Source organism: Pseudomonas sp. R1-43-08 (assembly GCF_003852255.1).
Taxonomy (GTDB): Bacteria; Pseudomonadota; Gammaproteobacteria; order Pseudomonadales; family Pseudomonadaceae; genus Aquipseudomonas.
The window spans coordinates 2,750,217-2,807,887 of record NZ_CP027734.1 but is presented as its reverse complement, the minus strand read 5'-3'; the positions used below and the strand labels follow the sequence as shown (position 1 = coordinate 2,807,887).

General features: G+C 61.4%; 50 protein-coding genes (2 of these 50 cut by a window edge). 19 read left to right on the top strand and 31 right to left on the bottom strand.

Annotation, left to right across the window (positions count from 1 at the left end):
- Positions 1-99, top strand: the end of a protein-coding gene (phzG, locus tag C4J87_RS12730; RefSeq protein WP_124367071.1) for a phenazine biosynthesis FMN-dependent oxidase PhzG. It extends 570 nt beyond the left edge of the window; the window shows 99 of its 669 coding nt (coding positions 571-669); its start codon lies beyond the left edge, outside the window; it ends in the stop codon at positions 97-99.
- A gap of 46 nt (positions 100-145) precedes the next feature.
- Here phzG and C4J87_RS12725 read toward each other — a convergent pair whose 3' ends face one another.
- Positions 146-361 carry a 4-oxalocrotonate tautomerase family protein gene (locus tag C4J87_RS12725; RefSeq protein WP_124367070.1) on the bottom strand — a complete coding sequence of 72 codons (216 nt, stop codon included), beginning with the start codon at positions 359-361 and terminating at the stop codon, positions 146-148.
- A gap of 19 nt (positions 362-380) precedes the next feature.
- On the bottom strand, positions 381-1,121 hold the full coding sequence (locus C4J87_RS12720) for an SDR family NAD(P)-dependent oxidoreductase (protein WP_124367069.1): 741 nt from the start codon (positions 1,119-1,121) through the stop codon (positions 381-383).
- A gap of 121 nt (positions 1,122-1,242) precedes the next feature.
- Between C4J87_RS12720 and C4J87_RS12715 the strand changes: the two genes are divergently transcribed.
- Positions 1,243-2,154, top strand: coding sequence for a LysR family transcriptional regulator (locus C4J87_RS12715; protein ID WP_124367068.1), 912 nt, complete (start codon positions 1,243-1,245; stop codon positions 2,152-2,154).
- Positions 2,155-2,588: 434 nt separating this feature from the next.
- Here C4J87_RS12715 and C4J87_RS12710 read toward each other — a convergent pair whose 3' ends face one another.
- From C4J87_RS12710 to C4J87_RS12695, 4 genes are all read right to left on the bottom strand, one after another.
- Positions 2,589-3,365: an alpha/beta fold hydrolase gene (locus C4J87_RS12710; RefSeq protein ID WP_124367067.1), complete on the bottom strand. Its 777-nt coding sequence runs from the start codon at positions 3,363-3,365 to the stop codon at positions 2,589-2,591.
- Between the two features lie 22 nt (positions 3,366-3,387).
- Positions 3,388-3,888 carry a cytochrome P460 family protein gene (locus C4J87_RS12705; RefSeq protein WP_124367066.1) on the bottom strand — a complete coding sequence of 167 codons (501 nt, stop codon included), beginning with the start codon at positions 3,886-3,888 and terminating at the stop codon, positions 3,388-3,390.
- Between the two features lie 14 nt (positions 3,889-3,902).
- On the bottom strand, positions 3,903-4,976 hold the full coding sequence (locus C4J87_RS12700) for an alpha/beta fold hydrolase (RefSeq protein WP_124367065.1): 1,074 nt from the start codon (positions 4,974-4,976) through the stop codon (positions 3,903-3,905).
- A gap of 62 nt (positions 4,977-5,038) precedes the next feature.
- Positions 5,039-6,361 carry an epoxide hydrolase family protein gene (locus C4J87_RS12695; protein WP_256680085.1) on the bottom strand — a complete coding sequence of 441 codons (1,323 nt, stop codon included), beginning with the start codon at positions 6,359-6,361 and terminating at the stop codon, positions 5,039-5,041.
- 268 nt (positions 6,362-6,629) lie between these two features.
- On the opposite strand from C4J87_RS12695, the gene C4J87_RS12690 reads away from it, so the two are divergent.
- Complete coding sequence (locus C4J87_RS12690; RefSeq protein ID WP_124367063.1) at positions 6,630-7,370, top strand: response regulator; 741 nt, start codon at positions 6,630-6,632, stop codon at positions 7,368-7,370.
- Entirely contained in the window at positions 7,367-8,710 is a 1,344-nt protein-coding gene (locus tag C4J87_RS12685) for a HAMP domain-containing sensor histidine kinase (RefSeq protein ID WP_124367062.1), read from the top strand. Before C4J87_RS12690 ends, C4J87_RS12685 begins: the two co-directional genes overlap by 4 nt.
- Positions 8,711-8,713: 3 nt before the next feature.
- Here C4J87_RS12685 and C4J87_RS12680 read toward each other — a convergent pair whose 3' ends face one another.
- Complete coding sequence (locus C4J87_RS12680) at positions 8,714-9,925, bottom strand: cytochrome c biogenesis protein DipZ (protein ID WP_124367061.1); 1,212 nt, start codon at positions 9,923-9,925, stop codon at positions 8,714-8,716.
- 145 nt (positions 9,926-10,070) lie between these two features.
- Positions 10,071-10,688, bottom strand: a complete 618-nt coding sequence (locus tag C4J87_RS12675) for a dTMP kinase (RefSeq protein ID WP_124367060.1) — start codon at positions 10,686-10,688, stop codon at positions 10,071-10,073.
- Positions 10,689-10,854: 166 nt separating this feature from the next.
- Here C4J87_RS12675 and C4J87_RS12670 point away from each other — a divergent pair, with 166 nt between their 5' ends.
- Complete coding sequence (locus C4J87_RS12670; RefSeq protein ID WP_124367059.1) at positions 10,855-11,082, top strand: hypothetical protein; 228 nt, start codon at positions 10,855-10,857, stop codon at positions 11,080-11,082.
- 22 nt (positions 11,083-11,104) lie between these two features.
- Here C4J87_RS12670 and C4J87_RS12665 read toward each other — a convergent pair whose 3' ends face one another.
- Positions 11,105-11,335: a DUF317 domain-containing protein gene (locus C4J87_RS12665; RefSeq protein WP_124367058.1), complete on the bottom strand. Its 231-nt coding sequence runs from the start codon at positions 11,333-11,335 to the stop codon at positions 11,105-11,107.
- A 194-nt stretch (positions 11,336-11,529) separates the two neighbouring features.
- Here C4J87_RS12665 and C4J87_RS12660 point away from each other — a divergent pair, with 194 nt between their 5' ends.
- Positions 11,530-11,790: a metallothionein gene (locus C4J87_RS12660; RefSeq protein WP_177412746.1), complete on the top strand. Its 261-nt coding sequence runs from the start codon at positions 11,530-11,532 to the stop codon at positions 11,788-11,790.
- Between the two features lie 29 nt (positions 11,791-11,819).
- Here the strand turns inward: C4J87_RS12660 and C4J87_RS12655 are convergent, their stop codons facing one another.
- From C4J87_RS12655 to C4J87_RS12645, 3 genes are all read right to left on the bottom strand, one after another.
- The gene (locus C4J87_RS12655; protein ID WP_124367057.1) at positions 11,820-12,752 is read right to left on the bottom strand and encodes a cupin; all 933 of its coding nucleotides are present in this window, start codon (positions 12,750-12,752) and stop codon (positions 11,820-11,822) included.
- Between the two features lie 136 nt (positions 12,753-12,888).
- The gene (locus tag C4J87_RS12650) at positions 12,889-14,211 is read right to left on the bottom strand and encodes an LLM class flavin-dependent oxidoreductase (RefSeq protein ID WP_124367056.1); all 1,323 of its coding nucleotides are present in this window, start codon (positions 14,209-14,211) and stop codon (positions 12,889-12,891) included.
- 23 nt (positions 14,212-14,234) lie between these two features.
- Entirely contained in the window at positions 14,235-15,191 is a 957-nt protein-coding gene (locus C4J87_RS12645) for an ABC transporter substrate-binding protein (RefSeq protein ID WP_124367055.1), read from the bottom strand.
- A 290-nt stretch (positions 15,192-15,481) separates the two neighbouring features.
- Here C4J87_RS12645 and C4J87_RS12640 point away from each other — a divergent pair, with 290 nt between their 5' ends.
- The 3 genes from C4J87_RS12640 to C4J87_RS12630 all read left to right on the top strand — a co-directional run bounded on the left by C4J87_RS12640 (position 15,482) and on the right by C4J87_RS12630 (position 18,966).
- The gene (locus tag C4J87_RS12640; RefSeq protein ID WP_124367054.1) at positions 15,482-16,351 is read left to right on the top strand and encodes an oxaloacetate decarboxylase; all 870 of its coding nucleotides are present in this window, start codon (positions 15,482-15,484) and stop codon (positions 16,349-16,351) included.
- A 72-nt stretch (positions 16,352-16,423) separates the two neighbouring features.
- Positions 16,424-16,804: a RidA family protein gene (locus C4J87_RS12635; protein ID WP_124362863.1), complete on the top strand. Its 381-nt coding sequence runs from the start codon at positions 16,424-16,426 to the stop codon at positions 16,802-16,804.
- 182 nt (positions 16,805-16,986) lie between these two features.
- Entirely contained in the window at positions 16,987-18,966 is a 1,980-nt protein-coding gene (locus C4J87_RS12630; protein WP_124367053.1) for a U32 family peptidase, read from the top strand.
- Between the two features lie 73 nt (positions 18,967-19,039).
- On the opposite strand, the gene C4J87_RS12625 is transcribed toward C4J87_RS12630, so the two are convergent.
- Positions 19,040-19,948, bottom strand: coding sequence for a DMT family transporter (locus C4J87_RS12625; protein ID WP_124367052.1), 909 nt, complete (start codon positions 19,946-19,948; stop codon positions 19,040-19,042).
- 109 nt (positions 19,949-20,057) lie between these two features.
- On the opposite strand from C4J87_RS12625, the gene C4J87_RS12620 reads away from it, so the two are divergent.
- Positions 20,058-20,498 carry an Lrp/AsnC family transcriptional regulator gene (locus C4J87_RS12620; protein ID WP_124362860.1) on the top strand — a complete coding sequence of 147 codons (441 nt, stop codon included), beginning with the start codon at positions 20,058-20,060 and terminating at the stop codon, positions 20,496-20,498.
- A 145-nt stretch (positions 20,499-20,643) separates the two neighbouring features.
- Here the strand turns inward: C4J87_RS12620 and xylB are convergent, their stop codons facing one another.
- From xylB to C4J87_RS12595, 5 genes are read right to left on the bottom strand one after another with little or no spacing between them, the layout of a single operon-like run.
- On the bottom strand, positions 20,644-22,104 hold the full coding sequence (gene xylB, locus C4J87_RS12615) for a xylulokinase (RefSeq protein ID WP_124367051.1): 1,461 nt from the start codon (positions 22,102-22,104) through the stop codon (positions 20,644-20,646).
- A gap of 15 nt (positions 22,105-22,119) precedes the next feature.
- Positions 22,120-23,112 carry a LacI family DNA-binding transcriptional regulator gene (locus C4J87_RS12610; RefSeq protein WP_124367050.1) on the bottom strand — a complete coding sequence of 331 codons (993 nt, stop codon included), beginning with the start codon at positions 23,110-23,112 and terminating at the stop codon, positions 22,120-22,122.
- 21 nt (positions 23,113-23,133) lie between these two features.
- Complete coding sequence (locus tag C4J87_RS12605) at positions 23,134-24,066, bottom strand: ABC transporter substrate-binding protein (protein WP_124367049.1); 933 nt, start codon at positions 24,064-24,066, stop codon at positions 23,134-23,136.
- A gap of 34 nt (positions 24,067-24,100) precedes the next feature.
- A complete protein-coding gene (locus C4J87_RS12600; protein WP_124367048.1) occupies positions 24,101-25,084 on the bottom strand; it encodes a ribose ABC transporter permease in 984 nt (327 codons plus the stop codon).
- Positions 25,077-26,609, bottom strand: coding sequence for a sugar ABC transporter ATP-binding protein (locus C4J87_RS12595; RefSeq protein ID WP_124367047.1), 1,533 nt, complete (start codon positions 26,607-26,609; stop codon positions 25,077-25,079). The genes C4J87_RS12600 and C4J87_RS12595 overlap by 8 nt, the downstream gene beginning before the upstream one ends.
- Here C4J87_RS12595 and C4J87_RS12590 point away from each other — a divergent pair.
- From C4J87_RS12590 to C4J87_RS12565, 6 genes are all read left to right on the top strand, one after another.
- Positions 26,608-26,802 (top strand): hypothetical protein, encoded by a 195-nt coding sequence (locus tag C4J87_RS12590; RefSeq protein WP_124367046.1) that lies wholly within the window; start codon positions 26,608-26,610, stop codon positions 26,800-26,802. The two genes, C4J87_RS12595 and C4J87_RS12590, sit on opposite strands and share 2 nt — an antisense overlap.
- 123 nt (positions 26,803-26,925) lie before the next feature.
- Positions 26,926-28,266 (top strand): HAMP domain-containing sensor histidine kinase, encoded by a 1,341-nt coding sequence (locus C4J87_RS12585; protein WP_124362854.1) that lies wholly within the window; start codon positions 26,926-26,928, stop codon positions 28,264-28,266.
- Positions 28,251-28,634 carry a response regulator gene (locus C4J87_RS12580; protein ID WP_124367045.1) on the top strand — a complete coding sequence of 128 codons (384 nt, stop codon included), beginning with the start codon at positions 28,251-28,253 and terminating at the stop codon, positions 28,632-28,634. The genes C4J87_RS12585 and C4J87_RS12580 overlap by 16 nt, the downstream gene beginning before the upstream one ends.
- Before the next feature lie 9 nt (positions 28,635-28,643).
- Positions 28,644-29,900 carry an EAL domain-containing response regulator gene (locus C4J87_RS12575; protein ID WP_124367044.1) on the top strand — a complete coding sequence of 419 codons (1,257 nt, stop codon included), beginning with the start codon at positions 28,644-28,646 and terminating at the stop codon, positions 29,898-29,900.
- A gap of 111 nt (positions 29,901-30,011) precedes the next feature.
- Positions 30,012-31,361 carry a sodium:proton antiporter gene (locus C4J87_RS12570; RefSeq protein ID WP_124367043.1) on the top strand — a complete coding sequence of 450 codons (1,350 nt, stop codon included), beginning with the start codon at positions 30,012-30,014 and terminating at the stop codon, positions 31,359-31,361.
- Positions 31,362-31,498: 137 nt separating this feature from the next.
- Complete coding sequence (locus C4J87_RS12565) at positions 31,499-36,460, top strand: glycosyltransferase family 32 protein (RefSeq protein ID WP_124367042.1); 4,962 nt, start codon at positions 31,499-31,501, stop codon at positions 36,458-36,460.
- Between the two features lie 35 nt (positions 36,461-36,495).
- On the opposite strand, the gene C4J87_RS26370 is transcribed toward C4J87_RS12565, so the two are convergent.
- The 3 genes from C4J87_RS26370 to C4J87_RS12555 all read right to left on the bottom strand — a co-directional run bounded on the left by C4J87_RS26370 (position 36,496) and on the right by C4J87_RS12555 (position 37,488).
- Positions 36,496-36,630: a hypothetical protein gene (locus C4J87_RS26370; protein ID WP_256680079.1), complete on the bottom strand. Its 135-nt coding sequence runs from the start codon at positions 36,628-36,630 to the stop codon at positions 36,496-36,498.
- Between the two features lie 11 nt (positions 36,631-36,641).
- Positions 36,642-36,857 (bottom strand): hypothetical protein, encoded by a 216-nt coding sequence (locus C4J87_RS12560; RefSeq protein WP_124367041.1) that lies wholly within the window; start codon positions 36,855-36,857, stop codon positions 36,642-36,644.
- Between the two features lie 85 nt (positions 36,858-36,942).
- Positions 36,943-37,488, bottom strand: coding sequence for a hypothetical protein (locus C4J87_RS12555; protein WP_124367040.1), 546 nt, complete (start codon positions 37,486-37,488; stop codon positions 36,943-36,945).
- Between the two features lie 350 nt (positions 37,489-37,838).
- Between C4J87_RS12555 and C4J87_RS12550 the strand changes: the two genes are divergently transcribed.
- Together C4J87_RS12550 and C4J87_RS12545 are read left to right on the top strand one after the other, a co-directional pair.
- Entirely contained in the window at positions 37,839-39,248 is a 1,410-nt protein-coding gene (locus tag C4J87_RS12550; protein WP_124367039.1) for a circularly permuted type 2 ATP-grasp protein, read from the top strand.
- Positions 39,249-39,250: 2 nt separating this feature from the next.
- A complete protein-coding gene (locus C4J87_RS12545; protein WP_124362847.1) occupies positions 39,251-40,201 on the top strand; it encodes an alpha-E domain-containing protein in 951 nt (316 codons plus the stop codon).
- 125 nt (positions 40,202-40,326) lie between these two features.
- Here C4J87_RS12545 and C4J87_RS12540 read toward each other — a convergent pair whose 3' ends face one another.
- Both C4J87_RS12540 and C4J87_RS12535 read right to left on the bottom strand, forming a co-directional pair.
- Positions 40,327-42,585, bottom strand: a complete 2,259-nt coding sequence (locus C4J87_RS12540) for an ATP-dependent DNA helicase (protein ID WP_124367038.1) — start codon at positions 42,583-42,585, stop codon at positions 40,327-40,329.
- Positions 42,582-44,228, bottom strand: coding sequence for a VRR-NUC domain-containing protein (locus C4J87_RS12535; RefSeq protein WP_124367037.1), 1,647 nt, complete (start codon positions 44,226-44,228; stop codon positions 42,582-42,584). Before C4J87_RS12535 ends, C4J87_RS12540 begins: the two co-directional genes overlap by 4 nt.
- A gap of 187 nt (positions 44,229-44,415) precedes the next feature.
- Between C4J87_RS12535 and C4J87_RS12530 the strand changes: the two genes are divergently transcribed.
- On the top strand, positions 44,416-44,640 hold the full coding sequence (locus tag C4J87_RS12530; protein WP_124367036.1) for a YgdI/YgdR family lipoprotein: 225 nt from the start codon (positions 44,416-44,418) through the stop codon (positions 44,638-44,640).
- 150 nt (positions 44,641-44,790) lie between these two features.
- On the opposite strand, the gene C4J87_RS12525 is transcribed toward C4J87_RS12530, so the two are convergent.
- The 8 genes from C4J87_RS12525 to C4J87_RS12490 form a co-directional block, all read right to left on the bottom strand.
- A complete protein-coding gene (locus tag C4J87_RS12525) occupies positions 44,791-46,215 on the bottom strand; it encodes a lipase (protein WP_124367035.1) in 1,425 nt (474 codons plus the stop codon).
- A 178-nt stretch (positions 46,216-46,393) separates the two neighbouring features.
- Positions 46,394-49,501 carry an autotransporter serine protease gene (locus C4J87_RS12520; RefSeq protein WP_124367034.1) on the bottom strand — a complete coding sequence of 1,036 codons (3,108 nt, stop codon included), beginning with the start codon at positions 49,499-49,501 and terminating at the stop codon, positions 46,394-46,396.
- A gap of 159 nt (positions 49,502-49,660) precedes the next feature.
- A complete protein-coding gene (locus C4J87_RS12515) occupies positions 49,661-52,618 on the bottom strand; it encodes an autotransporter serine protease (protein WP_124367033.1) in 2,958 nt (985 codons plus the stop codon).
- Positions 52,619-52,650: 32 nt separating this feature from the next.
- Positions 52,651-53,991, bottom strand: coding sequence for a TolC family outer membrane protein (locus C4J87_RS12510; RefSeq protein WP_124367032.1), 1,341 nt, complete (start codon positions 53,989-53,991; stop codon positions 52,651-52,653).
- A 2-nt stretch (positions 53,992-53,993) separates the two neighbouring features.
- Positions 53,994-55,286, bottom strand: a complete 1,293-nt coding sequence (locus C4J87_RS12505; protein WP_124367031.1) for an HlyD family type I secretion periplasmic adaptor subunit — start codon at positions 55,284-55,286, stop codon at positions 53,994-53,996.
- A gap of 91 nt (positions 55,287-55,377) precedes the next feature.
- Positions 55,378-57,120: a type I secretion system permease/ATPase gene (locus tag C4J87_RS12500; RefSeq protein ID WP_124367030.1), complete on the bottom strand. Its 1,743-nt coding sequence runs from the start codon at positions 57,118-57,120 to the stop codon at positions 55,378-55,380.
- 103 nt (positions 57,121-57,223) lie between these two features.
- The gene (locus C4J87_RS12495; RefSeq protein ID WP_124367029.1) at positions 57,224-57,580 is read right to left on the bottom strand and encodes a protease inhibitor Inh/omp19 family protein; all 357 of its coding nucleotides are present in this window, start codon (positions 57,578-57,580) and stop codon (positions 57,224-57,226) included.
- 47 nt (positions 57,581-57,627) lie between these two features.
- Positions 57,628-57,671 carry the end of a serralysin family metalloprotease gene (locus tag C4J87_RS12490; RefSeq protein WP_124367028.1) on the bottom strand. Its footprint extends 1,390 nt past the window's final position, so 44 of the gene's 1,434 nt are visible here — the last part of the coding sequence; its start codon lies beyond the right edge, outside the window; its stop codon occupies positions 57,628-57,630.

Genomic DNA, 57,671 nt, shown 5'->3' with positions numbered 1-57,671 from the left:
TCGCTGGAGTTCTGGGGGAATGGGCAGGAGCGCTTGCATGAGCGATTGCGCTACGACCGCAGCGATACGGGCTGGAGGGTGCGGCGTTTGCAGCCCTGAAGCGTGCGGCCAACTCACGCTCCGAACGCAGGCGCTGCTGGGAAGGCTATGGCTTAAGGGCGTTTTCCTTCACTCGCAGCGCCGTGATGGTCTCGCCGGCAACACCCCAGTTGTCGGTGGGCACCTCGTCAATCACCACGAAGGTCGATGCCGGCGGCTTGTTCAGCACGCTGTGCAACAACGCAGTCACACCTTCGATAAGTTGACGCTTATGCTCAGCGGTCACGCCTTCCTGAGTCACTTTGATGTTTACGTACGGCATGTGCCTGCTCTCCTATTGTTCACCAGGTTCCGGCTGTAGCGCCGCCATCCACGGGCAGGATCGCGCCGCTGACGAATGAGGAGTCGGTCAGATACAGCACCGCATCGACCACATCCTGAGGCGAGCCGATACGGCCACTCGGGCTCATGCCCTTGAGCGCAGCATGGAGTTGCTCGCTGTCGCCATGCATCGGCGTGTTGATAATGCCCGGCGCCACCGCATTGACCTTCACCTGCGCCGCCGCCAGCTCAAGGGCGAGCCCCTGCACGGCATGATTCAGGCCGCCCTTGATCAGCACTGGCAACAGTGCCGGAACCTTGATATTGGGCTGCATGGCTATGGATGCCGTAATCGCAATGATGTGACCGCTTTGGTTGGCGGCCATATGCCTGGCTGCCAGTTGGGCTGGGTAGAAAAAGCCCTTCAGGTTAGTGTTGATCATGGCGTCCACATCGGCCTCGGTGTATTCACCTACCGGCTTGGGGATGAAGATGCCGGCGTTGCTGATCAGGATGTCGACCTTGCCGAAAGCAGCCACGGCCTGATCGAACAAGGCCTGTGCGGTTTCCGGCTTGGCGATATCGCCTGCCACGAGGATGAAATTGGAAGGATTGCCCAGACGAGCAGCGGCTTCCTGCAGCCGAGCGTGTGTGCGGGCGTTGCCGACTACGTTGTCACCGCGCTCAAGGTAGGCCTTGGCGATGGCAAACCCCAGGCCGCTGGACGCGCCCGTGACGATAACAGTTCGTGCTGCTTTCATAGATGCTCCGCCTGTTGAGGCATTTAATGTGGATGAGGCTGCACTCTAAATGACAACCTGGCGTTGAAAAATGGTGTAGAAAGCATTTCAATTGATACCCCATGTAATGAATAAGAGTGCCATGAGCCGCTATTTCGATGACATCAACCTGGGCAGTATCGAGCTGTTCTGCCTGACCGCCGAAAGTGGCAGCTTCACGGCTGCATCCACCAAGGCAGGCGTGAGCCCGGCGGCAGTGAGCCGCTCGATCGCCCGGCTGGAGGCGCGCCTGGGCGTGGTGTTGTTTGTGCGCACCACGCGGCAAATGCGCCTGACAGAAGGCGGCCGCGCCTACTATGAGCAATGCCAGCAGGCATTGACCCAACTGATAGAGGCTGAACGGGAGATCACCGGTGCCCAGGATGCACCGTCGGGGCGGATACGCATCAGCGCCCCTACTCCCTATGCGCACTATCGGCTGCTGCCCCTGCTGCCGAGCTTCCGCCAGCGTTATCCCCACGTAAAAATCGACATTCATGTGAGCAATCGCAACATCGATTTCGTAGAGGAAGGTTTCGACCTCGCCATCAGAGGACGGCAACCGGACGACTCCGGCTTGATCGCCAGGCGTCTTGAAGACACGGAACTGTTGGTGGTTGCCACTCCCGATTACCTGAAACGCGCCGGTATACCGCAGACCCCGACAGACCTGAACGGCCATGAATGCATCCAGTTCGAAATGCCCAGCAGCGGGCGCAGGTCGCTATGGGCATTTAACATCAACGGCCAGAAGGTGGAATTGGAAACCTCGGGCAACTACACCTGCCAGAGCGACTTCCTCGCTACTGCAACCCTGGCCAAAAGCGGTGCGGGCCTGATGCAGGCGTACCGTTTTACGGTTCAGGACGAGTTGGACAGCGGCGCCCTGCAAGCGGTGCTGACCGAGTACGGCGGTACGACCCGGCCATTTTTTCTGATATTTCCGCAAAAAAGGCACCTGCCGCTGCGTGTCAGGGTGTTTATCGACTATTTGATGGAGCATCTGACGCGTTGAATATTACGTCAGGCAAGGCATAGCACCTTGATCAAGCGCCGAAGTGCCAGACCCATAGCAGCCGTTACCGCAGCAACGGATAGGTACTCGCTCTGATCCACATTTCTGGTCGGCTGTCAGGCCGCCATCGGGGCCCCTCCTACATTTGGTTCTCTGTAGCCCTGGCAGGCTGTGTCAAACCTTAAGCCATCAGTGAGCCAACCAGAGCCGTGATCGCCATTTGGAGATACGCGGCATTTTTATGCCTGGAATACAATCTCAGCAACACCATCAAACACATGTGGGAGGGGGCTTGCCCCCGATAGCACTGGTCCAGTCAATTCATAGTTGACTGATACACCGCCATCGGGGGCAAGCCCCCTCCCACATTTGGAACGCGGAGCGTCAGTTAGAAAGGCTTCGACTTCTAAGGCGCCAACATCGCCAACTGCTCATCATTTCGCAGACGCGGCCCTCTCGATCAAGCGAGCAACGGGCCCCGGGTTTGAAACCATCACCACATGGGAGGCGCCCTTCACCACTTCCACGGCTTTAGCCTCCGCTCGCTTGGCCATGAAGGCCAGTGCCTGGGGCGGAATGTTCTTGTCCTTGTCGCCGTAGATAGCCCAGCTTGGAATGTGCTTCCACGCCGGCGTGGCAAACGGCTCATTCAGCGCGGCTTCGGTGACCGGACGCTGGGTGGCGGCCATCACTGCCGCTTCAGCGGCGGGCACGTCAGCGGCAAATTGCGCGTGGAATTTGTCCTGCTGGATGTACAGATCCTTGCCACCCTCACTCAATGGCACCGGTGCCGCGAGGGTTGGCCCCAAGGTGCTGCCGGGAAACTTGCCAGCCAGGCCGGCGACGGTTTCGCCGGTGTCCGGGGCGAACGCACTCACGTAGACCAGCGCCTTGACGTTGGCCTGGTCATTAGCCGCTTCGCTGATGACGTTACCGCCGTAGGAATGCCCTACCAGCACCACGGGTGACTTGATACTCGCGATCAGTGACGCAACGGATGCGGCATCACTTTTCACACTGCGCAACGGGTTTGCTGCGGCGACGACGGTGTAGCCATCCTTTTCGAGGATCTTGACCACGCCGTTCCAGCTCGAGGCGTCGGCGAAGGCGCCGTGAACAAGTACGACCGTTGGCTTCTCAGTCTGCGCGAACGCGTCAGCACCGACCAACACAGAGGCAGCGACTGCCAGTGAGGCAATGATTTTCTTCATGGAGAACTCCTTGAACTTGGGGTTATGGGGCGTACCGGGTGAACACGAAATCATGGTTTTTGACGCGCGCTTGATGACAGGCAAAACACGTCTCGTGCTGAGCCTGGTCGACCGCTTTGCCGTTGATAAAACGCCCAAAGCCCCACCCACCGGTCGCCGCGTACTGCTTCGAATCCTTCACCATGACTTGAACCGTGGTGGTCGCGCCGGGTATCGAGGCGGGCTCGAATTCCGGCGACTGGACGTGCTTCCACGCCAGTTTCACCAGCACCGTGCCATCGGGAAACGGCAGCGCTGAATCCTGGTAGGCCTTGATTGCCAGGTTATTGCCGACCACGGCGCGCAGTTCATCCAAGGGCGCGGCTTCCTGCGCTGGCGCAATCAGCGGCCACTGGCGATAGCCTTCGGGAATCTTCACGCCGTAGATTGGTGAAGCGTCACCGCCAGCGGAATCGCCCATTGCGAGGCCAGTGACGGTGAGCGCAAGCGCTGCAACAGCCCCGGACAGATGCATGAGTTTCATGGTGACGCTCCCTGTCAGAGATGATCGGCGTCAATCACCGCCTGGGCGAACGCCCGCGGCGCTTCTTGAGGCAGGTTGTGGCCTATTCCACCGCTGATAAGGCGGTACTCATACTTGCCGGTGAAACGTTTTGCGTACGCTTCAGCCGGTGGATGAGGGGCGCCGTTCGCGTCGCCTTCCATCGTGATGGTCGGCACGCTGATGGAAGGGAATGCCGCCAGCTTCTTCTCGATCGCGTCGTACTTGGGCTCGCCTTTGATCAAGTCGAGGCGCCAGCGGTAATTGAAAATCGACACAGCCACGTGATCCGGGTTTTGCAGGGATGCCGCGCTGCGGTCAAAGGTGGCGTCGTCGAAATTCCACTTTGGCGACGCCAGCTTCCAGATGAGCTTGGCGAAGTCATGGGTGTTTTTCTCGTAGCCCAGACGCCCGCGCTCGGTCGCGAAGTAGAACTGGTACCACCACTGCAACTCGGCGGCGGGTGGCAGTGGGGCTTTGCCCGCTTCCTGGCTGCCGATCAGGTAACCACTGACCGCCACCAGGGCTTTCACGCGTTCCGGCCACAGTGCGGCAACGATATCCGCAGTGCGGGCACCCCAATCGAATCCACCAAGCACCGCTTTGTTGATTTTCAATGCGTCCATGAAGTCGATCAGGTCGGTCGCCAGTGCAGCGGGTTGCCCATTGCGAACGGTCTTGGCCGAGAGAAAATGCGTGTCGCCATACCCACGGGCAGACGGGATCAACACCCGATAGCCCTTGTCCGCCAAAGCCGGCGCGACATCAGCGAAGGCGTTGATATCGTAAGGCCAGCCGTGCAGCAAAATGACCACCGGGCCGTCGGCGGGGCCGAGTTCCGCGTAGGAAACGTCCAGCAGACCCGCTTTCACATGCTTGAGGTCACCCAGCGAAGTGTGAGCGCCCGGCGTAATAGCGGCCACCGTGGAGGCCGGTACGTCAGCAGCGCTGGCCTGGGCAAACCCTGCCGCCACGGCGCCCAATTGCAGCAACGCTGCTGCCAGTAGCGAGGGGGCAAAACCCCGCAGGCGGCCGGATTTATTCTGGTTGTTCAGCAAGGTCATCTCCATGATGTTTCTCCGTAGCGAGCCGCCGCATAACGGCCCGGTGTATTGACAGGGTTGGGTAGGCGTTACTGAGCGGTCTTCGTTACGCCGAGCTTGGCGCGCAGTGGCCGGAAGGCCTCACGCAATTCTTCGCTGAACAATTGCGGTTGTTCCCAGGAAGCGAAGTGACCGCCCTTGTTAACCTGGTTGTAGTAGGCCAGTGAGGGGTAAGCGCGTTGCGCCCAGCTTTTGGGTGCCTGATAGATTTCGTGGGGGAAGACCGTGATTGCCACCGGCACCTTGATACTCGCGGTTTTCTGCGCGGCGGCGCTGAAATTGTTGTTGTTGTTTTCCCAGTAGAAACGCGATGACGATGCGCCGACGTTTGTCAGCCAATACAGGCTGATGTCGTCCAGCATCTCGTCACGGGTTAGTACCCGTTCAGGCTGACCGTTGCTGTCGGTCCAGGCGGCGAACTTTTCGTACATCCACGCCGCCGTACCGGTGGGCGAATCGGCCAGCAGGTAGCCGATGGTTTGTGGGCGGGTCACCATCATCGCGCCGTATGCCGCGTTGCGGCCGAAGAAGGTACTCAGGGACTCAAACGCCTTGCGCTCAGGCTCGCTGAGCCCGACGGGTGCCGGGTCGCCACTGTTGATCGGCTTGACCAACTCAGGCGGGATGGTGGCCGGCATGTTCAAGTGAATGCCCAACAGACCCGGCGGATTCAGGCGACCCAGTGCATCCGATATCACCGAGCCGTGATCACCACCCTGGGAAACATAGTGGGAGTATCCGAGACGCTTCATGAGCACATCCCACGCCTTCGCGACGCGATCCGGCCCCCAGCCCAATTCAGTGGGCTTGCCGGAAAAGCCGTGACCGGGGATCGAGGGAATGATCACGTCGAACGAATCTTCGACCTTACCGCCGTAAGCCACAGGGTCGGTCAGCGGGCCGATGGTCTTCAGGAACTCGAACTGCGAGCCCGGCCATCCGTGTGTCAGCAGCAGCGGCATTGCATTCGGGTTGCGCGAGCGGACATGGATGAACTGAATATCCACGCCGTCGATGGTGGTGATGAATTCAGGCAGCGCATTGAGCTTCGCTTCGGCCTTGCGCCAGTCATAGCCGTTGCCCCAATACTTCACCAACGCCTGAACCTGGGCCAACTGCACGCCTTGGGAGACGTCATTGACCGTCTCTTTGTCTGGCCAGCGGGTCGCGGCGATGCGCTGTTTGAGATCGGTCAGTTGAGCTTCATCGACATGAATTCGGTAAGGCCGAATCGATTCGGGTTGGGTCGCGGCGGAACTGGCAACTGACGCCTCGGCGGCCCAGACACCGCCGCTGCCTGCGAACAGGGCCAAACCAAACACGCCCATCCTCACGGGGTTTTTCCAGGGCATAACGAGATCTCCGAGCGTTAGATGAGCCATCAGTTGAAGAGGGACTGCGCCTTCTCGATGGGTTCATTTAACGCCCCGCAGGTATCCGGTATGTGTCACCAACCGCCTTGAACGAATCACTGTGTATCGGGCCGGGGCACAGATACAAAACGATACAAACCCACCCAGGCGAGTCTGGTGCAAAAGTTTTACCAGCTGGAAAGCAGCACCTGGATATACTCGACGCGACCTTCTTCAACGCCGTTAAACAGGGATAAAGGTGAGTCAAGTGGAGCACGTAGATCACATCCTCATCGTCGACGATGACCGCGAGATCAGAGAGCTGGTGGGGAATTATCTTCAGAAAAACGGGCTGCGCACGACGGTAGTGGCGGACGGTCGCCAGATGCGTGCCTTTCTGGCGTCCACGCCGGTCGACTTGATTGTGATGGACATCATGATGCCCGGAGACGATGGGCTGGTGCTGTGTCGGGAACTGCGCGCAGGCAGGCATAAGGCCACACCGATTCTGATGCTGACCGCGCGCAATGACGATACGGATCGAATCATCGGCCTGGAGATGGGCGCCGACGATTACCTGGCCAAGCCCTTTGTCGCCCGGGAGTTACTGGCGCGAATCAATGCCGTGCTCCGCCGCACACGCATGTTGCCGCCCAATCTGATCGTCACCGAGACAGGCCGGCTGCTCGCATTCGGCAAATGGCGGCTGGACACCACGGCTCGACACCTGCTGGACAGCGAAGGCACCATCGTGACGTTAAGTGGCGGGGAGTATCGCTTGCTGCGCGTCTTCCTCGATCACCCCCAGCGCGTGCTGAACCGCGATCAACTGCTCAACCTCACCCAGGGCCGGGACGCCGACCTCTTCGACCGTTCGATTGACTTGCTCGTCAGCCGGCTGCGCCATCGGCTGCAGGACGACGCCCGCGATCCTGCCTACATCAAGACTGTTCGCAGCGAGGGCTATGTCTTTACCTACGCGGTGCAAGTGTCAGGAGCGCAGCCATGAAGATAGTGCGTTGGCCGCGCACGTTGGCCTCGCGGTTGACACTGATCTTCCTGGTGAGCCTGGCGGTGGCCCATGGATTGTCATTCGGGCTGCAGTTCTATGAGCGCTACCAAAGTGCAAAGATGTTGATGCTGGACAATTTCGAACAAGACCTGACCACCTCACTGGCGATACTGGAGCGGTTGCCGGCCAATGAGCGTGAGGCATGGTTGCCGCGCCTGGAACACCCCAACTACCGATACGAACTTGATGAGGGCCAGCCGGGCACGCCAATGGACATGACCAGCGCTCCCGTCTCCGTGCGCTCCATGCAAGCCACGCTGGGCCGGGACTACCCATTGAGCTTCAGCGATATTGCCGATGCGCGCCCTCATTATCAGGCCCACTTGCGCCTCAAGGACGGCAGCCCCCTGACGATTGATGTAAGACCCTTGGTGATGCCGCTATCACCGTGGTTACCGGCAGTTCTGGTTGCGCAACTGTTGCTGCTGTTCGTCTGCACCTGGCTCGCCGTACGCACGGTCATACGCCCGCTGACGCGGCTTTCCCAGGCGGTAGACGGCCTGGATCCGAATGGCCAGGGCGAACCGCTCAAGGAGGAAGGGCCAATCGAAGTGGTCTACGCGGCCGTCGCCTTCAATACCCTGCAGGAGCGCATTGCGAATTACGTCAAGGAACGCATGCAGCTGTTGGCAGCGATTTCCCACGACCTGCAAACCCCAATCACACGGATGAAGCTTCGCGCGGAGTTCATGGACGATTCGATGGAAAAGGACAAGCTCTGCAACGACCTGGAGGAAATGCAGCACCTGGTCCAGGAAGGCGTGGCCTACGCGCGGAGCATGGCGGGTTCCAATGAGCCCAGCCGGCGAGTTGATGTCGATTCCTTTCTGGAAAGCCTGGTCTTTGACTACCTCGATACCGGCAAGCAAGTGGCGTTAAAGGCTGACGGCGGCGCAGCCATTGATACCCGCCCCCACGCGCTGCGCAGGGTGTTGGTGAACCTCTTGGACAACGCTTTGAAGTTCGGATCAGAGGTGCAAATCATTGCGCAGCGCCAGCCGGACGGTGGGCTGCTGATTCAAGTGCTGGACCGTGGCCCCGGCATACCTGACCACCAATTGCCCGAAGTGCTGAAACCTTTTTATCGCGTGGAGAATTCGCGAAACCGGGAAACGGGTGGTACAGGGCTGGGCCTGGCGATTTCGCAACAACTGGCACTTACCCTGCAGGGCTCTCTGCGCTTGGTTAACCGGGATGGCGGCGGTCTGTGTGCCGAGTTGAAACTGCCGCCAACACTGAGACCTTTCGCAAAGACGCCCATGGATCATCCCCAGTAGTCATCAACCCTTGTTCTTAGCCTCCGCCAGCAACTGCTGAATCACTTTTTCCTGAGTGTCATAGCTGCCTTCGCCAAAGTGGGTGTAACGGATCTTGCCTTCGGCGTCGACGAGGTAGTGTGCGGGCCAGTATTGATTGTCGAATGCGCGCCAGATCGCATAGTTATTGTCGATCGCGATCGGGTAGTTGAGGTCCAGCTTCGCTACGTTTTTGCGCACGTTGTCTATCACCCTTTCAAAGGGATACTCCGGGGTGTGCACGCCGATGACAACCAGCCCCTCCTTCTCGTATTTGCGTGCCCACTCGTTCACATACGGAATGCTGCGCTGGCAATTGATGCAGTCGAACGTCCAGAAGTCCACCAGCACCACTTTGCCCCGCAAGGCCTCCTTGCTCAGTTCGGGTGAATTCAGCCACTGGACAGCACCCGACAGGGACGGCATTTCACCCTTCGCACTCACGTCAGGTGTGGTCGCGGCCTTGACGCTGTCCACCAGGTAATCAATGGTTTTGGGCACGCCGCTCAGCAGCGACTGCTCCAGCCTGGCAGCGCCCTGGGATGAAGTGCCGGCAAGCAGTTGGCTTTGCGAGCCACTGGCGATCACCCCCGCAACCACCAGCGCGGCCAAACCAGTGCCGCGCCGCAGCCAGGCGATCACGGGCAGTGACAACTTCAACCGAGACACCAGGCCTCGGCCCGCGAAGATCAGCACGCCCAACGAGACGGCACTGCCCAAGCCGTAGGCCAACAGCAGCAGGCTGGTGCGCGCGCTCGGGCCTTGAAGCATTGCGCCGGTCAGGATGATCCCGAGGATGGGCCCCGCGCACGGTGCCCAGAGCAAGCCGGTTGCGACCCCGATCAGCAGCGATGCGCCGGGCCCCGACAATCTGCGCGTGGCGGGATCGAGGCGATTACCCAGTGCCGTCAACGGCCGCATCAATCCATTACCGACCTTGGCGGAAAGCAACGACAAGGCGAACACTACCAGCACCACAAGGGCGAGCTGGCGACCGATACCGTTGGCCGTCACTACCCAGTCACTGCTGACCACGGCGAGGCTGGACACGAGGGCAAAGGTCAGCGCCAGGCCGAGCAGTGTCCACACCACCGACGCTGACGAGCGATCGGCACGGGCGAATAAAAAGGGCACGACGGGAAGAATGCACGGGCTGAGTACCGTGACGATGCCGCCGAGAAAGGCGATCAAGAACATGGCGCTACCTGCTCAATTGGCCGAGGGGGTGTCCCTCGCTGGAGCCAATTGAATCGCCTGCAAGTATCGCGGATGTGTCGGTAAAGCGGTCTATTGAATCCGCAAGTATCCGCAGGGCCTGTAGATACAGTGCGATACGGAACTGCTAGCGCCCACTCAGCACGCCATAGATCTCAGCAACCACCTGCGCCGTGGCGTCCTCGATCCATCCTTCGTTACGGCATAGCACCCAACCGTGATCGGCAACCGCTTGCTCGAACCCCAGCGTGCAGGCCACCTGTTCTTCCAGGGAGTGCAGCACCGTACTGCCCAGCCCACGTGTTCGTGCTGCCGCCCTCGCCCATGACGTTTCAGCGTCAGTGACTACCCCGACATGCAGGTCTGGCACTTGCACGCCTCGCTCGATGTTCAACTTTAGAATCTGCGCGAACGGAGTCAGGCGCCGAAACGCCGCGTCAGACGGGTACCAGCGGTCAATCAGGATGATGCTGTCAGACGGCTGTTTGGGCAGTACATGCCGGGAAATCCAGCCACGGCTATCAGCAAATCGCTCACACACCGCCAACTCCAGTGCCGGGCTGGGATGCCTGACGAGCTGGTTGACCAGCGCCATGGTTTCACCCCGATGGGGATCGCTCTTTTTTTCGCACAGTCGGATCACCTTTTTGCCGTCTGCCCTCAATGTTGAGGTAACGGCCTCCAGCAGCGTGGTCTTGCCGGTGCCCTTGGGCCCGTCCAGCGAAACGAACAGCGGGCGACGCATTTTTTGACCTACTCCCAGGGCGGACATTGCGTTTAGTCAGTTGTCCGCAGGGCCAATCACGCCTGAAGAACTGCTTATTACTTTTTCTGAATCACCGTGCAGTCCCGTTATCAAACGAACAGGCCCTGCCCGGGTGCCACTCATCAAGTCTAACGGAGGAACAGTCATGTTCGACAAACCGCACTACCTCGTCAGCTTCATCCTCGACAACCAGCCGCAGAGCCGCTCGCTTGAGTACGATGGCGATGAGCTGGACCCGCAACTGGCTCAGTCCCTGCTCAGGCAGCGCTTTGCAGAGCTCAAGGATGCGCGGTTGAGCGACGTGCAAGTGCAAAAACGCACTAAGCCGGCCGACGAAGGTCACGACATTCCGGGCCATTATCAGCAGCCGTAAATGGCCCCTGAACTTGCAGGATTCAATCAATCGGACCGATATTGATCGTGCGATCAGCGCCCAGCCCCTCGACCTTGGCGAGGATTTCGCTGGGCGTGTCCGCAGAAAACGTCAGCACATAGCCCATGCCGCTGCCGTCTTCTTCCACCGAAGCCACCCACAACTCGACTTCATCGGCGGCCAGGCCTATGGCATCACCGATCGAACGGTTGCGCGCTTCTGAATCGGTGTCGCCCGCTGGGTAATCATTCATGGGTAAACCTCCTCGTGTCTGTGTGATCGTTGTTATCACCATAGACGCACGAGGCAGCGCAGGGTTCGTTTTCTTGTCTCACACACGCACACCCGCCGTTCATCACCCCTGCCCTGTGTTTTTTTAAACTCTTGTATTTCGGCTTATCAAACTAGGTGTGGACGCTTCAACCATGACTGACAATCGGAGGACTCATGAACCACGCCACCCCGGATTTGCCATGCGCCTGCCCAGGCTGCAGTTGCCAGGTAACCGCTGCCGCACGCTATGAACGCGACGGTAAAGCCTTTTGCAGCCAGGCCTGCGCCGACCTGCACCCACGCGGTCAGGCATGCCCCAGTGCCGAATGCCATTGCGAGTCGCATGTAAAGGTGCAGGACCGCGCTGTCAGCGATAGCCAGCTTGACGAGGCCATCGAAGAAACCTTCCCGGCGAGCGATCCTATTTCACCCTGATCGTGCGCTCCACATGGGGCGTTGCTTTATCAACTGAACCGAATATCCAACGCACGCAGGTAGGTTTGCAGCCCCGCGTCCTGGATCGGGATGAGGAACGCCTCGGTGTCGGATTCATTGAAGTGCGCATGCCAATACCCAGGCGGCGTTACGAACGCCAGGCCGGGCGACCAGTCGACCCGAACCGGATTGCGGATTTGCCCATCCGTGTCCAGCTCGGTGCCGACCAGGGAGTAGCAGCCTGGCGGGCAGTCAATGATGAAATCCAGGGCAATCGACTGGTGCCGGTGGGGCTTTTGCACCGATCCGGCCGGCAGAATGCCGTACATCGCCCACAGTACGTGGGTGACGGTGCGCGTTTGGGGAAAGTTGCGATTGCCCAGCAGAATACTGATGCGGCTGCGGTCCTGGGCACGCGGATCATCCGCCGCCTCGCGCAGCTTGGCGTTTGCCAGCGCTGCGGGGTACAGCGTTGGTGTGAAGCGATCTGCACTGGGTACCACCCCGAGGTAGCGCAGCAACGGTTCATCGTGCACGTAGTAAAGGCGCGCATCCGCGCTGGCGCTGAAGTGCGCCGCCTGCAAACCCGGCAGCGCGATAAAGCAGCCTTTGGACCATTGAATCTCATGCTCGGCCTGCACCACGCGGCCCTCCCCGGCGATCACGTAGAAAACCTGGGAGGTCGCGTTGGGTTGCACGGTCAGCGTGTCGCCACGGTTGAGTCGCATAAAGTTGGCGCACAATCCGGGACCCGTGGCCGGGCCTTCGCAGCCCAGGGCGTCGCTGAGGTCAAGCGGCACGACGCGCGAAGGGCCGCTGTCATACAGCGCGGCAGGAAAACTGTGGTAGGGAATGCGCGGTATGAGATTGGCACTGATGGGGTTGGCGGCCTTGCTGTACTCGAAGTACTCGGCGTCCACTTGGTGGGGATCGGACAATGCGCGGCTGAATTCACGGTTCATCAGGCTCACCTCAGTCTTCGGCTGGTTTGCACAGCGCCGTTGAGTGCGCTGTGGGGGTGAGTGAACTATAGGCATAGCGCGCCGGCGGATGCATCCCTTGATCCGCACGGCAGTCAGGTCAAACGATGGCAGCGGCTTAACGCCGTGCAAACTGCGGAATTTCCAGCCCCAGGCGCTCGCGTAACGTACTCCCTTCATACGCGGTCCGGTAAACACCGCGTTCCTGCAGCAACGGTATGACTTCCCGGGTAAAGCGAGTGAACTGCTCCGGGTGCCCGATGTAGATGTTGAAACCATCCACGGCGCGGGCGTGCAGCCAATCAGCCATTTTCTGCGCCACCGTGTCAGCCGTGCCGGTGAAGGCCCCTGGACGCAGTTGGCGGCCAAACTCGACGGCCTGGCGCAGGCTGAAACCTTTCTCGCGGGCCTGATCGGCGATGCGTTTGGCCGCAGTGAAAAAGCTGCTGCGCGCAGCCTCCAGGCTTTCTTGAGGAAATGGCGCATCCAGGTCGTACTGGCTGAAGTCGTGCCAGCCGAAATTACGCCCGAATTCTTTCAGCGCAAGCGCAAAACTATGGTCGACCTGGTGATAATGCTGCTCGATTTCGCGGGCGTGGGCATCGGTGTCGCCCACATAGATTTCCGCGCCGGGCATGATCAATAACTGCTCCGGATCGCGCCCGCGTTGCAGCGCCCTGCCCTTTATATCCCGGTAAAACGCCTGGCCCTGCTCGATGCTGGCGGCATGGGTGAAGATGACGTCGGCGGTGGCGGCGCCCAGGTCGCGGCCTTGCTCGGAATCCCCGGCCTGGAAGATCACCGGCTGCCCCTGGGGTGAGCGCTGGATGTTCAGCGGGCCGGCCACCGCGAAGTGTTCGCCCTGATGATTCAGGCTATGCAGTTTGCTCGGGTCGAGAAACTGGCCTGTGGCGCGGTCGCGCACGAAGGCGTCATCCTCGTAGGAGTTCCACAGCCCCTGCACCACCTGGACGTGTTCGGCGGCGCGGCTGTAACGCGTGGTGTAGTCATAATGCTCATCAAGGCTGTAATTGCCGGCGGTACCGGCATCGCCGCTGGTCACCACGTTCCAGCCGGCGCGGCCCTTGCTGATCAGGTCCAGGGAAGCCAGGCGTCGCGCAACGTTATACGGCGCGTTGTAAGAGGTGGTCAGCGTACCGACCAGGCCGATATGCCGCGTGCTCACCGCCAGTGCCGACAACAACGTCAGCGGTTCCAGGCGATTGAGGTAATGGGAAGGCGAGCCCGGGGTGATGAACTGGCTGTCGACGATAAAGATCAAGTCGAACAACGCCGCCTCGGCCTGGCGCGCGATATCGATGTACCAGTCGATGTTCACGCTGGCGTCGGCCGGCAATTGCGGGTCGAGCCACAAATTGTGGCGACCCGGCCCACCACTACCCATGGTCAAGGCGCCCAGTTTGAGCTGTCGTTTGGTCATGTCAAAGAGATTCCTTGGTGTATTCAGGGCTGTGCCTGGGCGACGGCGGGCTGCAGGGCCGCGGCGAATGACGGGTCGAACAGGCTGGCGGCCGGGTAAGCCTTGATCAGCCCTTCGCTGGCGAAGAAGTCCACGGTCTTTTGCGCTTCGACCGGTGCCTGGGCAGTCAGCGGTTCGACCGTCGTGCGTGCCCGGGCAAACCAGGCGCGGGCGATTTCAGCATCGGCGCGGGTGCGTTTGGCCCATGCGTCAGCGTAGGCGTTGGTGTTGGCCGGGCTCTGGCGTGCCCAGTCACGGGCTTTTTTCAGGCGCTGGAGAAAGTCGTTGATGGGCGCGCGTTTGTCGTCGACCGCAGTGGCGTTGGCGGCGATAAAACTCTGGGCGGGAATCAACCCCTCGGCCGTCGCGAGTACCCGTGCACCTTGGCGTTCCTGCTGGGTCACATAAGGCTCCCAGGTGGCGATGACATCCACCGAGCCGCCTTCCAGCGCATGGGACGCATCCAGTGCGCTGAGGTAACGCAACTGCAGCGCGTCGCGGGCAACGCCGGCGTTATCCAGTGCGCTCAGCAGCAGTTGCTGGCTCCAGGAACCTTTCCAGATGGCTGCACGTTTGCCCGCCAGGTCCGCCAGGCTGTGGATCGACGAATCCTGCTTGACCAGAATCGCCACGCCCGCCAGGTTTTGCCGGCTGACGGCGATCACCTTGATCGGCGCGCCCAATGCGCCCAGGAACAACACCGGCGCGTCGCCGAGCAGGCCGATATCCAGGCTGCCGACGTTGAGCGCTTCGGCCACCGGCGATCCGGCCGTGAATTGCTTCCATTCAAGGGTGTAGGGAAGATCCTCAAGCACCCCCGCCGCTTCCATCGCGGCTTGGGCGTTATAGCTTTGATCGCCCACTACCAGCGTTTGCGCATGGGCGGTGAGGCAGATCAGTGCGGCGGCCATGCCGGTCGCCAGTTTTGACAGGTAACGCACGTTCGTCTCCAGATGCCATGGGAGGCACGTCAAGTCGATCCGCGCGTGCGGTCTCGGCGATAGTCGTAAGGGGCATTACGATGAGGTTATAAGAAAGACATGTAAAATATTTATATTGCATAACGTAATTCACTAAAAATGCACATATTGCATTTTATTCGCGCATCGCCGCGCAAGACGCCTCTTGCGCGTTCAAACGTCATCAACCCCTGCCCGTCTGCGTGGTAATCTCACGCCACCACGAATAGACATTGATCGTCACTTGACGATGACCAAAGCCAGGAAAGAACATGCCCAAGATTTCTCACTCAGCGCTGCGCCGTCACTTCCGCGAACTGCTTGCCACGCCCATCTGTGTTGAAACCGCCTCGGTTTTCGACCCCATGTCCGCCCGTATCGCGGCTGACCTCGGTTTTGAGGTGGGTATTCTCGGCGGCTCCGTCGCCTCCCTGCAGGTACTGGCGGCACCCGATTTCGCGTTGATTACCTTGAGTGAGTTCGTCGAACAGGCCACCCGCATCGGCCGCGTCGCGCAGTTGCCGTTCATTGCAGACGCCGACCACGGCTACGGCAATGCCCTGAACGTGATGCGTACGGTTGAAGAGCTGGAACGCGCTGGCGTCGCGGCGCTCACCATTGAAGACACCCTGCTGCCTGCGCAATTCGGGCGTAAATCCACGGACCTGATCTCCGTCGAAGAAGGCATCGGCAAGGTCAAGGCGGCTCTGGAGGCGCGTGTCGATCCTGAACTGTCGATCATCGCGCGCACCAACGCCGGCGTATTGCCCACCGAAGACGTGATTGCGCGCACCCAGGCCTATGAAAAGGCCGGCGCCGATGGCATCTGCATGGTCGGCGTCAAAGACTTCGAGCACCTGGAAAAAATCGCCGAGAACCTCACGGTGCCATTGATGCTGGTGACCTACGGCAACCCCCAACTGCACGACAGCGAGCGCCTGGCGAGCCTGGGCGTGCGCATCGTGGTGGCTGGGCATGGCGCCTACTTCGCCGCGATCAAGGCCACTTACGACAGCCTGCGCGCGCAACGGCAGTTGACCCACAGCACATCGAACCTCAGCGCGACCGAGCTGACCCACACCTATACATTGCCGGAGAGCTATGTGGCGTGGGCTGAGGAGTTCATGGACGTGAAAGAGTAAACACCTGGTTTGCCCCAGGTGGTTTTTTCAGGGACCATGGCGCCTTTTCGTTCCTGCCAACATGAGGCACCCATGGCCAACCACGACCTGACCTTCACACCCGACCCGGATGCCGATTCGATCTCCTCCGACGTGATCGGCTTCAACGGCATCCTGGTCTCCACCCAGATTCCAACCCGCGCCGACGGCAGCCTGGAGCTGGGCGATATCACGCTGCAAAGCGAATGCACCCTGCAAGCGCTGAAAGTCGCGCTGGAAAAAGCCGGCAGCTCCATGGACCGGGTCATGCACCTGACCATCTACCTGACCGACATGGCCGACCGCGCCGCGTTCAACGAAGTCTACAAACGCTTTTTCGCCAAGCCATGGCCGGTACGGGCTGCGGTGGGTGTTGCCGCGTTGGCTGTAGAAGGTATGCGTGTTGAAGTAACGGCGATGGCGGCCAAGGCCTGACTCGATCAAAACTGTGGGAGGGGGCTTGCTCCCGATGGGGCAGTGTCAGCAAGTGCACGTGTGACTGACCCACCGCCATCAGCGGCAGGTCCATGAGCCCGACAGCCCTGTGGTAGATGCCGGTAAGACTTTTCGCAGCTACAATGCCCGCCTCGACCGTGACAAGCCTGACTAAAAAAACTATGTCCTTGCCCAAGCATCACCTGGAATTGCTCAGCCCTGCCCGCGATGTGGCCATCGCACGCGAGGCTATCCTGCATGGCGCCGACGCCATTTATATCGGCGGGCCGAGCTTCGGCGCCCGTCACAATGCCTGTAACGAGGTGAGCGATATCGCGCAACTGGTGGAATTCGCCCGCCGTTACCACGCTCGCGTCTTCACCACCATCAACACCATCTTGCATGACAACGAACTGGAGCCAGCGCGCAAGCTGATCCACCAGCTCTACGACGCCGGTGTCGATGCGTTGATCGTGCAAGACCTGGGCGTGATGGAGCTGGATATTCCGCCCATCGAGCTGCACGCCAGCACCCAGACCGATATTCGCACCCTGGGCCGCGCCAGGTTCCTCGACCAGGCCGGTTTCTCTCAGTTGGTACTGGCGCGCGAGCTGAACCTGCAAGAAATCCGCGCCATCGCCGACGAGACCGAGGCCGCCATCGAGTTCTTCATCCATGGCGCCTTGTGCGTGGCGTTCTCCGGGCAGTGCAATATCTCCCACGCGCAGAACGGCCGCAGCGCCAACCGTGGCGATTGCTCCCAGGCGTGCCGCCTGCCGTATACCTTGAAAGATGATCAGGGCCGCGTCGTCGCCTTTGAAAAGCACCTGCTGTCGATGAAAGACAACAACCAGAGCGCCAACCTGCGCGCACTGGTCGAAGCCGGCGTGCGTTCGTTCAAGATCGAAGGCCGCTACAAGGACATGGGCTATGTGAAGAACATCACCGCCTACTACCGCCAGCGCCTCGACGAAATCCTCGAAGACCGCCCGGACCTGGCCCGCGCTTCCAGCGGGCGTACCGCGCACTTCTTCCTGCCCGACCCGGAAAAAACCTTCCACCGTGGCAGTACCGACTACTTTGTCAGCGACCGCAAGATCGATATCGGCGCCTTCGACACCCCGACCTTCACCGGCCTGCCGGTGGGTGTGGTGGAAAAAGCCGGCAAGCGCGACTTGCAGGTGGTCACCCATGAGCCGCTGTCCAACGGCGACGGCCTCAATGTACTGGTCAAGCGTGAAGTGGTGGGGTTCCGCGCCAACATCGCCGAGCCCAAGGGCGAATTCGAGGAAGACGGCGAGAAGCGCTACCGCTACCGCGTCGAACCGAACGAAATGCCGGCGGGCCTGCACCAGCTGCGCCCGAATCACCCGTTGAACCGCAATCTGGACCATAACTGGCAACAGGCGCTGCTCAAGACCTCGGCCGAGCGTCGTATCGGCTTGGCTTGGGTGGCGCGCCTGCGTGAAGAACAGTTGCAAATCACCGCCACCAGCGAAGAAGGCATCAGCGCCAGCGTCACCCTGCCCGGCCCGTTTGGCGTGGCCAACAAGCCGGAACAGGCCCTGGATACCCTGCGCGACCTGCTGGGCCAACTCGGTACCACCGAGTACCACGCCACCCGCATCGAGCTGGACGCGCCGCACGCGTTCTTCATTCCCAACTCGCAGCTCAAGGCATTGCGCCGTGAAGTAATCGAAGCCCTGACCGTCGCTCGCGTCGCCGCGCACCCGCGCGGTGGACGCAAGGCCGAGACCACGCCGCCGCCGGTGTACCCGGACGCGCACCTGTCGTTCCTGGCCAACGTCTACAACCAGAAGGCCCGCGACTTTTACCACCGTCACGGTGTGAAGCTGATCGATGCCGCCTTCGAGGCCCACGAAGAAACCGGCGAAGTACCGGTGATGATCACCAAGCACTGCCTGCGTTTCTCGTTCAACCTGTGCCCTAAACAGGCCAAGGGTGTGACGGGGGTGAAGACCAAGGTGGCGCCGATGCAGTTGATCCATGGCGATGAAGTGCTGACGCTGAAGTTCGACTGCAAACCGTGCGAAATGCACGTGGTCGGCAAGATCAAGGGGCACATCCTCGGATTGCCGCAGCCGGGCAGCGCCGTGGAGCATTTCAACCCCGAGAACCTCATTTTCCAGGGCACACACTGACCCTCTGTAGGAGCGAGCTTGCTCGCGAGAAACCTGAGAACGCCGCGTGTTAACTCGATGAGCTGCGTTATCGTTAGCGTTCTTCGCGAGCAAGCTCGCTCCTACCGAAGCTACGGGGCCACCACCAGCCCCGCTGCAACCCCGCCGCCGCCAGCAGAATCGCCGCCACGCCCAACCATTGCAGCCATCCAAGGCGATGCCCGAAGGCGATCCAGTCGACGAAAATCGCCGCAATCGGGTAGATGAACGACAAGGCGCCGGTTATCGCAGTCGGTAGCTTCTGAATGGCTCCGTACAACAACACATACATCAAACCCGTGTGCACCAGGCCCAGGGTGGCGAGTGCCGCCCAGGCATCAGTCGACGTGGGCAAGCGGTCCCAAGGCACCAGCGGCGCCAGCAATACCGCGCCGGTAGTCACCTGGATCAACGCCATCAAATGCGGCGGCACTTGCTTGAGCTGCTTGATGATCAGCGCTGCAATCGCGTACAACAACGCCGCGCCCAGGGCCAGCGCGATGCCGGTCAAATAGTCCTCGCCAGCCGGTTGTTCACCATGGGCCGTGACGATTGCCAGCATGCCCAGGAACGCCACGCTCAGCCAGGCCATCTTCTGCAGGGTGATTTTCTCACCGAGAAACAGCGCCGCCAGCATCACCAATAGAAACGGTTGCACGTTGTACACCGCCGTACTGATGGCGATTGACGCACGCGAGTAGGACTCGAACAGCAGCAGCCAGTTGCCGACGATGGCCACACCGCTGAGTACCGCCAGCCCGAACCTGGCCCAACTGAGCAAGTCCAGCTTCAGGTAGCCGAGCCATGCGCACACCAGCAGCAGCGCCAGCGCCCCGATCACACAGCGCCAGAACACCACTTCGATCACCGACACGCCGGACACCAGCACAAACCAACCGATGGTGCCGGAGATCAGCATGGCGGCGATCATTTCCCAGGTTCCGCGACGGACAGCTGTATCCATGATTGATGCTCCTCAAGTGAGGCTCAATTATGGCAAGCTGCCCGACAGCCGCTCCAGTGACTAAAAAAGGCCAAAACCTCGATTCACCTTTTCTTATTAGGCGAACCCTATGATTGACACCATCGACCAGCAACTGATCGCCGCCTTGATGGATGATTCGCGTCTGTCCCTCAAAGCCCTGGCCGGCATCACCGGGCTGTCTTCGCCAAGCGTCGGCGAGCGCTTGCGCCGCCTGGAGGAGCGCGGCGTGCTGACCCACTACACCGTCGATATCGATCCCAAACACTTTGGCTATCTGCTGCAGGCCATCGTGCGCATCCGCCCGCTGCCCGGCAAGTTGCAGGAAGTGGAACGGCAGATCCAGGCGATCCCCGAATTCACCGAATGCGACAAAGTCACCGGCGAAGACTGCTTCATCGCCCGCCTGCATGTGCGCACCATGGACCACCTGGACAGCCTGCTCGACCGGATCAACGGGTATGCCGAAACCAACACTGCCATCGTCAAGAAAACCCCGGTGAAACGGCGCTTGCCGCCGTTGACCGACTGACAGCACGCAGAACACTGATCGTTCCCACGCTCTGCGTGGGAACGCCTCCTGGGACGCTCTGCGTCTCGCCAACCGCTGCAAGTGAGCAGGTGACGCAGAGCGTCACGGGCTGCATTCCCACGCGGGAGCGTGGGAATGATCCTGTTCAATCCCGGAGGGCTTTGGCTGCCGCAAGCAACCCCTGGAATTTGCCATACCGCGCCGCCAATACCGGCTGCACTTGCTCATCGGGCACATACCGCGCCTTCACCGGCATCCCCGCCGCCAGCAAATCAGCGCCCTCCCCGATGGCCATGAACCCCAATTTCGCCGCCCCGATGCACGCGCTCAGTTCGCTGCCATGCAGGGTAAAAACCTCCCGCTGCAGAATATTCGCCAGCAGTTGCGCCCAATACTCACTGCGCGCCCCTCCGCCGACGAGCGCGAAGGATTTGACCTCAGCCCCGGTCGACTGCACCGCGCGCCAAGCGTCGAGCAAGCCAAAACCCACGCCTTCCATCACCGCATAGCCGAGCATCGCCGGTGTGCAGTCATGGCCAAGCCCCATGAAGCCGCCGCGCAGCAAGGGGTCGTTATGCGGCGTGCGCTCACCCGCCAGGTACGGCAGAAACAACGGGGTGGACAGCGGTACCGCGTGTTCGATTGGCAGTTGCGTCTGCACCTGGTCCAACAGCGTTTGTTCATCCGCCATGCCCGTCAGGCGCGTTACCCAGCGCAAGCAACTGGCGCCGGCCAGCATGGCGCCCATGGTGTACCAGCGCTCGGGCAGCGCATGGCAGAAGCTGTGCACCGCACTGGCCGGGTTGCCGGCGGCGTGAGCGGTAATCGCGACAATCGCCGCGCTGGTGCCCAGGGTGATAAACCCGTCACCGGCATCGATAGCGCCGATCCCGACGGCCGCTACCGGGTTATCGCCGCCGCCCCCGGCGATCACCACCTGCGGCGACAAGCCCAGGCCTGCGGCTGTGACACAAGCACTGGCGGCACCGCCCTCCACCAGCCTGGGCATCTGCTTAGGCGTCAGGCCGGTCGCGTGCAGCATCGGGGTAAACCACTCACGTCGCGCCACATCCAGCCACAGGGTGCCGGCCGCGTCCGACATCTCGCTGATCCGCTCCCCGCACAGGCGCAAGCGCAGGTAATCCTTGGGTGAGAGCACGCAATCAATCGCCTTGAACACATCAGGCTCATGCTGTTGCAGCCAGAGTAGTTTCGGCGCGGTCAACCCGGCCATCGGCAAGCTGCCGGTGATCTCGGCATAGCCGGTGCCCAGTTGTTCTGCCTGCCGAACCGCGCGGGAGTCGTCCCACAGGATTGCCGGGTACAACATGCGGTTGTCGGCCCCCAGCAATACCGCGCCGTGCATCTGCCCCGACAGGCCGATACAGGCCACGCGGGCAAACGCCTCGTGGGTGCGCAGTGAGTCCAGTGCCTGCAGGCAGGCCTGCCACCAGTCTTCGGGCGCCTGCTCGGACCAGCCGCCATGGCGGCGCGACACGCTCAAGTGCACGCCCGCGCGGGCCAGCACGCTGCCGTCGAGGTCCATCAGGATGGCTTTGAGTTCGGAGGTACCAAGGTCTATACCAAGGGAAACAGGACGGTTCATAAGGGGTGGGTCCGATCAATCACAGCCACAGGAATTACGCACCTGCAGGCGTGGCGCCAGACGCACGCTGTGCTTGGGTGCAGTGGGGGTTGCCATGCGTTGCAGCAACAGCTCGACAGCGCGGGCGCCCAGTTGCTGGACCGGCTGGGCGATCAAGGTCAGGCGCGGCACGAAAAAGTCCGCCCATTCGAAATCATCGAAGCCGACCAGCGCCATTTGCCCCGGCACTTCGATCTGCGCATCACGCAGGGCGTGCATGGCGCCGAGGGTCATCAGGTTATTGCCGGCCATGATGGCGGTCGGCGGTTCGGCCAGGCTCAGCAACTGCCGGGTGGCCTGGCGGGCCGGCTCGATGTTGGAGCCGCCGTTGACCAGCAACTGCGGATCGAACGCCAGCCCCGCCGCCTGCAACGCGGCCTGGTAGCCCGCCACCCGCTCATCGGTGGTGCTGAAGCCCGCACGCCCGGCGATAAAGCCGATGCGCCGGTGCCCGTGGGCGATCAGGTGCTCGATCAACGCCTGGGTGGCCTGGCTGTTCTCCACGCCAACCTGGTCGAACTGCTCGCTCATCATGCGATCCACCAGCACCGCAGGCAGCTCATTGGCGCGCAGGTAGTCCAGGGCCAACGAGCCGTTCGACGGCGCCAGCACAATCCCGTCGACCCGCCGGTGATGCAGCGCGGTGACCACGCGTAATTCCTGCTCCGGGTCGTCGTGGGTGTCGACAAACAGCATCATGTAGCCGTGCCGGGCGCACTCGGTTTCAATCGCGTGCACCGTCTCGCTGAAGTAATGGTTGGACAGCGCCGAGATCGCCACGCCGATGGTGCTGGTGGTGGAACGGGCCAGCGCGCGCGCCAGGGTGTTGGGGATGTAGCCCAGCTCCCGGATCGCACGCTGTACCGCCTGCACCGTGGCCGGGCTGACCTTGCGGGTGCCGTTCAACACGTGGGACACGGTCGACGGCGACACGCCGGCCCTGCTTGCCACGTCGTCCATGGTGACCACGGCGCGCTCCCCTTGAGTCAATCAGTGCTTGCTCGACCAGCCGCTGTAGCTGCCGACGTTGTCGCGGGTGATGAGTTTGGGCGTGAGCAGGGTCACCGCTTCGGCCGGGGCCTTGTCATTGAGCAGGTCATTGCCGACGTTCACCGCTGTCTGGGCCATGGCCCACGGGTCCTGGCTGGCGGAGGCCTGGATCTGTGTGTCGGTCTTGAGCGCATTCTCGATATCCGGCGCGCCGTCCACCGAGGTAATGATGATGCCGCTGCGCTTGAGCTGCTTGGCCGCCAGGTCGCTGCCGATGGCTTGGGGGTCGTTGATCGCGAACAGGCCGTCGATTTTCGGGAAGCGTGTCAGGTAACCCTGCATCGCGTTCAGGCCGCCTTCGCGCGAGCCCTTGGCGTCCTGGTCGTCGGACAGCACTTTAATGTCCGGCGCGCCGGCCAGGGCGGCCTTGCACCCTTTGACGCGGTCAGTCACCGCGGTGACTTGCGGGCCGTTCTGGATAATCACATTGCCTTTGCCCGACAGCTTGTCCACCAGGTACTGGCAGGCCAGCTTGCCAGCTTCGACGTTGTCGGTCTGCACCGTGGCGTTCACACCCTTGGCGTCCACATCCACCGCCACCACGACAATGCCGGCGTCGCGGGCTTTCTTGATCGCCGAGGCCATGGCGGACGGGTCGACGGCGTTGATCAGGATCAGGTCGACCTTGGACGAGATGAAGTTGTCGATCTGCGAGAACTGCTTGCTCAAATCATAGTCAGCCGACACCGACGTCACCTTGACGTTGGGGTTGAGTGCCTTGGCCTGCGCCGTGGCGCCATCGGCCAGGGTCACGAAATACGGGTTGCCCAAAGAGCCCATGCTGATGCCCAGCGCCTTGAGTTCGCGGGCCTGCACGGCCTGGGACATCAGGGCAGCCAAGGCAATGACGGGGAAGATACGTTTGACGTTCATGGCGGTCTCTCTTGTGATTGTTGTAGGAGTGAACTCAGGTTCGGGCGCCGGACTGGCGATAGCGATCCAGCGCCACCGCGCCGATGATCACGATGCCCTTGATGATGTACTGCCAGATATCCGATACCCCCAGCAGCACCAGGCCATTGGTGAGCACCGCGATGATCAGTGCGCCGATCAGCGTGCCGCCGATGGTGCCGACGCCGCCGGTGAAACTGGTGCCGCCGAGGATCACCGCCGCGATCGCATCCAGCTCGTAGGACTGGCCCAATTGCAAGCCATTGGCGGCGAACAGGCGCGAGGCGCTCATCACCGCGCCAAGCCCGGCCAGGGCGCCGGACATGGCGTAGACGAACAACAGCACTTTCCACACCTTGATCCCCGACAGCCGCGCGGCTTCCGGGTTGCCGCCCACCGAGTAGATCTGCACGCCCATCACCGTGCGCCGCAGAATGAACCACGACAGCGCCACCACGGCCACGGCGATGACCACCAGCCACGGCACGCCGAGGATCGAGTCGTTGCCGATAAAGGCAAACGGCAAGTCCGGGTTGAATACCGTCTTGTCATCGGCCAGCAAGCGCGCCAGGCCACGCATGGCGGTCAGCGCGCCGAGGGTGACGATAAACGGCGGCAGGCGCATGAACGCGATCAACCCGCCGTTGACCAGGCCCAGCAACAGCCCGAAGCCGATACCGGCGGCAATCCCGAACATGCCGAACTGCGGCGACATCGACGCCTGCAGGGCGACCACCGCCGACGCCGCGAGGATCGCGCCGACGGACAGGTCGATACCCGCCGTCAGAATCACAAACGTCATGCCGGCCGCCAGCACCACATTCACTGAGGCCTGCTGCGTGATGATCGACAGGTTCTGCATGGTCAGGAAGTTTTCGCTGGCCAGGGCAAAGCCCACCAGCAGCAGCACCAGCACCGGCAACATGCCCACCGTGCGCATCAGCTCGCGTACGCGTTCAGCCTTGCCCGTCGTGGTTGTTGCGATATTCGATTCAGCCATTGACCACCACCTGATCGCCACCGGTGGCGAGGTCGATAATACGTTCCTGGGAGATGACGTGACCCGAGGCCCCGCCGACTTCAGCCACCAACTGGCCTTCGCGCATGACCAGCACACGGTCGCAGGTGCCGATGATTTCCGGCAGCTCGCTGGAAATCACCACGATGCCGACACCCGCCTGGGCCAATTGATTGATGATGCGGTAGATCTCGGATTTGGAGCCGATGTCCACGCCACGGGTGGGCTCATCCAGGATCAGCACATGGGGCTTGACCTCCAGCAGCCGCGCCAGCAACACCTTTTGCTGGTTGCCACCGGACAGCGCGCCCACATTGACCTTGCCCGACGCCACGCGGATCGACAGCGCCTTGATCGCGTCGTTGGCGCGCTGTGCGCCATGGCTGCGATCCAGCACGCCGCCGGCATGGGCATCCGGCACACAGGCGCACACATTGATGTTGTCGGCCACGCTCATGTCGAGGAACAGGCCCTGGGCCTTGCGGTCTTCGGTGAGGTACACCACGCCGGCGCGGATCGCATCGGCCGGGGTGCGCAATTGGGTGACGTGCTTGCCGACCACTTCGAGGGTGCCGCTGGTGCGTGGGTCGGCGGCGAAGATCAGTCGCGCCAGCTCCGTGCGCCCTGCCCCGACCAGCCCGGCGATGCCCAGCACTTCGCCGGCATGCAGGTCGAAGCTGCACTGGCGCACGCGTTTGCCGTCGGCCATGTCACGCACGCGCATCACCACGTTGCCGGGGTTATAGGCGGCGTGTTCTTTCTTGTAGAAGCCGGAAAGATCGCGGCCGACCATCATTTTCACCAGCACTTCGGCCGACAACGCATCGCGGCTCAGTTCGCCGATGTACTGGCCGTCGCGCAGCACCGAGACCCGGTCCGACAACTCGTAGATCTCGGCCATGCGGTGGCTGATGTAGATGATCGCCAGACCCTGGCCGCGCAGTTGTTTGATCAGCGCAAACAGGCGGTCGGTCTCGCGGGAGGACAGCGGCGTGGTCGGCTCGTCCATCACCAGGATTCGGGCGTGGGCATGCAGGGCGCGGGCGATTTCCACCAGTTGACGCTCGGCAATCGACAGGCTGCTGACCGGCGTCGAGGGTTTGAATTCGGCGCCCAGGCGTTGCAACACCTCGATGCAGCCGTCCTGCATGCCCTTGCGGTCGATGGTCCAGCCACGCCGCAGCTCGCGGCCCAGGTAGATGTTCTCGGCCACGCTCAGGTTCGGGCACAGGCTCAATTCCTGATAGATCACAGCGATGCCGAGGGCTTTTGCGGTAGCAGGCGTGAAGGTGGCGACGGGCTGGCCATCGATGCGGATTTCGCCGCCGGGGTCGGCCTGATAGGCGCCGGAGAGGATTTTCATCAGCGTGGATTTGCCGGCACCGTTCTCCCCCATCAAGGCGTGGATTTCGCCGGGGTAGACCTTCAGGCCGACGCTTTTGAGCACGCGCAAACCGTTGAAGGTTTTGCTGATGCCCTGCATCTCAAGCAAGGGTTCAAGGCTCATGGATGAGCTCCTGGATTTATTGTTTTTGTTGTCGAGTGCTGCCGACTCTAGTCCAGATACATTTGCTTACGCAAGCGCTTGCGTGAGCATTTATGTGCCAGGTGAAACGTTTCATCACCGTGTAAATTCGCAAATCGTTGAAATGCCGGCTTTTACGCGTCAAATGGATATCGTCGCCATCAAAACGCCATAATGTCTGCTATTGTCCAAAGACCGCATCTCCGCTTGTTGTCGCGTTCGCGCGATCTTTTGTGAGCATGTGCTACGCCGTCGTGCTCTGCCGGTGGCAAGTCTGAAGTTTACGGAATGCTTGGCAATGGACACCCCTCTACCCGACCCGCCCCAATCACGCGCTGAAAAGATCGTTGAGTTCAAACGCCAGAAAACCTTGCTCAAGACCGGTGCGCTGCAGGATGCGATCTTCAACAGCGCGTATTTCTCCAGCATCGCCACCGACGAAAAAGGCGTGATCCAGATTTTCAATGTCGGCGCCGAACGCATGCTCGGCTACGCCGCTGCCGATGTGCTCAACCGCATCACCCCCGCCGACATATCCGACCCTGCCGAACTGATCACCCGCGCCGCTGCCCTCAGTCTGGAACTCGACACGCCGATCACACCGGGTTTCGAAGCCCTGGTGTTCAAGGCTTCCCGTGGCATCGAAGACATTTATGAACTGACCTATATCCGCAAGGACGGCAGTCGCCTGTCGGCCATGGTCTCGGTGACCGCCTTGCGCAACCGCCATGACACCATCATTGGCTACCTGCTGATCGGTACCGACAACACCGCACGCAAGCAGGAGGAAGCCGAACGCAAAGGCTTCGAGCGCGCGCTGGAAGAAAAGAACCTGGAGCTGGAGCATGCCAGCCACATGAAGTCGGAGTTCCTTGCGACCATGTCCCACGAGTTGCGCACGCCGCTGAACGCGGTGATCGGCTTTTCCGAGGCGCTCAAGGATGGCCTGGTGGGCGATATGAGCGAGGTGCAGCGCGAATACATCGGCGATATTTTCACCAGCGGGCAGCACTTGCTGTCGCTGATCAACGACATTCTCGACCTGTCCAAGGTCGAGGCCGGGATGATGGACCTGGAGCTGGAGGCCGTGGCGCTCGATGGGTTGCTGGCCAACAGCTTGCTGATCGTGCGGGAAAAGGCCGCGCTGCAGCGCATCGAGTTGAAGCTCGAATGCGCGACGGATTTCGGCGTGCTGGCGCTGGACCTGCGCAAGACCAAGCAGATCATCTACAACCTGCTGGCCAATGCGGTGAAGTTCAGTGAACACGGCGGCCGCGTGACCCTGGCGGTGCGCGAAGTCAGCCGCGCCCAGGTCGGCCAGGTGCCGGGGGATTGGCCGGCCCATGGCTTCGCCCTGCAACCCAGCGCGCACCAGCGGTTTCTGGAACTGAGCGTGAGCGACGCCGGCATCGGTATCGCCGAAGACGACATGAGCAAGCTGTTCAAGGCCTTCAGCCAGATCGACAGCAGCCTGGCGCGCAAGTTTGAAGGCACGGGCCTGGGGCTGGCGATGGTCAAGCAACTGACCGACCTGCACGGCGGCAGCGTCGCTGTGGCCAGTCGCGTGGGCCTGGGCGCGCGCTTCGTAGTGTGGCTGCCATTGCATCGTGCCCCGGAGGCGTCATGGCCAACATCCTGATCGTCGAAGACAACGAGGCCAACATGCGCCTGGCCCGCCTGCTGCTGATCAACGCCGGGCACACGGTGCTGTGGGCCGCCGATGCCGAAATCGGCCTGACCCTGGCCCGGGAAAAACAACCGGCCCTGATCCTGATGGACATCCAACTGCCGGGCATGGACGGCCTGGCCGCCACGTCCCTGCTCAAGCAAGACCCCATCACCGCCCATATCCCGGTGATCGCCCTGACTGCGATGGCGATGAAGGAGGACCGCGAAAAAACCCGCCTGGCCGGTTGCGATGCCTACATCATCAAGCCGCTGCGCTACAAAGAGCTGTACCAGGTGATCGACAGCTTGCTGCAAAAGACTATCAACCCCCTCACATGAGCCCTCTCCATGGCCAGCCAACCCGCCACGCTGTTGATCGTTGACGACGAACCCCAGGTTCGCAAGCTGCTGGAAACCCTGCTGCAGCATGAGGGCTACCAGACCCTGAGCGCCGCCAGCGGTGAAGAAGCCCTGCTTTTGGTGGCGCAACAGCCGCCGGACCTGATCCTGCTGGACATCATGATGCCGGGCATGGACGGCTACGAAGTGGCCAGCCACTTGAAGGGTGATGAAACCACGGCCAGCATCCCGATCATCATGCTCTCGGCCCTGAGCGAGTCCAGCGCCCGCGTCAGTGGCCTGGAAACCGGCGCCGAGGAGTTCCTCAGCAAGCCGGTGGAGCGCGTCGAGTTATGGCTGCGGGTGCGCAACCTGCTGCGGCTCAAGGCCCGTGGCGACCAGTTGAAAAACCATAGCCTGTTGCTCGAGCAGCAACTGCAGCGGCAAACCGATCAGACCACCGGCATGAGCGTGCACGACCTGGCGCGCCAGGACCTGGAAAAGGACTTGCGCCTGGCGGTTGAGCAACAGGATTTCACCCTGCACTACCAGCCCAAGATCGAGTTGGCCGGTGGCCAGATATGCGCCCTGGAGGCGTTGCTGCGCTGGGAGCGCCCAGGCTATGGGCCAGTGTCTCCGGCGGTGTTCATTCCCATACTGGAGAGTATGGGCTTGATCGTGATTGTCGGGCGCTGGGTGATCGACAGCGTGTGCCGACAGATCGCGACCTGGCAACGCGGCGTTATCGGCGCTGTGGAGGTGTCGGTGAATGTCTCGGGGCATCAATTGATCGAAGGCGACCTGATTGCCGATATCGCCCACACCCTGGCCAGGACCGGGGTTCAGGCCCATTACCTGGAGGTCGAACTGACCGAAAGCTCGCTGATGGAGAACACCCAACGCACCATCGCCAGCCTGCAGCGCCTGCGCGCCATGGGCGTGAAAATCTCCATCGATGACTTCGGCACCGGCTATTCAAGCCTGGCGTATCTGCGCCGTTTTCCCATCGACACCTTGAAGATCGACATCGCCTTCATCCGCGAAGTCACCACCAACCCACAGGATGCGGCCATCACCCGCACCATCATCGAACTGGCCCACAGCCTGAACCTGCGGGTGGTGGCCGAAGGCGTGGAAACCCAGGATCAGCTGGCGTTTTTGAAGGAGGCCGGGTGTGACCAGATCCAGGGCTACCTGTTCAGCCGACCGTTGCCGGCTTCCACCCTGGAGCGCCTGCTGCTGGAGCGCCTGGTACCCGCGCGTTGACCGATGACTCCGGCGCTCTTGATACTGCGGCTAGCACGCGTCAAACCACATTGAACCTGTATCCGGCCATGCCTCTCCAACCTGCATAGACCACGGCCGGATGCACGCTTGATGACGTTTATTTTATGGATGGCCGTACTCGGGGCTATTTTGCTGATATTGGCCCTCACCTCCTCCTATCTGCGCTGGATGCCGGTGACCACCTCGGCGGTGTGCCTGTTGCTGGGGGTCGCCATCGGCCCACTGGGTGCGGACCTGCTGCACCTGGACATCAAGGGCTCGGCCCGCTGGATGGAGCACCTGACCGAAGTCGCGGTGCTGTTTTCACTGTTCGTCAGCGGCTTGAAACTGCGCCTGCCCCTCAAGCATCGCACCTGGCGTATCGCCTTCGGCATGGCCGGGCCGGTGATGCTGTTGACCATCCTCGGCGTGTGCCTGGCGTTGCACTATCTGTTGGGGTTGTCATGGGGTGCGTCATTGCTGGTCGGCGCGATGCTCGCCCCGACCGACCCGGTGCTGGCCGGCCTGGTCCAGGTCAACAATGCCCAGGACGATGACCCGTTGCGTTTCGGCTTGTCCGGTGAAGCCGGGCTGAACGATGGCACGGCCTTTCCCTTTGTGATTTTTGCGCTGCTGTTCATGCAGCACGGCGGCTTCGACGGTGACTGGCTGGGTGGCTGGGTACTGAAGAACCTGCTGTGGGCGGTGCCGGCCGGCTTGTTGATTGGCTATTGGATGGGCCGGGGCATCGGGCGTGTGACCTTGCGCATGCGCATCGCCAATGCCGACAGCACCCTGTCGCCCAACGATTACCTGACCCTGGCCCTGATTGCCTTGGCCTACGTGGCGGCGCAAGCCGTGGGTGGCTATGGCTTCCTGGCGGTGTTCGCCGCCGGGCTGGGGTTGCGCCAGGCCGAATTCAAATCCAGCGGCAAAGCGCAGACACCGTCCGAGCACCTGGCCCGCCCCGTGGTCGGGCATCTTGAAGTGGCGCCGGAAAAAGCCTTGCACGGCGATGTCAGCGCGCTGGAAGACACGCAAATTGCCGCCGGGGTCATGATGGGCGACATGCTGGCGTTCGGCGGGCTGGTGGAGCGTTCGATGGAAGTGTTCCTGGTGACGGTGCTGGGGATCGTACTTGCCAGTCATTGGGATTGGCGCGCCCTGCCGATAGCGGCGTTGTTGTTCTGCGTGATCCGGCCGCTGAGCGTATTGGCGATGCCCTGGGGGCGCCTGATCGATCTTCGCCAACGCGGCTTGATGGGCTGGTTCGGCATTCGCGGGATCGGCAGTATCTTCTACCTGTTCTATGCCCTCAATCACGGCCTGATCGGCACCAGCAGCGCGGTAGCCGTGGACCTCACGGTATCGGTGATCGCCTTGAGCATTGTTGTGCATGGCCTGAGCACTCAGCCGATGCTGGCGTGGTACGAGCGCCGCAGCCAAGCGATGGGAAAATGAAGAGACGCCGATTGGAAATAAACGGATAACTCTGTATTGACAAACGCTGGAACCGATGAAGTTCGAGAGTTACTCAGGGGTAAACCAAGCAAATCTACGCCTTGGAACCATCCTGCCCCCCTGAGACGACAGCACACATGACTCCCACTTTGAGCCGCATCGCTTCGTACGTCCCGCGCACGGACATCCCATCCGAGCCCCTCTCTCGCCCCAAACGTGAAACCCCCTCGCTGGAAACAGCTGATAAGTCGCGTGTCACGGGCGATCGCGAGTTGGCCAACGAGTATGGCTTTGCAATGCTACGCGCGGCCAAGGCCGGTACGGACGTGCGTATCAACGCGATTGACCCACACTCCACCTTCGGCCAGTGGCGCGAGCAGTTGAAAAACACCCTTCAGTTACCCGACGTTGTCCAGTGGGCTCAAGACAAAGGGATCGACGTTTCGTCGCTGATACTCAACACGCAGTCAGGGCAAGTTTCCTTCAAGCTCAAGCGCCACCTTGACCCCCAACAGAAACTGCACACGGTTGGTCCAGAAGACCGGCAATGGGCCGCTATCCGTGGGCCTATCCTTCACGCCGCACAGGTTATCTGCGCCGGGTATCCTGATACAGCCTTCATGCCTCAGGAGGTTCTTCAGGATGTGCAAATTCCGGGATCGATAATCGCGCGTTTTTACCAGGAACAGCCGCCGGCGCTGACGGCGAGTGACCTGCGTACACAGGCGCGTGGCATTCTGCGCAACTCAAGCTTCAAGACCCTTGATGCTGGCACCGACGCTGGCTTGATCGAATCCCGCAGCGAGGACGCGCTCCTGCACCAGCAAGCGTTAGTGGGCGATATCCTCATCCGCAATCAGGTCGTCTTCGAACTAAAGGAGCTGCTGCCTTTGCCCAAGGACGGCTTCGAACGCCCCGATGATCTTGAAAACCAGTTGAAGCGCAAGAAACTCTCCCTGCCTGCTCATAACACCTACCCCTCCACCTACCCCTCCGCCGACCATCAACCAGCGAACACAATCAGTGTGTTTGACTATCTGCGGGATCATGGCTTGGACATCCCCAGCAATCACATCGAGCTGGAAAACCTGATCTCATCGCTTTCCACACTGCCGCCCTACTCGCCCCCCAATGGCAACCTGGGCGGGGCGCTGGCCTGGCCCGTGCCGCTTGATACGCAAAGCCAGCAGCAGCTCAAGGCAGACATCGGCGCACGCAAGTTCGGCAACATCAATGTGAGCCCCTTCAAGAATGTCCTGGAATATCTGCTCGACGGCAGGAGGGTCACGGCTGCCGACCTCAACGATCCACGCAAGTTGATCAATACCTTGATCGAAGCCCCTGAAAGCAAGGCCCTGGGAGAGGCGATTCAGGCTGCATTCGAAGCGCGCGAAATCAAGGGCAGCGCCAACGATTGGTTGCTCGCCGCTATGGGCCTGGAGAAAAAAACAGAGAACGGCGATGGACTGACCATCGAAGGCTATCGACTGGTCAGCGCTGAAAACACCAACAAAACCGCCTCAACAGTCGTCAAGGCATTGGCCGATCATCTGCTCGCCAGCGACAGGGCTTCGTCCCCCGAAACCGCCGCCATTCAAGCACACCTTTTGCTGACCAGCAGAGCGCCGGAATTCCTGATCAAGGATATTCCGAAGGAGGTCACCATCGGCACTCACGCTTGGGTCAGTTTCGCCACCGCTGTTTCGCGCATCGAAGCAAAAGCGCCAGGCTCGACGGCAGGCATGACCTTTGCGCAAGTCATGCTTGAAAGCAGCATCGCACCGATCAGTGAACAAGAGCGCCACATTGAATATGCTGCCCAGAATGACGCGCTCAAGGATTGGGCCATCGCCAACGGGAGAAAACCACCGCTCACCCCCCTTGTAATGGGCGAAGTGCGCAAAACGTTCAGTGCGATGATCAACGAACTGAGGGAGGCTAGCGAAACATCACTCGGCAACCTGCCAACGGCCAAAGAAATAGCACTGGCGCAGTTAAAAAAAGCGCTGCCGGACATGGACCCCAGACTGTTCGAGAAAAAATGCATCACCATAGACCCTCCCCATAAACGGTTCCCCGGGCCTTACTCGATACTGGACGGCTACATCGATGGCCGACCGCTTTTCTGGACGCCCAACCGGGAGGAGTTCTGGTCGGAAGAAGCACGCAACTTCAAAAATCTTTTCGTATCCAGGGAAAACGAGGAGCGACCAGATTCACGGCCAGCAGCCTGGGTATCCTCATCAAAAGAGTTCGACCTTGACAAGGTGACTCAAACGCTGAAAACCCTGCCACGCCCCAGAGAGCTGTTCGAGCCGCAATACGCTGAGTTCTCAAGCGCCTTGAAGAAAATCAAGTCCGCACAGTTCAAACAGATGATCGCCAAACTTCCGCTGGAAGACCGCGAGAACCTGGCGTTCATCAAACTGCCCGTTCGCAAGCTCATCAGGTATTACCGAGACGATCATCCCAGGGTCGTGGAAGAAGGCGTACTGCTGTTCGACACCGAGCGCAACGGCAAGAAAATGACCTACGCGATTGATCGGATCAAGGGCACCGTGACTCGGCGGCCCGATCAGACTTACGTCGAATACCCACCTAGAAATGGCACTATTCCTCAATTGGGCCAAAGGTACGACACCGTCAAACCTGAGGGTTCGCAACCGCCGGCACTGCCCGACGGGAAAACAGCCGGGCACGGTGCGCCTGACAGTTTCAACAGCGCCAGTACCCAATACATTATCGACACGCTGTTTGCGGACATGAACTTGCCCGAGGTAGAGCGTTACGCCCGAGGGGCGACAACCTTTGATACCCAAGTCCCCCTGCATAAGACCATTGAAGCAATCGTGGTGGGCCTGATTCCCTTCAAGTCAAGCATCGAGAACTTGATCGCGGGCAACATCAAGGAAGGTGCCGTCGAACTGGCTATTGATATCTTTGGTTTCGTGGTGGGCTTCGGCGGTGCGGTCAAAGGCCTGAGCGCCCTGGCGAGGGGTGCATCGACGCTCGCAAAAGCAGGTCAGGTCGTCAGAATCATCGGCCGAGCAGCACTCGGCGCGCTGAACCCGTTGGACGGGGTTGCTGATCTGGCGCGAGGTGCCCTGCATCTTGGAAAAAAAGCCGTCAACGCAAGCTATAAGGGTATTAACCACCTGCGCAATCACCACCGCAGCGTCGACCTGCTGCAATTGGCCAAAAGGCCCGATATCGCCGAAGGCACCTACAAGTTGGCCGGTAACGGCAATGAAATTCCTGCCCTGGCCAAATTCGACGAAGGCACGCAAAGGTGGTTTGCATTTGACCCGCGTACGCAACAGGCCTATGGCAAGTCACTCGAGCAGTTCAGTGTTGGCCCACGGGGCGGATTGGACGCGATCGGCAGCAACGACGCGATAAAGACCGTCAGCCAGCGCCATGGCTTGGCAGCCGCCGGCACATTCAAGGTCGGACAGAAGAGCGTTGAAGGCAACGTTGTGATGTTTCAGGGCAATTGGCATCAATACGACCCGCTGAAAAAACAACCTATCGGCCCTCCATTGAAAGACTTCACCCCCAGTCGGGTAGCGGCCAGTGGCGAAGTACGTGTCGCGGATGCCGATTTGCTGGGGTATCAAGCCAACTACATCGAGCCGCGAGAGCTTTCGAGCAAAGGCCTGCAGGGCAACGTGTATCAAGGCCGCAGTAAAAAGGAATATGTGAAGGTCGATGGAGCGCTGTATGAATCCAAAGTCAAGGACGGCCAGCGATTCATCCTCCACCCCACAGGCAAGGGCCCTGACATACCGGTCAAGGATCTCGGCATTTCCGGGTGGGAGCCTCGCTCCAGGTCTGTCGGTCTGCTGGGGGGCGCGAAGGAATTTCATACACCATGGCAATTGGGCGATAACACGTATGTCGTGCCGATGGACGGTATCAAGGTGGTGGAAAACGCTGCCCCGCCTTTCAGGATCAACGTCAAGGGCGTCGACCACGCCGTCGACTTTGACAGTACCCACGGCGCCTGGCGAGGTGTCTCTTCAGGCCTGGATGCTCCCTATTTCTGGCGAAATCCTAAAGGAGCGTGGCAGCAAGGCAACATTAATGATTTTCTGCGCGCTAAAAAGGCAGACGCTCATCACTATCAATTCGTCGATGTGTCGGCGATCCCGAAAGTCCCGAAAGAGGTCACCCCCTTACCCCAGAGCTTGCATTATTTTTGGGCCGGCCAAGACCTCCCCGCCCATTTGGCCGACAACCTGGCTAAAAACAGCCGACGTGCGCCCGGATACACCTCAGTCATCCATGTTGACGCCGATACCCCTGAAATTTTTGAAAAGATAAAAACCACCCTGAAAGACAAAGCCCCCGGCGTAACGGTCAAGAACTTTCGGGAGGATGCCCTCTACACACAGTTGAAAAATGACGAAATGTACAATTATTTCCGTCAAGGACAAGGTAAAAACCTGGCCGCCACTTCGGATGTCGCGCGTTATCAAATCATGCACAAGCATGGTGGGGTTTACCTGGACACCGATGACCTCATCCAGACCAACGTCGATTCCGGCGCGTTGATGGCGGGGGCCAATGATGTCCTGCTCGGTCACCCGGTTGTGCATCGGTCCACCGACTTCAAACCTTTCTATAACAACAGTAACTTTGCCACCCAGCCTGGCAACCCGTTGATGAAAGAAGTCATCACGGAAATGCACAAGCGCTTTGCCGCGAACAAACCCTATTTTGTGAACAACCGCCCGGTGGCCCGGCAGTCTATCAACGGTGGTGCATTTACCTCTGATCTCGACGAATACGGGAAAAAACTATTCGAAACGACGGGCCCTACCCTGCTCAACGACACACTCAAGGCAAAACGACCTGATATGTATGATCTGGGACTGGAAGGGTTCTCAAAAGATACGAATGTCGTGGACGGAGAACTGGTCTCGTCTGGGCCGGTCGTCAATAACGAAGAGAGAGCCCTGGACTTATATCGAGAACGGGGCATTAAGCCGCCCCTGCTGCTGCGCCTTCATATCAGTAAAATGCGCGAGCATTATTTCCCGCTTCGCCATAAATTCAACGTGAAAGCAGGGGCCGACCATTCCTGGAAGACTGGCTGATCGCCCCTCGTTCAACCTCTACCCGTCCGGGCGGATCAGTCCTGCTCCTCGGTGTTGCCGACGTCCGCCGCTTCATCCAGGTCGTTGAGCGGCACTTCAGCATCGTCCATCAACGAGCCTGGGTCTTCATTGCCAGGATCGTTGAATTCTTCGTCCAGTTCTTTTGACATGACCATCTCCTCTAACCGCCTTGGGTATCGATATCAGCATCGGTTTCAGGCTTGGGCTCGAGCGGCTCAGGCTTGAAGTCTGGACTGTAGTCGTTTTCCTTGGCCTTTGGGTCGCTTGCCGGCGCTGGATCTTTGGGCGCATCGGCGCCAGTGCTGGGGGCCGCCTCGCCGCCGTCGATCGCTGGGTCGTTGCGGTTACTGGTTTGGGGATCGTTGTTTGTCGTCATGGCACACCTCTTTGCAGGCCTGTGGGGAATCTTTACCCCGTAATGCTAAGGCGCTGCGTTACCGAATGAAGTTCAGTCCGATTGCTCAGTGCAGTGGATTGTCAACCTGGATGTAGAAGGCATAGATGCCCAATACCAGCCAGAACCCCATGAATAACCAAGGCGCGCGCATGGAAAACAGCAGCGATTTGCGATAGCCCTTGTGGGTCGACTCCATTTCGGAAAACAACGGCGAGTCATCGTAGGCCATGCCCATCACCGGTTCACTGCGCAGCAGCTCGCTTTGCTTGTAGTGCCAGTGATCGATGATCTCGTAGGCGGCGCGTATGCCCGGCCAGGCGTTGAGTGAGCTGAGGATCCCCAGCGCGGCGAGAATGGCCGGCACCAGCAGGGTGAACAGCTTGCCCCACTCCGGGTTGAGATTGCCCATCCCGGATACGAAGGCAATGACCAGGAATGACTGGGCGGTGAGGTAGGCGTCGGTGCGGTTGGCCAGGATGCTGGTTTCGTACTGGATCTCGCGACGATAGAAGTCGAGACGGTCCTTGGGCGAACCGAAGATCTTGGCGTTGTGCTCGCTGTGGTCGGTCAGCGCCGCTTCCGGGGAGTTGGGCGAAATGATTCTGGGCACGACGGGGGCTCCACTAGGTTTCAAGGCTTATTAGAAGAAGCGCGTCTGGGGGAAGTTCAAGTTTGTCGCGCACCAAATTGAGGCGCCGTGGTGAGGGCCGCCTCGCAGCCAGCGGCAGCAAACGCCCACGCCACGGGAGAATCACCGTGCCTCAGCGGTTCCGGCACACGCCTTGCTTAAACCATTCATCTGCGCACATTCAGGAGCATTCGTTACCCCCCGACCCAGAGCCGACCCCATAAGAAAGTAAGGACCAGGCCCGTTGGCACCCTCGACCACGGGCTCATAAAAAATGCGTTTAAAAGCGGCAGTGCCCCCCGCGCTCCCCTCGGCACTGACAAGGTACTGGAATGGCTCGATCTTTCTTTGACGAAATGAATGACGCGCAAGGCGTTTGCCGCGCGCACTACCAGGATTTCTCCCACTGGCTGGCCAACACGCCGCCGGAACTGCTGGCCCAGCGACGCCGCGAAGCCGATTTGCTGTTCCACCGCGCCGGGATCACCTTCACCCTCTATGGCGACGAACAGGACACCGAGCGCCTGATCCCCTTCGATATCATCCCCCGCAGCATCCCCGCCAGCGAGTGGAGCGTGATCGAGCGTGGCTGCATCCAGCGGGTCAACGCGCTGAACATGTTCCTCGCCGACATCTACCACGACCAGCGCATCATCAAGGCCGGAATCATCCCGGCCGACCAGGTGCTGGGCAACGAGGGCTACCAGCAGGCAATGGTCGGCCTCGACCTGCACCGGGGCATCTATTCGCATATTTCCGGGGTGGACCTGGTGCGCGACGGCGACGGCACCTACTACGTGCTTGAAGACAACCTGCGCACCCCCAGCGGCGTAAGCTACATGCTCGAAGACCGCAAGATGATGATGCGCCTGTTCCCGGAAGTGTTCGCCAAGCAGCGCATTGCGCCGGTGGACCACTACCCCAACCTGCTGCTCAAGACCCTGAAAAGTTCGAGCCGCCTGGACAACCCCAACGTGGTGGTGCTGACGCCGGGCCGCTTCAACAGCGCGTTTTTCGAACACGCCTTCCTCGCCCGGGAGATGGGCGTGGAGCTGGTGGAAGGCGCCGACCTGTTCGTCCACGACCTCAAGGTGTTCATGCGCACCACCGACGGCCCCAAGGCGGTGGACGTGATTTACCGGCGCATTGACGACGCGTTCCTCGACCCCGAGGCGTTCAATCCCGACTCGATGCTCGGCGTGCCCGGCCTGGTCGCGGCGTATTGCGCCGGCAACGTGGTGCTGGCCAACGCCATCGGCACCGGCGTGGCGGATGACAAGTCGATCTACCCCTATGTCCCGGCCATGATCCGCTTCTACCTGGATGAAGAGCCGGTGCTGCAAAACGTGCCGACCTTCCAGTGCCGCAAGCCGGAGGAACTGTCCCATGTGCTGGCCAACCTTGAGCACCTGGTGGTCAAGGAAACCCAGGGCTCCGGCGGCTACGGCATGCTGGTCGGCCCGGCGTCCAGCGCCGCCGAGATCGAGGACTTCCGCCAGCGCATCAAGGCCCGGCCCCACGCCTACATTGCACAGCCGACCCTGAGCCTGTCGACCTGCCCGACTTTTGTCGAAAACGGCATCGCGCCACGGCATATCGACCTGCGCCCCTTCGTGCTGTCGGGCAAGGAAACGCGCCTGGTGCCCGGTGGCCTGACGCGCGTGGCGTTGCGTGAAGGCTCGCTGATCGTCAACTCGTCGCAAGGCGGCGGAACCAAGGACACCTGGGTGGTGGAGGGCTGAGTATGTTGAGTAGAACCGCCGCAGACTTGTACTGGATGTCCCGCTACCTGGAACGCGCCGAGAACCTGGCGCGCATGCTGGAAGTCAGCTATTCGCTGTCGTTGATGCCCCAGGCCGGGCGCAGCGATGGGCTGGACGAACTGGCGATGTCACTGCTCAGCAGCGGCACCCTGGACAGTTACCTGGAGCGCCACACGCAACTGGACGCCGAACGCATGCTGCATTTCTTCGCTCTGGATGAAGAAAACCCGGCGAGCATCTACAACTGCCTGCGCGCCGCCCGGAGCAACGCCCACGCGGTGCGCGGACGCATCACCGCCGACATGTGGGAAAACCTCAACGCCACCTGGCTGGAAATGCGCAGCATCGCCGCCGGCGGCCTGGCGCGACACGGCATCAGCCACTTCTGTGACTGGGTCAAGCAACGCTCGCACCTGTTTCGCGGCGCCACCTCAGGCACCATCATGCGCAATGACGCCTACCGATTCATTCGCCTGGGCACCTTTGTCGAGCGCGCGGACAACACCCTGCGCCTGCTGGATGCGCGTTATGAGATGTTTGGTGAAGAGTCCGAGGAAGTCAGCGACCTGTCGGCACGCGGTTATTACCAGTGGAGCGCCCTGCTGCGCGCGTTATCGTCGTTCGAGGCGTATACCGAGTTGTACCCGAACGCCTTGAATGCACGCTCGGTGTCGGAGTTGCTGCTGCTGCGCAGTGATGTGCCGCGCTCGCTGCATGCGTGCATCGAGGAACTGAGCCATATCCTCGCCGACCTGCCCGGCAGCTACGGGCGCACGGCGCAGCGCCTGGCGGCGGAGTTCGAGGCGCGGCTCAGGTACACGGGCATCGATGAAATCCTGGAAGACGGGCTGCACACACGGCTGACGGACTTTATCGACAGCGTGCGCGAGTTGGCGCGATCAATACAAAGCTCCTATCTGGAAGTGGTCTAAGCCCCAACACCGTGCAAATGTGGGAGGGGGCTTGCCCCCGATGGCGGTGTATCAGCCAGCTTATGTGTAGCTGACCCACCGCTATCGGGAGCAAGCCCCCTCCCACATGGACCGCAGTCCACCTGTCAAATATCAATCGACCACCACCTGGGCAACAACTGCCGCACCCGCGCTTCGCCAAAGCGATCATCGATCAACATCACCACCCCGCGGTCGTGCTGGCTGCGGATCACCCTCCCCGCCGCCTGCACGACTTTCTGGATACCGGGGTACAAATAGGTGTAGTCATACCCCGCGCCGAAGATCGCGCCCATGCGAATCTTCATCTGTTCATTCACCGGGTTGAGTTGCGGCAAGCCCAAGGTGGCGATAAACGCCCCGATCAGGCGCGCACCGGGCAAATCGATGCCTTCGCCAAAGGCGCCGCCCAGCACCGCAAAGCCGATGCCCTGGCTGTGTTGGGTGAACTGGTCCAGAAAGGCCTGGCGCTGCGCCTCGGCCATGCCCCGCGACTGCAACCACAGCGCAATCTGCGGATGACGCTCGGCCATCAACTGCGCCACCTGTTGCAGGTAATCGAAGCTTGAGAAAAACGCCAGGTAGTTGCCGGGTTGCTCGGCAAATTGCCGGGCGATCAAGGCCACAATGGGTTCCAGCGACGCTTGGCGATGCACGAACCGCGTGGAAATACGCTCGACGATGCTCACCCGCAATTGCTCGGCCTGGAACGGCGATTCGACGTCGATCCAGGCGGTATCCGTCGGCAGTCCGAGCAGGTCGGCATAATAGTGGCGTGGGCTCAGGGTTGCGGAAAACAGCACGCTGCTGCGCGCGGCGGTCAACCGGGGCCGGATGAATTCGGCCGGCACCACGTTGCGCAGGCACAGGGTCGAGCTGCTGCGCTTGCCGCTGAACGTGCGCTTGCTGATGTCGAAGATGAAGTGCTCATTGAACAGCTCGGCCACCTTGGCAAATTGCAGCGCTTCGAAGTAGAAGGCTTGCAGGTCGCCATTGAGCGCTTCGGGATGCTCGTTGAAGTAATCGCCCATGGCGCTGGCACACAGGCTCAGGGCCTGTAGCAGCTTGTCGGGTTTGGCCGCGTAGGCCTGATACGGCGCAAGCTGATCCTTGTGCAAGGCGTTCCACTCACGGTTCAGGCGCTGCAAGGGCTTTTTCAGCACCTCGGGCGCACTCTCGCGCAGGGTCTTGAGGCTGTACTGATCGAGGCTGGCGCTGTACATCGAACGCGCGCGCTCGACCAGATTATGGGCTTCGTCCACCAGCACTGCGACGCGCCATTGGTTGAGCTGGGCCAAGCCGAAGAGCATCGCGCCAAAATCGAAATAGTAGTTGTAATCAGCGACCACGACATCGGTCCAGCGCGCCATTTCCTGGCTCAGGTAATACGGGCACACGTCGTGGGCCAGCGCCACCTCGCGCAGATTACGTTGATCGAGCAGGCGAACCCCGGACGCCGCCTGGCGCGCGGCGGGCAAACGGTCGTAAAAGCCCTTGGCCAGCGGGCACGAATCGCCGTGGCAGGCTTTATCCGGGTGCTCGCACGCCTTGTCCCGCGCTACCAGTTCCAGCACCCGCAAAGGCAAGTCGGGGCTGCTGTCGTACAGCACTTGGGCGGCATCCAGCGCCAGCTTGCGACCGGGGGTTTTGGCGGTCAGGAAAAACACCGTGTCCAATTGCTGCGGTGCCAGGGCCTTGAGCATCGGAAACAGCGTGCCGACGGTCTTGCCGATGCCGGTAGGCGCCTGGGCCATCAGGCAGCGGCCGGTACTCACCGCCTTGTACACCGATTCGGCCAGCGCGCGTTGGCCGCTGCGAAACTCGGCATGGGGAAACGCCAGGCTCTGCGCGGCGCTATTGCGCGCTTCACGGTGCTGCATCTGCTGGTGGGCCCAGTGCAGAAACAGCGCGCATTGCTGGTTGAAGAAGCGTTCGAGGTCGCGCGCGGCAAAGCGCTGCTTGAGCAGGGTTTCGCCCTCGCCGACGATATCGAAGTACACCAGCGCCAACTCGATCTCATCAAGCCCTAGCTTCTGGCACATCAACCAGCCGTAGACCTTGACCTGGGCCCAATGCAGTTGCCGATGGTTGGCCGGCTGGGCCTGAAGGTCACCGCGATAGGTTTTTACCTCTTCGAGGCGATTGCTGTCCGGGTCATAGCCGTCCGCCCTGCCGCGTACCTTGAGTTGCTGATACTCGCCTTCGAGCGCGACTTCGTTCTGATAGTGGGCGCTGCGCCGCGACGCCACCGTGCGATGGCCGACGATACCTTCCTGGGCGCTGGGCGATGGGGTAAAGCGCAAGTCCAGGTCACCGACCTTGGCCGTGAACTCACACAACGCCCGCACCGCGACGCTATAGCTCAAGCGGACTCTGCCCAGCGCACATAACAGACCGTGACCGGCATCTGGTACTCACCGCAGAATTCCAGCCAGCGCAGCTGGTTGTCCTGCAGGCGGTCGCCAGGGCCCTTGACCTCGATCATGCGGTAGGTTTTTTGCGCCGGCCAGAACTGGATCAAGTCGGGCATCCCGGTGCGATTGGCGCGGATGTCCAGCAGCAGCCGCTCGAACCAGTAGCACAAGTGTTCGGCAGGCAGGCACGTCAGGGCTTGCTCCAGCAGCTCTTCGCTGAGCAGGTTCCAGAACACAAAGGGCGACTGAATCCCCCATTTGTCCACATAGCGTTGGCGGATAGTGGTTTTGTAGCGCTCGTCGCGCAGTTGCTCGAAGCACGCGCTGAACAAAGCGGCGCGGCGTTGCTGGAAGTCTTCGCTGTGCAGGTCGGCCGGCCCGCGCTGGAACGGGTGGAAAAACGCGCCCGGCAGCGGCGCGAAGATCACGTCCCAGCACAGCAGGCCGAACAGCGAATTGATCAGGCCATTTTCCACATAATGCACCGGCGCGTCCGGCTCGCTCAGATGGGCCTGCACGCAATATTCCACCGACATCAGCGGCTCAGGGAATGCCAAGGCGAGGTCCAGCCGCGTGAGGGCCCGCGGCTTGGCCTTCGCCACCTTCGGCTCATCCAGCTTGCGCCGCAGGCGCGGCACTACGCGCAGCAGGTGTTGCTGCTCGGCGGCGCTTTCCGGCGCCTGTTGCGCGGCGACAGCCAACGCCAGGGCGGGCGCATAAGCCTCCTGGCGCTCCAATACGCGGATCAATCGTGCGCGCGCGCCGGGATAGCTGCAGTCGCGATAGATCTGCTCGGCCAAGTCCAGTTCAGCGCTGCGTTCACAGCATTGGCCGATCTGGAACAGCAACTTGGCGCGGCGTTTTTCCAGCCAGGGGTTGTCGGTGTGCAAGCTGGCGATGTGGGCCAACACCGTTTCCAGCGCCTCACCCGCCTCAAACGCTTGCTGGCACTGGTGCAGGAACACACAGCCCTCCACGTCGGCGCGGCTGCGCAATCCACGGGACTCGGCACAGAACGGCACCTTCTCGTAGGTGTAGATGCCCAGGTCCGCCAGCACGAACTCCGACCAGTCCTGATAGAGATTGCCGAAAAACATCAGGCGCAGGCGGTCGCACAGCTCCATTACCGTAAGGCTGTAGAGCACGTCCTGCAGCTCGGGGCACCAACGGGCAAAGCTGCGGCGTTCATTGAACCGCGCAGCCAATGGCGCCAGCCAGTCGGATTTCCTGGCGTTGGGCTGGTCGATCCAGGGTTTGAAGGCCATGAGCAGTTCGCCTTTTTGCAGCAAGCCGAACAGTTCATCAAAGCCCAACAGGCATTGATCATCGACCCAACCGCTCGCCAGCAGTGGCTGCATGGCCGCGTGAGGGCAGCCGATTTCCAGGTAATCGAGCTTTGCTCCACGAAAATGCACACCTTTGCGCATGACCATGCGTACCAATAACGCCTGGGACGCTTGCGGCAACCTGTCGAATTGCTGAATGAACTGCAATTCGTCCGGGTCGAGCAAATCGGCATAGCGCTGCTGCAACCCAATCAGCACTTGGCGGAAGTTGTGCAGGTAATACAAGGGGTCTTCAAGGGGGTGGGCCATGGCGCAGAGTAATCAACTACTGGTTATGCATACAGAGTGCCGCTGCAAACGCATTGTTGCAATCGGTAATAGATAAATGGCGCCTGCAACTTTTTGCAAAAAAGCGATCAGATGTGGGAGCTGATCGCGTAACATTTATGCCCCGCAGCCAGACGCTGCGGGGCTTTTCAAGGTAAAGGTAAGGGTAATGAACATGAAGAATTTGGGTCTGCCGCTGGTTGCACTCACTTTTCTGGTATTGGCCGGTTGCTCCACGCAAACCGTGGTGACGTTGCAAAACGGCACACAGTATTTGACCAAGGACACACCCAACGCCAAAACCGCCGACGGCTTCTATGAGTTCACCGATATCGCCGGCAAGCGCATCCGTATCAAGGCCGATGATGTGGCGACTGTTCGCGAGGAAAAATAATCCTGCCGTCAACGCCGATCAAAATGTGGGAGGGGCGGTGCGACGATTCGACTTGCTCCCGATGACGGTATGACAGTCGACACATGAAGTGACTGGACCACCGCTATCGGGAGCAAGCCCCCTCCCACAGTTTTAACTGCATTCCAATAGTTAGCCGATCACAATCCCCTCCCCCGACAAACTGCTCACACCCACCAGTGTCACCGAGTCGGCGCCGAAGCTGATCACCGTATCGCCGCCCACCACCTTGGCGTGGTCACGATAATCCGTGCTGCCCCCTACCCCGTCGAACACCAGCTTGTCCGTCGCCTGATAGCCAATCACCCGGTCATTGCCAAACTGCCCGTTGAACAGAAAGGTGTTATGCCCGCTGCTGTCGCGAATTGTGTCGTTACCTTTGCCACCCTCGATAAAGTCTGCGCCCTTGCCGCCCTGGATCAGGTCGTTGCCGTGGCTGCCGATAATGAACGTATTGCCCTGGTGCGCTTCGGCGTTACGGTTGAGGTCTTGCACCCAGGTGGTGGCCCGCGCCGGGTCGGACAGGTTGGCAACGATCACCGTAGAATCGCGGGTCATCTGCTCGTAGAAGCCGGAGTCGAGGATGCGCGTCATGCCGTCGCCATAGCCGGTGGGCAAGTGCGACACCCAGGTCGGCAGGTTGAGGATCGAAAACGGCAGCGCGTTCCATAGCGTCGACGCGTAGTGGTCGTTGAAGCTGACGATATTATCGGTACTGGACTCGTGGGGCTTGTCGTGCACGCCAAACGACGACAGGTTGGAGGAGTAGCCATCCAGTGCCCGGAACACCGGGTCATTTTCGTAGCCCACGTTCAGCACCTTGTCACCGGCACTCTGGGTCGGCGAGGCATAGGCCACGTAGCTGGAATCCTTGTAAAAGCTCGACCATTTGCTGTCGCTCAAGTCGGCCATGCTGTTGACCGCAAGCCCTCCCAGGCTGTGGCCGCTGACCACCACGTCGTGGCCGCACAGGCCGTGGGCACCGGCATACTCGGCGACGTTCTTGAGCAGGCCGCCGAAGGCTTCGCCGGCGTAGTTTTTCGCATAGTCCTTGGGGCCGAGGGCAGCAAGCAGGTCGCTGACCAGGTCGCCGATGGAATCGGTGATCAAGTTTTCACGCGGCCCGGACGTACCGCGAAAACCGATACCGATCTCCAGCAACGTGCCCGCGTTATCGTACTTGCCCAGCACCTCGGCCTGGGCCGTGGTGTAGCCGGGCTTTTCACCGAAAAAGGTGCCCCTAGCATCAACCTTGCCGGTGTAGCCGAGGGTGCTGGCGCTGATGGGTGTCCAGCCGGCCTGTTGCACCGCCTCTAGCGCGGCTTTTTCTGAATCGGGGTTCCAGGGCACGCCGGGAATCACCCCCTGGGAATCGGTGCTGCCCAGCAAAGCCCCGACCAGCGTGGCCGGCAGGCCCAAGCCCAGGCCATTGTGCTGATAGCCCACGGCGAAGCCGTTATCCAGGTTGTGGTAGGAATACAACGTGATCGCCATCGCATCGGCGAACAACGCTTTGGAGCCCTCGGCCCCGAGGTTTTTATAGTCAAAAATACCCATGGCACTGCCTCTCTGTTGTTGGATTTGTAGAGAAAGCCAAAAAACCTGTTATCCGTTACCGACTGTAGGAGCGAGCTTGCTCGCGAAAAACTAAAAGGCGCCGCGTTTTTTCAGGTAGAGCGCGTCATCGTTGACGATCTTCGCGAGCAAGCTCGCTCCTACAGTGGTTTTTAAAGCCTTAGAACGCCCAGTCCAGGCTCAGACCGACGCCGTGCACCTTCTCCTTGCTGGCCAGCAAACCGTTGTAATCGAAGTTCACCCGCGCATCCTTGCTCAACGCCAGGCTCACCCGCGCACCAACCAGTGCGGCATCACGCACCATCGGCGCGCTTTCCACCGCGAACGAAGGGCCACCCGAGGCAAACGCCAAGTGCTGTTCGGAGTCGGTGCTGCTCAGGTTGTGCTGCCAGCCCAGGGTGCCGGACACTTCCAGTTGCTGGTGATCGTTGACGTTGAAGGTTTTCAGGGCGCGCACACCCAGGGTGCTCAGCACCAGGTCGCGGCTGTCGTCGCCGCTTTTCAGCGCGGCGGCATCGCCCTTCTCGGTGAAGCCATCGGTGTTCAGGTGCACGTAGGCCAGGTTGGCGAACGGCTCCAGGGCCAGTGGTTGCAGGTTGATGCGGTATGCCGCCTCGGTGAACAGCTGGGTGCTGTGGGCATCGACCTTGGCTTTTTGCTTGCCGCTGACGTCACCGTATTGCAGGTCGCGCTTTACATCGGCGCGGTGCCAGCTGTAGGTCGCGCCGCCGCTCAGGCGCCAGGCGCCGATTTCATGCCCGGCATACGCGCCGAAGTGGTAGCTGTCGACCGACGCACGGCTATGAGTATCGCTGCCCATGTTCAACGAGGTATCGCTGTAGCCCGCCACCAGGCCGATGCGTGTCGCGTCGTCGAGGGCACCGTCGACACCGGCGAGCATGCCGCCAATCGACGTGGTGTAGCCCGCCGTGTCGTTGCGGCTGTCGGTCTTGCCCCATGCACCCAGCGCCTTGACCCACACGTTGCCACGGCTGTCGATGGCCTGGCTGGTGGCGCCCATTTCACCATTGCGCAGCCGTTCACCGACCGCTTCGCGTACGTAGCGGCTGTCATTGACCAACGCCGTTTCCAACGCCGGATAGACTTCGCCGCTCAGTTGCTGGAACGCGCCTTGCGCCGAGGCCGCCGTCGGTGCCAGCAGCAGGCTTTCATACACCCCATTGCCCGCGCCCAATTGCTCGGCGGCGGCGGCGACGGCGCGTTGGTTCGGCGTAGCGGCCACACTGGCGAAGCTGTTGGTGCGTGCCACGTCCAGCTGCACACCATTGGCCGCGTAGTTCAAGGTGCCGCCAATGAACAGGTAGTCAGGCAGTACCGCACCAAAGCTGCCAGTGACGCCACCTGCGGCTTGCAGGATGTTGTACTGGCGGCCGATCAGGCTTTGCGCCTGGGTCGCGCTCAACAGGGTCGGACTGTTTTCCAGGGCCAGGGTCACGGTGCCGCCGTTCAGCGTGGCGGTGCCGCCGGCAACGATACGGTCGCTGCTGGTGGGTGACAATTCCACCGCGTAAGTCGAGCCCGGCTCGAAGGTGACATTGCCCGCCACGTTCAGCGTGCCGATGGAGTTGCCCGGCGCCACGGTGCCGCCGCTGTTTGCGCTCAGCGAACCGATACGCCCCGAGCCACCGACGATGCCGCTCTGGCTGACGGTCACGTCGGAGGTAACCGAGCCATTGATCGCCAGCAAGCCTTGGTTGACCAGGGTCGGGCCGCTGTAGGTGTTGGCGCCGGTCAGCACCAGGGTGCCAATGCCCTGCTTGGTCAGGCCGCCATGCCCGGCGATGTCGTTGCTCCACACATCCAGCCCGCAATGCACGTCGCTGCACACGCGCTGGGTCGGTTTGCCGGCATCCACCACCGCGCCGATACCCGGCAAGTCCGCGACGAACTGGCCAGTGCCATAGGCGCCATCGATGCGAAACTCAGCCGGAATGTCCTCGGCGGTAATGAACATCCCCGGGCCATTGACTGCCTTGCCCAGGTTGATCATGCCCCAGCCGTACAGCGAATCGATGCCTGGCGCGCCGAGGTCGGTGGCGGTGGTCTTGAGCAGCGTGGAGATCTGGTCGCCACTCATGTAGGGGAAGCGCTCCATCAGCACCGCCGCACTGCCGGCCACGTGGGGCGCGGCCATGGAGGTGCCGTTGAAGTTGGCGTAGTCGGTGGTCAGGTTGTCCAGGTTGGTGCCGTTGATGATCGAACTGAAAATCTTGGTGCCTGGTGCCGACACACAGAAACTCGCCGCATAGCCGCAGCGCGAAGAGAAGGTGCTGATCACGTACGGGTTGGCACTGCTGGTGTCCGGGTTCTGCTGCAGGGCCGCTACCGACAGCCAGTTCGGTGCAATCTCGGGTACGAAGTACGCCAGGCCCGAAATCGCATCCGGGTTGTTGCGGTTGTAGTCGTTACCAGCGGCAAAGATGGTCAGCACACCGCTGCGCGCGGCGTCGATCGCACCTTGATAGGCACCACCGGCAATCGTGCCGAGAATCGGCCGAATGGTGTTGAATTGCGCCTGGGCTTCATTGACCGTGAAGTTCGGAAAGGCGGGATCGCGGCCGCCCTTGGCGTACTGATCACCGATGCCAATGCCCCAACTGTTGTTGATGATCCGCGCGCCACTGGCCACCAGTGCATCCCAACCGGCTTTGTACACCGCACCATCGTTGCCCAGGATGATCCCGTCTTCCGGGCCTGGGTCACCGTTTTCGGCGCTGATGATCTGCGCGTTGAACGCCACGCCGTGCATCGGCCCGCCGTCGCGGTTACCGGCGGCAATGCCGCCGACATGGGTGCCGTGGTTGCCCAGCTTGCCGTTTGAGCCCAGGGACGGCGTACCGTCATAGCGAAACGCATCACCGGCCTTCACCGGGATATACGGGTCGGTGTATTGGCGGATGCCCTCGGTGACGATCGTCACCACTTTGTTGGGGCTGGCGAATTCCGGGTGCTGGGCGTACACCGGCTGGTCGAAGATGCCCAGCTTGACGCCCTTGCCGGTGTAGCCCGCCGCATACGCGGTGTCGGCATGGACCGCGCCCAGGCCCCAATCGGCCTTGAACTCATTGCTGCGCCAACTGGCGGCGTCGCCCAGCTTGCCGGTTTCCACATAGGGTGCGGCCTGGGCGGTCCCCAGGCTTGCCAGGCAACACAACAACGCGCCGCATGGCACGCTGCTCAAGGCCTTGAGCGGATAGCCCGGACCTGTGGGGATGGCGGTAGTTAACCCTGACTTGCGTTTTTTCACGGTGACCTTCCTTAGTTTTCTTGTTGCCAGTATGTGAACCACTTCCAAGGTGGGAGGGGGCTTGCTCCCGATGGCGATGTATCAGTCGGCACAACAGGCGTCTGACACGCCGCCATCGGGAGCAAGCCCCCTCCCACAGTTGAACTGCGGTGCCCTTCCCTAGAACTGCCAGTTCAGGCTCAGCCCCACGCCCTGGGTTTTCTCGCGTCCACCCAATTGGCCGTTGTAATCCAGGTTGACCCGCGTCGACGGGCTCAGCGCCAGGCTCGCCTGCACGCCCACCAGGGCCGCGTCGCGCAGCAACGGCGCGCTGCGCACGGCGAATGAAGGGCCACCTGCGACAAACGCCAAGTGTTCTTCGGATTCGACGGCGGTGAGGCTGTGTTGCCAGCCCAGGGAACCCGACAGATCAAGCTGCTGGTGGTCGTTCAACGCCAGGCTTTTCAACGCCCGCAGCCCCAGGGTGCCGAGCACGGCATCACGTCGATCACTGCCACGTTCCAGGGCCGCTGCGGCGCCTTTTTCGTGGAACGACTCACTGTCCAGGTGCACGTAGGCCAGGTTGGCAAACGGCTCCAGTGCCAGTGGTTGCAGGTGAATGCGGTAGGCGGCTTCGGTGAACAACTGCGCGGTGCGCGCATCCAGCTTGGTTTTCTGCTTGCCGCTGACCTCGCCATATTGCAGGTCACGTTTCACATCGCCGCGATGCCAGCTGTAGGCACCGCCGACGCTCACCCGCCAGGCGCCCAGCTCACGCCCGGCATACGCGCCGAAGTGGTAGCTGTCGATGGACGCCGATGAATGCGTGCCGCTGCCCAGGCTCAAGGAGCTGTCGCTGTAGCCGGCGACCACGCCGACGCGGGTCTGTTCGTCGAGTGCGCCGTCGACCCCGGCCAGCAAGCCGCCGATGGAGGTGGTGGCGCCCGCCGTTTCACTGCGAGTGTCCGACTTGCCCCAGGCGCCCAGGGCCTTGAGCCACAGGTTGCTTTCACCGGCCACCGGCACATGCCGCAGACGTTCGCCTACCGCGTCACGCAGTTGGCGGCTGTCGTTGATCAACATCGCGCCCACGGCCGGGTAGATTTCACCGGACAGCTGCTGCAAGCCCTGTTGCGCCGTGGCAATCGAGTCCGACTGCAGCAGACTTTCATACACCGGGTTGCCGGCGCCCAGTTGCTCGGCGGCCGTGGCGACGGTGCGCTGGTTACGGGTGGCGCCGACACTGGCAAAGCTGGCGTCATTGCGCCCGACCGCCAGTTGCACGCCGTTGGCGGCATAGTCGAGGGTGCCGCCGAGGAACAGGTAGTTCGGCAGCACTTGGCCGAACTGGCCCTGGATACCGCCGGCCGCTTCAAGGATCGAGTATTGGCGACCGATCAGGCTCTGGGCCTGGCTCTGGCTCAATAAGGTCGGGCTGTTTTCAAGGGCCAGGGTCACTGTACCGCCGCCGAGCACGGCCTTGCCGCCGGCGACGATGCGGTCGCTGCTGGTCGGGGTCAGTTCGACCGCGTAGGTAGAGCCTGCGCCCAGGTTCACATCCCCCGCCACCTGCAACGTGCCCACTGAATTGCCCGGCGCGACACGCCCGCCGTTGTTGACCGACAGCGCGCCGATACGCCCGGAGCCGCCCAAGGTGGCGCTGTTATTGACGGTGACGGCCGAGGTCAACGAGCCGTTCACGGCCAGCAGGCCGCCGTTGACGGTGGTCGCGCCGCGATAGGTGCTGTCGCCGCTGAGCACCAGGCTACCCGCGCCGGATTTGATCAGGCTGCCTTCGTACACACGGTTCGCTGCGGCTTGATCGCGCGCGCTGCCCACGGCGTAGTCGGTCTGGTCCTGCTGGCTGGCCGTGGCACCCACGCCGTTTTGCCAGCCCTTATCGAGCAGGGTCTGCTGCCAGGCGCTGTGCTCGGCGCGGTCTTCTGCCTGACGCTGGAGCAATGCCTGGTCAGACATGCCGTTGCTCCACACATCGCCCTGCCCGGCCGCCAGGTTCACGTCCATCGCGCCGAGCAACTGCCCTGGACCGTGCATCGCCCGGCCCAGGTCCGGCACGCCCCAGCCGACGATGGCGTTCGGCGCCTGGGTGATCGAGCCGTCGAGCTGGGTGGCGGTGGTCAACAGCACCTGCAGCGCCTGCTCGTTGGTCATGTAGGGATAGCGTTCCATCACCAGCGCCAATGAGCCCGTGGCATGGGGCGCCGACATCGAGGTGCCGGATTTCACGCCATAACCGCCGTCCGGGATGGTGCTGTTGATCAGCGCGCCGGGGGTGGAAATACACCAGTATTTGGCGATGCCGCACTTGTTGTACTTCTGGTTGTTGGCTTTATCCAGTCCCGAGACCGCCAGCCAGTGGCCTTCCAGTTCCGGCTGAAAGTACGGCAACGCCGAGCGCACGCTGGCGTTCGCGTAACCGCTGTTGCCGGCGCTGAACACGTTGATCACGCCGGCCTTGGCCACATCCGCCGCCGCGTCCAGCCAGGTGCCGCGGTTGTAGTGCTGGGCGTAGGCCGCGTGCAGGTCGTCCAGGGTCTGGTAGCTGACGTCCTTGGGCTGGCTGCCCCAGCTGTTGTTGATGGCGCGCACGCCGGAATCCACCAGAGCGGTGTACACCGCCTTGAAATACTTGGGGTCCGGGGTGGGGCCAAACAGGAAGCTGTCGTTGGCGTTGGTGTTGCCGACATACACCTGCGCGTTATACGCCACACCGTGCATGCCCACGCCGTCGCGGGCCGCGCCCATGGTGCCGGTGACGTGGGTGCCGTGGGAGTCGTTGTTCGGGTTGAGCGCGCCGGTGGTGCTGAAGGCGCTGCCATCGACGTAGGTGCCGCTGGCGGTGACCGGGTGGAAACGGTCTTTGGCCGCTTCGGGGTGATTGGTATCGAAACCCGAGTCCAGCGCACCGATTTTCACGCCATTGCCGCTGATCCCGGCGGCATAGGCTTCATCCGCCTTCATGCGCCCAAGGCCCCAGTCGCTCTGATATTCGGCGGAACGCCAGCTGGCGGGATCACCCGGCTGGCCGGTTTCGGCGTATTGCGCCTGTGCCGCAACGGACAACAGCAGCAATGAGCCTGCGGTGAAAGGTTTGAAACGTGGTGAATCCGTGATCATCCGTACACTCCTGTTTATTGTTATTCACGCGCCTACAGCTTTCTCTCCGGGCCGAAGGCTTCATCCACCTTGGCCAGGTCGGTGTCACGCAAGTTGCCCGCGTAGTAGTGCAATTTGGTCCAGGCCATCAGGTAGTCGTACCGCGCCTGGGCTAGGTCGCGGCGGGTGCTGTAAAGCTGCTGCTCGGCATTCAATGCATCGAGGTTGACCCGCTCGCCGCCGAGGATGCTGTGCTTGGTCGACACCACCAGCGCCTCGGCGGAAGTCAGCGCTTTTTGATAGGCGCGCAGCTTGCTCACCCCGGACAGGCACGCGCTGAACTGGCGGCGCAGTTCGATCAGGGTTTCGCGGGTCTTGCCTTCCAGCTCGTACTCGGCCTGTTCCATGGCGCGGCTGGCCTGGCGCGTGGACGCCGAGATGCCGCCACCGGCATACAGCGGCACGCTGACTTCGACGCCGATGGTGTTGGTGTCGTAGCGCTGGTTGTAAGTGTTGCCGCTGTCGGACTCCTGCTTGCGCGAACTGGCGTACGCAGTGACCTTGGGCAAATGCCCGGCGCGGTTGCGTTCGACTTCATAGCGCGCCACTTCCAGGGCCTGGCGCTGGGAGGCGAGCGTCGGGTTGTTGCTGATCGCCAGCTCATGCCAGGTGTCATAGTTGGCTGGGGTCAGGGTGAAGGCGGCAAAGCCCTGGTTCAGCGGTGCCAGGTCGTTGATGTTGACGCTTTGCACGCCGATCAGCGCGCCCAGCTCGCGCAGGGACGCATCCTGCTCATCCAGGGCCTGGATCTCTTCGGCGGTGGCCAGCTCATAGCGTGATTCGGCTTCGAGAATATCGGTGCGGGTGCCCTCGCCTTGCTGGAACAGGTGTTGGTTCTGCTGGAACTGTTGCTCGAAGGCTTTTTTCTTGGCGCGGGCGATGTCGATCTGGTCCTGGGCGAACAGCGCCTGGGTGTAGTAGCTCAACACCCGCACCAGCAGCGCCTGGCTCTTGTCGCGAAAGCTCTCATCGGCAAACAGCGCTTGGGCCACGCCTTTGCGGTAGTTGGCATAGGCTTCGTAGTCGAACAGCGGCTGTTGCAGGCTGAAGGTGGAGCCGTAGCTGTTGTAGTTGCGGTCGTCGCGATAGCTGCCACCCCGCCCATCGGGCAGGTGCGCTTCGGAATTGTTGCGGCCCTTGTTGTAGTTGTACGACAGCTTGGGCAACAAGCCGGCGCGGCCGATGGTGCGATTTTCCAGGCCGGCGTCGCGCTCCTTGATCGCGCCGAGGAACACCGGGTCATTGCGCAGGGCTTGCTCGTACACATCGAACGGGCCCATGGCGGCGTGCGCGCTGGCACAGCTGAACAGCAAGGCGATGAACACAGGTTTCATGCTCATTCCTCGGTCAACGCGGAGCCGGCGCGGTCGAGCAGCGGCTTGAACAGGTAATTGAGCAACGAGCGCTCGCCGGTGCGCACGAACATCTCGGCGGGCATGCCCGGCTTGATCACCAGGCCGTGGAGTTTTTCCAGCGCCGCCTCGCTGACCGTGGTGCGCAGCACGTAATAGGGGGCGCCGGTCTTTTCATCGAGCATCTGGTCGGCGGAAATCAGGCTCACCTCCCCCGGCACGCGCGGAGTGCGGCTCTGGTTGAAGGCGGTGAAGAGGATGTCCACCGGCAGGTGCGTGCCGACCTTGTCCACCAGGTGCACCGGCAAGTGCCCTTCCACTTCCAGGCGCGTGCCCTGGGGCACGATCTCCAGCAGAGTTTCACCAGCCCGCACCACGGCGCCTTCGGTGTGTACGCTGAGGTTGACCGCGATGCCATCGGCCGGCGCGTTGATTTCGCTGTGCTGCAGGTCGAACCCGGCGGAGGTCAGTTGCTGCTCCAGGGTCAGGCTGCGCAGTTGCGCATCGGCCAGTTGGCTGCGCACTTCCTTCTGATATTCCTCGCTGTGCTGCTGCAATTTGAGGCGCGACTCGACAATGCCCTGCTCGACGCGGCCAGTCTCGCCGGCGTTTTGCGCCAGGTCCTGCTGCACCTGGGACAACTGGCGCTGGTAGTCCATCAGGCGGTTGCGCGGGATGTAGCCGTTATCGGCCAGGGGTTGCAGGTTGCTCAGTTGCTCACGCAGGGATTGCGCCTGGGCGCTCAGGTCAGTGCGGGCGCGGCGCATGCCGCCCAACTGCGACGTGGCGCCGTCGATGCTTGCACGGATGCCGGCCTGCTCACGGGCAAAGGCTTCGCGCCGACTGCTGAACAGTTGGCGTTGGCCTTCGAGTACCAGCGCCAGGGCCGGGTCGGGGTTGGCGCTCAGTTCGGCCGGAAAGCGCACGCCCGGCAGGTTGTCACGTTCGCTCTGCCAGCGCGCGGCGCTGGCCCAGGCCATGCGGTACTGGGCTTGCAGCGACTGCACGTCGGCCTGGTGCTGGGTCTGGTCGAGGCGAAACAGCGGCTGGCCCTGCTTCACGGCCTCGCCTTCGCGCACCAGAATCCGGCTGACCACGCCGGGGCTGAGGGTTTGCACGGCCTTGCGCTTGCCCGACACCACCACCGTGCCCTGCACCGGGATGCCTTGGTCCAGCGGCGCCAGGCTGGCCCAGAGGAAAAAACCACCGGCGCCGACCACGGTCAGCAGCCAGCCCATGCGGACGAAGAAACGTGCGTCGTGTTGTTCGTAAATCATGCAAGTATCCTTACTGCTTGACGCAAAACATGTAGGAGCGAGCTTGCTCGCGAAAAACCCACAGGCACCGTGTGTATCCAATCGGAGCGCGTCATCGTTGACGACTTTCGCGAGCAAGCTCGCTCCTACCGCCGGGTTTTTCCTTCGGTGCCTCTTGCTGCCCGGACAACGCGCGCAGCACTTCCTGGCTGGGTCCGAAGGCCTGCAATTGACCTTCGTTGAGGATCAGCAACTTGTCAGCCTGGGCCAATGCGGAGGAACGGTGCGTCACCAGCACCACGCTGCTGCCCTGGGCCTTCATCTGCACAATGGCGCTGGCCAACGCCGCTTCGCCAACGGTGTCGAGATTGGAGTTGGGCTCATCCAACACGATCAGCCGCGGGCCGCCATACAGTGCGCGGGCCAGGGCCACGCGTTGCTTCTGCCCGCCGGACAGGCCACTGCCATTGTCGCCCAGCAGGGTGTCGTAGCCTTGGGGCAGGCGCAGGATCAACTCGTGCACCCCGGCCTGTTGCGCCGCCTTGACCACAAGCTGCGGGTCGGCCTGGCGAAAGCGCGCGATGTTGTCGGCGATGCTGCCGCTGAACAGTTCGATGTCCTGGGGCAAGTAGCCGATATGCGGGCCGAGGTCGTCGCGGTCCCAGCGGTGAATATCCGCGCCGTCCAGGCGCACGGTGCCGGCCAGCGTCGGCCACACGCCTACCAGCACGCGGGCCAGGGTGGATTTACCGGAACCCGAGGCGCCGAGCACGCCCAGCACTTCACCGGCGCCGAGGTTGAAGTTGACGTGGTGCAGGGTCGCCAGGCGCCGACCCGGCGGGCCGGCGCTGACTTGTTCGAAGCTCACCTGGCCGTTGGGCGCCGGCAAGGCCATCTGCTCGGCCTGCGGCGGGAATTCGCGCAGCAGCTCGTCGAGGCGCTGGTAGGCCAGCTTGGCCGAGCTCCACTGCTTCCACACCGCGATCAACTGGTCGATGGGGCTGAGTACCCGGCCCATCAGGATGGAGCCGGCGATCATCATCCCGGCGGTCATCTCGCCCTTGATCACCAGCAGCGCACCGAGGCCCAGCACCAAGGATTGCAGGCAAAGGCGCAGGGATTTGCTAAGGGAGGTGATCACCGAGCCGGTGTCGCTGGCCTTGTTCTGCAAGCCGAGGAACTGCGAATGCACCGCGAACCAGCGCTGGCGCAGCGCGCCGAGCATGCCCATGGCCTGGATGGTTTCGGCATTGTGCAAATGGCTGGTGGCCAACTGAGTCGACTGTTGGGAATAACCGCTGGCTTCGCCCAGGGGCTTTTTGGTCAGGTATTCGTTGAGGCAGGCCAGTGCAATCAACAGCACCGCGCCGGCCGTGGCCAACACGCCGAGCCACAGGTTGAACAGGAAAATCACAAACAGGTAGATGGGAAACCACGGCGCATCGAAAAATGCGAATAACGCGGGCCCGGTGATGAACTGGCGAATATGGGTCAAGTCGCCCAGGGACTGCCCGGCGTGTCCCTGGCCGCGTTGCAGGTTGCGTTCGAATGCGGCTTTGTACACGCGCAAGTTGAACCGCCGCTCCAACTGGGCGCCGATGCGGATCACGATAAAACTGCGGATAACTTCCAGCAGGCCTATAAAGGCAAAGAATCCCACGACCATCAACGTCAACATCACCAGGGTGGTTTCATTCTGGGAGGACAGCACGCGGTCGTACACTTGCAGCATGTAAATCGAGGGCACCAGCATCAACAGGTTAATCAACGCGGTAAAACAGCCAACGCTGATCAAGATGCTCTTGTATTCACCCAGCGCCTTGAACAAGGGCGCAACGGTATGGGGCTTGGCCATATCTTCTTATCTTCCATGAACCCAAAGTACACGCACTAGTTGCCCTACCCCTGAATAGCGGGCGGCCAACTAACAAATGAAGTTATAAGCTTATAACCTGAAACTAAGGTGTACGTTGCAGCACCACAACGGCTCCAGATTTAGTGCGGGCCTGATATTCGCCTTCCTTCTGACGATTCAAGTGCGTAATGCCACTGCCTTCGGCATTCATCAGCCAGATACCGTCCGGCGTCGGCGACCACGTCAGCGGTTTATCGCCCAGCCATTGTGCGACACACGCCACATCGCCCCCCAGGCTGTTGGGCTGTTCGAGCAGGTCCAGCGCACACACCTGGTCATCCTGGTGCAACTGCCAATGCCCCGCCAACTGTGCGGTAGTGGGTAAAACAAGACTGCTCGCCATTGCATGGGCTCCTGCCGACACGATCAATAGGGTGACCCCTTTGGAAAAACGCTGCATTGCCTGGCTCCATCCTGGAACGCGGCGCCGGAGCGCCGCGCTTTACATCACGCCACGATGTCGCTGGCAGCCGCCTGGCCAACGGTGGTGA

Coding starts and splice junctions, on each gene's coding strand:
- C4J87_RS12725 (WP_124367070.1), bottom strand. CDS start 361: ATGCCGTACGTAAACATCAAAGTGACTCAGGAAGGCGTGACCGCTGAG.
- C4J87_RS12720 (WP_124367069.1), bottom strand. CDS start 1,121: ATGAAAGCAGCACGAACTGTTATCGTCACGGGCGCGTCCAGCGGCCTG.
- C4J87_RS12715 (WP_124367068.1), top strand. CDS start 1,243: ATGAGCCGCTATTTCGATGACATCAACCTGGGCAGTATCGAGCTGTTC.
- C4J87_RS12710 (WP_124367067.1), bottom strand. CDS start 3,365: ATGAAGAAAATCATTGCCTCACTGGCAGTCGCTGCCTCTGTGTTGGTC.
- C4J87_RS12705 (WP_124367066.1), bottom strand. CDS start 3,888: ATGAAACTCATGCATCTGTCCGGGGCTGTTGCAGCGCTTGCGCTCACC.
- C4J87_RS12700 (WP_124367065.1), bottom strand. CDS start 4,976: ATGGAGATGACCTTGCTGAACAACCAGAATAAATCCGGCCGCCTGCGG.
- C4J87_RS12695 (WP_256680085.1), bottom strand. CDS start 6,361: ATGCCCTGGAAAAACCCCGTGAGGATGGGCGTGTTTGGTTTGGCCCTG.
- C4J87_RS12685 (WP_124367062.1), top strand. CDS start 7,367: ATGAAGATAGTGCGTTGGCCGCGCACGTTGGCCTCGCGGTTGACACTG.
- C4J87_RS12680 (WP_124367061.1), bottom strand. CDS start 9,925: ATGTTCTTGATCGCCTTTCTCGGCGGCATCGTCACGGTACTCAGCCCG.
- C4J87_RS12675 (WP_124367060.1), bottom strand. CDS start 10,688: ATGCGTCGCCCGCTGTTCGTTTCGCTGGACGGGCCCAAGGGCACCGGC.
- C4J87_RS12670 (WP_124367059.1), top strand. CDS start 10,855: ATGTTCGACAAACCGCACTACCTCGTCAGCTTCATCCTCGACAACCAG.
- C4J87_RS12665 (WP_124367058.1), bottom strand. CDS start 11,335: ATGAATGATTACCCAGCGGGCGACACCGATTCAGAAGCGCGCAACCGT.
- C4J87_RS12660 (WP_177412746.1), top strand. CDS start 11,530: ATGAACCACGCCACCCCGGATTTGCCATGCGCCTGCCCAGGCTGCAGT.
- C4J87_RS12655 (WP_124367057.1), bottom strand. CDS start 12,752: ATGAACCGTGAATTCAGCCGCGCATTGTCCGATCCCCACCAAGTGGAC.
- C4J87_RS12650 (WP_124367056.1), bottom strand. CDS start 14,211: ATGACCAAACGACAGCTCAAACTGGGCGCCTTGACCATGGGTAGTGGT.
- C4J87_RS12640 (WP_124367054.1), top strand. CDS start 15,482: ATGCCCAAGATTTCTCACTCAGCGCTGCGCCGTCACTTCCGCGAACTG.
- C4J87_RS12635 (WP_124362863.1), top strand. CDS start 16,424: ATGGCCAACCACGACCTGACCTTCACACCCGACCCGGATGCCGATTCG.
- C4J87_RS12630 (WP_124367053.1), top strand. CDS start 16,987: ATGTCCTTGCCCAAGCATCACCTGGAATTGCTCAGCCCTGCCCGCGAT.
- C4J87_RS12625 (WP_124367052.1), bottom strand. CDS start 19,948: ATGGATACAGCTGTCCGTCGCGGAACCTGGGAAATGATCGCCGCCATG.
- C4J87_RS12620 (WP_124362860.1), top strand. CDS start 20,058: ATGATTGACACCATCGACCAGCAACTGATCGCCGCCTTGATGGATGAT.
- xylB (WP_124367051.1), bottom strand. CDS start 22,104: ATGAACCGTCCTGTTTCCCTTGGTATAGACCTTGGTACCTCCGAACTC.
- C4J87_RS12605 (WP_124367049.1), bottom strand. CDS start 24,066: ATGAACGTCAAACGTATCTTCCCCGTCATTGCCTTGGCTGCCCTGATG.
- C4J87_RS12600 (WP_124367048.1), bottom strand. CDS start 25,084: ATGGCTGAATCGAATATCGCAACAACCACGACGGGCAAGGCTGAACGC.
- C4J87_RS12590 (WP_124367046.1), top strand. CDS start 26,608: ATGGATGAGCTCCTGGATTTATTGTTTTTGTTGTCGAGTGCTGCCGAC.
- C4J87_RS12595 (WP_124367047.1), bottom strand. CDS start 26,609: ATGAGCCTTGAACCCTTGCTTGAGATGCAGGGCATCAGCAAAACCTTC.
- C4J87_RS12585 (WP_124362854.1), top strand. CDS start 26,926: ATGGACACCCCTCTACCCGACCCGCCCCAATCACGCGCTGAAAAGATC.
- C4J87_RS12580 (WP_124367045.1), top strand. CDS start 28,251: ATGGCCAACATCCTGATCGTCGAAGACAACGAGGCCAACATGCGCCTG.
- C4J87_RS12575 (WP_124367044.1), top strand. CDS start 28,644: ATGGCCAGCCAACCCGCCACGCTGTTGATCGTTGACGACGAACCCCAG.
- C4J87_RS12570 (WP_124367043.1), top strand. CDS start 30,012: ATGACGTTTATTTTATGGATGGCCGTACTCGGGGCTATTTTGCTGATA.
- C4J87_RS12565 (WP_124367042.1), top strand. CDS start 31,499: ATGACTCCCACTTTGAGCCGCATCGCTTCGTACGTCCCGCGCACGGAC.
- C4J87_RS26370 (WP_256680079.1), bottom strand. CDS start 36,630: ATGTCAAAAGAACTGGACGAAGAATTCAACGATCCTGGCAATGAAGAC.
- C4J87_RS12560 (WP_124367041.1), bottom strand. CDS start 36,857: ATGACGACAAACAACGATCCCCAAACCAGTAACCGCAACGACCCAGCG.
- C4J87_RS12550 (WP_124367039.1), top strand. CDS start 37,839: ATGGCTCGATCTTTCTTTGACGAAATGAATGACGCGCAAGGCGTTTGC.
- C4J87_RS12545 (WP_124362847.1), top strand. CDS start 39,251: ATGTTGAGTAGAACCGCCGCAGACTTGTACTGGATGTCCCGCTACCTG.
- C4J87_RS12535 (WP_124367037.1), bottom strand. CDS start 44,228: ATGGCCCACCCCCTTGAAGACCCCTTGTATTACCTGCACAACTTCCGC.
- C4J87_RS12530 (WP_124367036.1), top strand. CDS start 44,416: ATGAACATGAAGAATTTGGGTCTGCCGCTGGTTGCACTCACTTTTCTG.
- C4J87_RS12525 (WP_124367035.1), bottom strand. CDS start 46,215: ATGGGTATTTTTGACTATAAAAACCTCGGGGCCGAGGGCTCCAAAGCG.
- C4J87_RS12515 (WP_124367033.1), bottom strand. CDS start 52,618: ATGATCACGGATTCACCACGTTTCAAACCTTTCACCGCAGGCTCATTG.
- C4J87_RS12510 (WP_124367032.1), bottom strand. CDS start 53,991: ATGAAACCTGTGTTCATCGCCTTGCTGTTCAGCTGTGCCAGCGCGCAC.
- C4J87_RS12505 (WP_124367031.1), bottom strand. CDS start 55,286: ATGATTTACGAACAACACGACGCACGTTTCTTCGTCCGCATGGGCTGG.
- C4J87_RS12500 (WP_124367030.1), bottom strand. CDS start 57,120: ATGGCCAAGCCCCATACCGTTGCGCCCTTGTTCAAGGCGCTGGGTGAA.
- C4J87_RS12495 (WP_124367029.1), bottom strand. CDS start 57,580: ATGCAGCGTTTTTCCAAAGGGGTCACCCTATTGATCGTGTCGGCAGGA.